Raw genomic sequence first — 56,556 nt, forward strand, 5'->3', positions numbered from 1 at the left:
CATCGTCGCGAGGATCAATGAACTGACAGGTGATCGGGAAGCCGTGATCGCCATCAAGTCCACTGCAACCTAAGTCCGCACCGGGCCGATCCGATGTCCACCGGTCGCAGCCAGATGGGATCGAACCGACTCGAGAAAGCACCCTGTGATGTCTCACGAGATCGTGGACGGTTGTGTCTCGGGACATCGTTGACGGTCGGGTGTCTCATGAGTTCGTGGACGGTCGGTTCTGGGTGGGGCCGTGCCAGCCGTGGCGGGTCGCGGGCTTCTCGTAGGTCGCGATTGTGTGTCCTTGTGCGTCGGTGAGGGTGACGGTGCCGGCATCCCAGCTGATCGCGACGTGTACTGGTAGCACCGATTGTTGCTGAGTCGCGTATTCATCAGATGTCGACTGCTGTTTCGCCTTGTGGCGGAGGCTGATGCATCTGGCGATTGATCAGCCTGTGCTGTATAGTTCAGTGCATGCTGACTATTGCTTCTCGACTCGACGTCATGAACCGGCTCGGCCGGGCCATGGCGGATCCGATGCGTTCCCGGATCCTGATGACCCTGCTCGAGGGACCGAGCTACCCGGCGGTGCTCTCGCGTGAGCTGGAGCTGACTCGCTCGAACGTGTCGAACCACCTCACCTGCCTGCGCGACTGCGGCATCGTGGTCGCTGAGCCGGAGGGTCGCCAGACTAGGTATGAGATCGCTGATCCGCACCTCGCGGCCGCTCTCATCGCGCTGGTGGATGTGACTCTGGCTGTCGACGAGCACGCTCCGTGCGTGGACTCGTCGTGCACCGTTCCGGGTTGCTGCGGAGCGGGAGCAGACGCGTGAGCGCGGCATGCGGCTGCGAGCACGAGCCGACGACCACGGCAGTCGATGAGAGCGAGGAGAAGGAGCGGCCCTGGTGGAGGGACCGCGGGATCATGGTGCCGGTCTTCTCCGGTGTCGCGTTCCTCGCTGGTCTGATCCTTGAGTGGTCCGGCATGGAGATCCCGGCACTGGTGCTGTTCTGGGTCGGCTTGCTGCTGGGCGCGTCGACGTTCACGCCGGGCGCGATCCGGAAGCTGTTCAAGGGCAAGCTGGGCATCGGGCTGCTGATGACGATCAGCGCGGTCGGCGCAGTCGTCCTCGGCTACGTCGAAGAGGCTGCGGCGCTGGTGTTCCTCTACTCGATCGCAGAGGCGCTGGAGGACAAGGCGATGGACCGCGCCCGCGGCGGGCTGCGAGCGCTGCTGAAGCTGGTCCCCGACACCGCGACCGTGCGCCGCGACGGCGCTTTGGTGGAGATTGCGGCGAAGGACCTCGCGGTCGGGCAGGTCATGGTGGTTCGTCCCGGCGAGCGGATCGCGACCGACGGAGTCGTCCGTGCGGGGCGCTCCAGCCTGGACACCTCGGCGATCACGGGCGAGTCGATCCCGGTCGAGGTCGAGCCCGGCGACGCCGTGTCGGCCGGCGCGATCAACAGCGCCGGTGCGCTGGAGGTCGAGACGACGGCGGCGGGCACCGACAACTCGCTCACGACCATCGTGGAGCTGGTGGAGCAGGCGCAGGCGGAGAAGGGCGAGCGAGCGCGCCTCGCGGACCGGATCGCGCGCCCGCTGGTCCCGGGCGTGCTGGTCCTCGCGGCCCTGGTCGCCCTGGTCGGCTCGCTGTTCGGGGACCCGGAGCTGTGGATCACCCGAGCCCTCGTCGTCCTCGTCGCCGCCTCCCCGTGCGCGCTGGCGATCTCGGTGCCGCTGACGGTGGTCTCGGCGATCGGCGCGGCGAGCAAGTTCGGCGTGATCATCAAGTCCGGCGCGGTGTTCGAGCGCTTCGGCACGGTCCGCCACGTCGCCGTCGACAAGACCGGCACCCTCACCGGCAACGAGCCCGCCGTCACCGCGGTCCTCGCCGCGGACGGCGTGACCGACGCCCAGGCGCTGGCCTGGGCGGCCGCGCTGGAGCAGCACAGCACGCACCCGCTGGCCGCGGCGATCACCGCCGCAGCCCCCGGAGCCCAGGCTGCGGAGGGCGTGACCGAGCAGGCCGGGCACGGCATCGAGGGCAAGATCGACGGGACTCGGATCACCGTCGGCAGCCCCCGCTGGCTCGACGCCGGGGTGCTCGGCGACCAGGTCGCGGGCCTGGAGGAGCAGGGCATGACCGTTGTGATCGTGCACCGCGACGGGGCCCCTGTCGCCGCGATCGGCGTCCGCGACGAGCTGCGTCCCGAGGTCCCCGAAGTGGTGCGGACTCTCGCGGCGCAGGGCGTCGGGGTGACGATGCTCACCGGCGACAACGCCCGCACGGCACGGGCGCTGGCAGCGCAGGCCGGTATCAGCGACGTGCGCGCGGAACTGCGTCCCGAAGACAAAGCGACCGCGATCGGGGAGCTGTCAAAGGCGGGGTCGGTTGCAATGATCGGCGACGGCATCAACGACGCCCCCGCTCTGGCCGCCGCGGACATCGGCATCGCGATGGGCGCGACCGGCTCGGACGCGGCGATCGAGTCCGCCGACGTCGCGTTCACCGGCCACGACCTCCGCCTCATCCCGCGCGCGTTCGACCACGCCCGCCGCGGACGCCGCATCATCAACCAGAACATCGTCCTGTCGCTGCTGATCATCACCGCGCTGCTGCCGCTCGCGCTGTTCGGCGTCCTCGGACTCGCCGCTGTGGTGCTGGTCCACGAGATCGCCGAGGTCGTCGTGATCCTCAACGCACTCCGCGCCGCCCGCACGCGTACCCCACGGCTGGAGAGCTGATGCTTGCGACCATCGGCTCAGCGATCGGCTTGTTTGCTGCGACCAACATCGATGACATCGTCGTGCTGACCGTGCTGTTCCTGGCCTCCAGCCGAGGGAAGCCGCGACCGTGGCAGATCGTCGCAGGCCAGTACCTCGGGTTCATCACCCTCGTCGTGATCAGCGTGATCGCCGCGCTCGGCCTGACCATCGTCCCCGACGAATGGGTGGGCTTCCTCGGCCTGATCCCGCTCGGCATCGGCATCTGGACCCTCGTGCGGGGCCTGCGACGCAACGGTGACGACGATGACGACGACGAGAAGATCACCGCGGTCGGGCTGTGGGGCGTCGCCGGGATCACGATCGCCAACGGGGCCGACAACATCTCCCTCTACACGCCGATCTTCCGCACCAGTTCGCCCGGCGACGTCGTCGTCATGATCGCGGTGTTCCTCGTCCTCGTCGCCGTCTGGTGCGCTGCTGGACGCCTGATCGGAACCCACAAGGCCGTCACCGAAACGCTTGAACGCGTCGAGCACTGGCTCGTACCCGTCGTGTTCATCGGCCTGGGCCTGTTCATCCTGATCGATTCCGGCGTCATCGTCCGCCTCGTCGAGGTCCTCGCATGACCCCGGACGCGGCTGCCGATGCTGAGCTGACGTCGGGAGAGCGGCAGCAGAGGGGGCGTTGGCGGCTCACGGCGGGGGCACTCGCGCTCGGCGGGCTCGTCCTCCTGATCGATCAGGGGACGAAGGCATGGGCGGAGGCCATGCTCACAGTAAGTGAGCGCCTCCCGCTGATCGGCGACCTGCTGGGCCTGCAACTCGCTTACAACCCCGGCGCGGCGTTCTCCTTCGGTGAGGGTTCCACCTGGGTGTTCGCGCTGGTGGCCGTCGCGGCCACCGTCACCGCGATCGTGTTCGCGTTCCGTGTCCGACACCCCGGGTGGGCGATCGTGATCGGCGCGCTTGGCGGGGCCGCCGCCTCCCACGCCGGCGACAGGCTTTTCCGTGCTCCAGGGTTCGCCCAGGGGCACGTCGTGGACTTCCTCGCCTACGGGAACTGGTTCATCGGGAACGTCGCCGACGTCGTGATCGTCACCGCCGCGATCGCCGGAGCGCTTCTGATGATCCGCGGCAACGAGAACTGAGAGGACCATCATGGAGATCATCCTGCACCCGTTGGGTCTGACCTTGACGATGGCCTCTCCTGTTGCCGGGTGGAGGGTGAGCCGCGTTCTGGTAGCGATCGTGGTCGTCTCGGTGGTGGTCGGGTGGTCGTGGCGCGCGCCGAGGGCGGGATTTGCAGGAGGCGGGGTTCAGGCGTCGGTTCGGGTGCGGCCGGGGTGGCGGCCCACGCCTCGGCCGGGGTCTTGCCGTCGAGTGCTTGATGGGCTCGTTCGTTGTTGTAGTAGAGGTCGAACTCGTCGACCAGTGCCTGCAAGGCCTCGATTGTCTTCGCTGGTGGCCTGGCGTTGAGCCACTTCTGCAGCGTCTGGTGGAACCGTTCGTTCTTGCCCTGGGTTGTCGGCCGGTCCGGTTTGCCAGTGATGGGCTTGACCCCGAGGTCGAGCAGGTAGTCGACCAGCTTGCCGGTGAACCCGCGGCGGGTGGGGTTGAACGCCAACCCGTTGTCGGAGAGCAGCCGCTGCGGGACGCCCCAGCGGCGGATCGCGGTAGACACGACCAACACTGCGGCTCTGGCTGTCTCGCCGTCGGCGACGAGGCTTGCGGTGGCCATCCGGGAGTGGTCGTCGATGACCTGGTGAATCGACACGCTGGTGCCATCGGCCAGCGACCAGGCGAACGCGTCTATCTGCCAGCAGCAGTTCGGGGCCGGGTAGACGAACCGGCGGTTCGCCGCCCGCGGCCGCTTACGCGGTTCCGGCTTGGACACGCCAGCGGCAGCGAACGCACGAGCCAGCGTGGCCCTTGAGGGCGGGTTCAGCCCCTGGCGGCGCATCCGGGCGAGCACGGACAAGGGGCCGGCGTCCAGCCCCTGCTCGGTAAGCCAAGCTCGGACGGCGAGCGCGTGCTCGATCAACTGCTGGTCGGTCCGGTTCGGGCTGTGATGGGGGCGCCGTGAGCCCGGCTCTGTCGCGCCGACCGGACCGACCTCACCGGCCTGGCGACGGATCTTGTAGAACACCGCCCGACTGATCTGGTGCCGCTCGCAGAAGCGCGTGACCGCACCCCGCTCGGCATCATCGGGCCAGTTCGCGATCGCCCACCGCACGTCGGCGGGCACGTGGTTGAAGTCCATGCCCAAACCCCACACCCGCACCCAGTGCCCACGATGTCGTGAGACTCACTGCGCACGATGTCCCGAGACAGAACCGTCCACGATCTCGTGAGACTTCACACTCGAGAAAGCACCCCGCCTGCCCGAAATCGCCGACTCCGTCAGGTTCCTTTGAGCCACTAGAGCGCGGGAAACCCAAATGCCGGCGAGTTCAGCGGTGCGCCAAAACGCACTGTCCGATCTAGATTTGTTGTCCGCGGGGTCTAGTCGCGTTCCAGAATGCGCTGGCAAGTTCATCGATCGACGACTTCAAGTCCAGCACAATCTGATCGAGCTGAGTCATCGACCAATCGCGCGTGTCCTCACGATTCCGGAACCACCGCACCCCCGTCACGTGACCCGGCGGGGTCGTGTTCTTGCGGATCCATGACACGTGCACAACCTGGTCGCGAAGCTTCATCGCCGCGCTCGCTCGAACGAGCATCGCTCGAAGGCTGGCTATCGTCTCCGCCTCCAAGTCGGTTCTTTGTGCAAGGGCCCGCCGAAGCCTCCGGATGTTCGCCGAATGCCACTCCCCCTGAGTCTCGGTCATGTCCACTGAGCCCGTAAGTTCCATGTAAGCGCTCTCTAGCTGGTACTCCAGCTTCGTTGACCAATTGCATATGGCACCAATTCGGCGATGTGTTTCGTCTAGCCAAACGTCGCTCACGGACACCCACCTCCCTTCCTCTGCGGTCTTCCGCGACGATAACTGCGGGGTGTGACACCCGCGGCCCTGTTGAGAGCGAACTCGCTGCCGCCAGCACCTAGAGGTACGAGTAGCGCCGACGGGCTGCGCCGATCGCCTTTCCTTGGAGATCTGGCGAAGACTTGCCGCGGCGCTGTGTCCCGTCTCCACGCAAGCGTCGCTCAAGCGGTACGTCGCAACCCGTCGGGTTCTTCTTGGACACCGCAAGGCACAACTCGCTTCGCAGCCTGCGTCACCAAGATTGGACTTCACGCGGCTGCGCCCGCACCACCGTCCCGACCCCAATCAGAAGGATCTCCGGGATGGCGGGTGGACACCCGTTGAGTCGGAGCCAGCAGACGTTCGCACTCCTACGACCGAGAGCCCGGCTGCGCCGAAAGTAAACCGCTCCCGGGATCGTAAGAAGTGGCCTCCGAATGCGAGGTATTAGTGCTCTCGAGTCTTCGATTCGACTCGTCCGGTCGACGGCCAGCGAACGCGTGACTACCGCGGGCTGGGTGGCACACGCACAGAACCTGGCCGAAGAACCGTCGGATCTCGGTCGCACTTTCAAGTCCGCTGTCAGCGGAGCATGGCATGCTCGCCGACATCAAAGGAGAGGGGATCGCGTGAGCGCGACAGTCCAGAAAGTCACCTACGCGCGCGTCGCGAAGGACGCAACGCCAGGTACCGCATCTATCCGGCCTCACGATTCAAAGCTCGACGCATTTCTCCTCGAGCACGTCGAAGCACTCCAAGGTTTTGCCAACGGCAAGAACTCTTGCCCGGCAGTCTTCGTGGACCCCGCAAGCAAGACCTCCTTCGAGGCCTTGCGAGACGGCAACGATGCAGAGTTCCTGCAGGCTGCGCACGACCTGACACTCCAACTGATCGGCCAGATGACCGGCTCAACCGCGGAGGGTCTCCTGGTCTGCGTTCAGCTCCACGACGGTCAGGCCGCCGCCGCGGCGGTACTGAAGCTTCAGGTTGTCACTCCGAACGCCGCGAACCTCCAGACCCTGGACAGCGGGGAGCAACTGCTTTCCGCCGTCACAAACGTCATGGACGCGCCAGGGAAGTTGCAGAAGGGCGCGCTGCTAGACGATCCCCAGCCTGGCAGCGACGTTGTTGTAGGTGACGTGGCCAGCAAGGAGGCACAGTACTTTCCCCGCGCCCTCGGCATCTCGATAGAGGAGCGTCCCGGCCAGGCAGCCATCGCGATGCTCGACGTCATCAAGGACCTTCAAGGAGACGCGGTCGAAGTCGCATCCCGCAACGCACTTCCTAACTTGAGTGCCGGCACAGTCAGCGACGTGCTCACTCAACTGTCGACCGTCGTGCCGGAACTTCAGCCGACCACGGTACGTGACGAGGTCAGCAAGAAGCTCGCGGCCCGTGCGAGGCCAGTACGGAACGTTGAAACCACCGCGCCTCTGACTGAACACATCACCGCTTCCGGCGTCACGATCAAGGTGCCCATCACTGGGCAGGACCGAGTGAGCATCGAGCAGGACAAGGTCAATGGCGGATACAAGATCATCATCCGAGTCGACGAGCATCCCAAGCGCGAAGTTCGTTGATGAGCAGTTCGCCCACTCCCCCAGTCGTCGCTGACCCGATCCAACAGATCCGCGATGCCATCACTGTGGCAGAGCGCGTCACGAGAACAGCCGACGCGGTGGAGACGACCGCCGACCTCAACCAGATCACCCTGACTGCTCGCGCGTCCCTAGCAGCCATCGACCTGGACGACTTCGAATGCCTGATTGCGGCTGGCCACCTGGTGGATCTCCGCATCGATGCCCACCCGTGGAGTCTCCAGTTGAGGCGCGGAGGTTTTGACGGCGACGTCACCGAGGAAACCGGGCCACCCACAGCCGCCGTTGACCAAGCCAAACTCGATGACCTTCGGGACGCGCTAGATGCGAAGGACTTCCGCCCACTCGTGGACCTGCTGCAGGTACACGACGCGGACCTGACTCTGAAGATCGTCAACGACCCCGACGTGACCGGGACGCACTGGATCACAACGTCCGCCGCCATAGCGTCGATAGTGGGCTCAGATCTCTGGATACCCTTCGCGCACCGAGTCAGCCAAGGCCCAGCGATTCTGCTCGTCGACGATCTCGACGACACGGTCCTGCGGGGCGAGTCACTAGCCGTCTACGGGCCACGGTCCCCTACCCCCCGGGTTTTCGAGGAACGTGAGGTGCTGCGCCTCGAGGCAGAGTTCCGGGCGGCGGGGTCAGTGCATGGCCACACGCTCCCCTCCCCCCTGACCTTCGCAGACCTGACGGATGCTTCGTCCTCGACCAACCCTCACGCCCGCATCGTTGCCACGGCCATGCGGAAACTCACGGCACTCCTGATCTGGTCCCTCTTGGCAAGCTCCAGCGAGCCAGAAACCGGAGCAGTAGACATCCGGATCAGCGGCGCTCGTCAATTGCACGTCTCGGTCGTTCCAACCGGACATGAAGAGCTCGCGCACCTCATCGAGATGTACCGATGGGTTGCCACAAGCCCGGAGATAGACCGCCTGTACTTCGCACAGCAGGCACTGACCCTCGCAATTGTCACCCCCGAGGACATAAGCTCGGCTCCCGAACCTGCGCTACGAACAGCTCGATCGCTCTACGACCTCAGCCGACAGAACGCCGTATCTGAGGTCATGGCCGCTAGACGTTCCGCTCGAGAGACGGCACTCAGCGCGAGCCGAAGCGCCGCCACCCAGGCTCGCGAAGCGGCCTCGAAGTCAGTCGAGCGAACTATCGTTCAGGTAGTCGCAGCAGCGGCAGTCGTCGTCGCTCAACTACAAGATGCCGTGAGCGCGAAACAGGCCGCCTGCCTCCTAGCTCTCCTTGCGACACTGTGTGCCCTCGCCGCCATCGCAACGGACTTCGTCATCCTGAGATCCGCCCGCAACGGCCTCGATCACGAACTGCGGGATTTGAAGCGATACCGGGACACCCTGTCAAAGGATGACGTCAGGAGCGCCAAGCGGACCGGCGCTGTGAGGGCGGCTCGCGCTGACCTGCGACGAGCCCGCCTTACTTCCTGGGTGGTCTACGGTGCAGCCGCCGTCGCCCTATCCGTCGCTGCAGTCGTCGTCGTCAACCTCGGAATGGCGCACCCCCAACCCGTCGAACGAGCGCCTTCGAGCAACTCTCCGACGACGACCCCGGGAGTCTCTGAACTCAACTGACCTCGATGGTGGTGAGGACGGATCCGACCGAGCGCCGACAGACCGGTACGCCGTCTCGTCTGAGCGGAACGTCAACCGCTTCCCGAGCGACACGTCACTGCAACTCGTGCAGTATCGCTACTAGAGCCCGCGGGTCACTCCTGCAAGTGAGCCGCCGCCGAGGGATAGCGCGGGGTGCTCCGTCCAGTGTGTTGGCGGCGCCCGCGGCGACAAGATCGAGGGTTTCAGGACAACCAGTTCTTCCAGAGGTCCGAGCGCCTTAACGGTGATCCAAAGCGGCAGGCAGGATGGGAACATGAGCACCCGGGTGAGTGCCCTCGACGTGATCGACTGGTCCACTATCGAGCCGCACTGGATCGAGGCGTTCGGCGCGGCTGACGTCGACGGTCCACCCGGGCCAGGTGCTCGCGTCTGGCAGGTGGAGGCTGGCGGTGATGTCGCAGCACTCGGCATCGATCGCGAGTTCGCGACCTGGTTCGGCGACGTGCGCGTACCGACCGCCGGCATCGCTGGGATCGCGGTCCCCGCGGAACATCGCGGCAGCGGATATCTGCGACCACTTTTCGAGGCCATGCTCGGTGCGTCCCGCGAGCGAGGTGCCCTGCTCAGCGGGCTGTTCCCGACCTCTACCGGGACCTACCGCAGCCTCGGCTACGCGCCCGTGGCGCACCTCGACGACATCGCCGTGCCCACCCACCTGCTCGCGGTGCGCGGTGATGCCGCGACGGTTCGCAGGGCGACGCACGACGACCTGCTGGCGATCGCCTCGGCGTACGCGTCTTGGGCGCAGCACCACCGTGGGCCCCTGACCCGCGACGGCATCTCGTTCCCCGATCCCGCCAAGGCCTTCACCGACGAGACCACCGGTGTCACGATCGCTGAGTCGGCCTCCGGCGAGGTCACCGGGTACGCGTCATGGGACCGCGGCACGGGGTACGGCGCCGACGCCGTGCTGCGCGTTCGCGAACTCGTCGCCCTTGATCGCCCGAGCCTCGTGGGACTTCTGCGCACGATGGGCTCGTTCTCGTCGGTGGCGCCGGTCACCGTGGTCCGGTCCAGCACGGCCGACGAGTGGACCGGTCTGCTCCGCTCCGACGAATCCCGGGTGCAGCTGCGAAACACCTACATGGTCAAGGTGCTCGACGTCGCAGCACTGACCGCCCTGAGGCCCGCGGCGGGACTGTCGGCCGAGCTGCCGTTCACATGGCAGGGGCAGGGGTACGTGGCCACCGTCGATGGCGGACGGCTCGAGGTGGATCAGGACACCGCCGCGTCCGGCCGGCACGCGTTCGACGACACCGCGATCGTGCAGACCCTGTTCGGCGCGAGCGACTCCCGCACCCTGCGACGTCTCGGTCACCTGACGGGCAATGACGCCGACGACGCAACGTGGGATGCGGTCGCCTCAGGCTCGCGGCCTGCGATCGCCGACTACTACTGAGGGTCTGTCCAGCAAAGCGCGAACGGGCGGGAGCGTCGGCCTCACGTATTTGGCGTCTCAGATGCCCCTGGGGACCAGGGCCGTCCCGATCTGGTCAAGGCCGCTCGAGGCGACTCAGTTCGCCACCGATGTTGGCTCGGCGCCGGCGTCGAACTTCGCGCGAGCCTGGGCGATTTGGATCTGATGTTCCTCGGTCCAGCCGACGAGCGACTGGACCGTGCCGAGCAGGGTGTGGCCGAGCGGCGAGAGGCGGTACTCGACCTTGGGCGGAACCTCGGCGTAGACCGTGCGGTCGACCAAGCCGTCGCGCTCGAGGTGGCGCAGCGTGACGGTCAGCATGCGCTTGCTGATTCCGTCGACGGCGCGCTCCAGCTCGCCGAACCGCATGGTCTTCTCTTCGAGCAGTGAGATGACCAGTAGCGACCACTTGTCGGCGATGCGGTCGAGGATCTGGCGGACCTCGCAGTCCTCACGCGTGTCCCACTGGTAGGCGTCGTTGCCGCCGCGGCAGCAGTCGTCGGCCAGCACCTCGGTTACCTCGGAGGAACCGGGTGACTTCAAAGTGCCTTCTTGTGCCATCTCTCCATGGTGACCCACGCTGGTTCCAGTTACAAGAAGTAACCCGGATCTGATTCGTGACCAAGGAGATCGTCGTGACCGACAAGACCGCCGCGCAGCCCGCGGCACCCGCACCACCGATCGCCCCGAGGGCCGCCTGGGGAGTGCTCGCGGTGGTGACCGGGGCACTCTTCCTCGAGGGGATCGACATCGCGATGCTCAACGTGGCGGTGCCGAGCATCGCCGCAGACATCGGCCTGGAGACTGGGTCGGCCCACTGGGTCGTCAGCGCCTACGTGCTCGCCTATGGCGGCTTCATGATCCTCGGTGGGCGCGTGGCCGACCTCGTCGGACGCCGCCAGGTCTTCCTGGTCGCCCTGACGGTGTTCATCGCGTTCTCCGCACTCGGCGGCCTGGCTCAGGACGCGTGGGTGCTGGTGCTCGTGCGCTTCATCACCGGAGCCACCGCCGGCTTCATGACTCCGGCCGGGTTCGGCCTGCTGACGACGTCGTTCGCTGAAGGCTCAGCGCGCAACCGCGCCCTCGCGATCTACGGCGCGATCGGTGCCTCCGGCTTCCTCCTCGGCGTTGTGGCCGGCGGACTGCTGACGAGCGTGGACTGGCGCTGGGTCTTCTTCGCCCCAGCGCTCATCGGTGCTGCCTTCCTGGCAGCCGGTGCGGCATTCATCCCCCGGGAGTCGTCGGCACGCCCTCACCCGCGCCCCCGGTTCGACCTCGGCGGTGCGATCACCCTGACCGGCGCGATGGTCGCGGTCATCTTCGGAGTCGTCACGGTCGGCGAGGACCGAGAGTCCGTCGGCGGGTATGTCGCCATCGCCATCGCCGCGGCATTGCTCGTGGCGTTCGCCGGCATCGAACGCCGCACGGCCGACCCGCTCATCCCCACCGGCGTCCTCACCCGGGGCATGCTTCCGTGGGCGAGCACGATCGGCCTGCTCTTCATCGGCTCGTTCTTCGCCTGGCAGTTCCTCCTGACCCTCTACCTGCAGGAGCACCTCGGCTGGAGCCCCCTCGAGACCGGTCTGACGTTCGCCGCGATGGGCATCGAGCTCCTCGTCGCCCCGGTTCTGACTCCTAGACTGGTCGACCGATTCGGCAATGTCGCGGTCATGCTGGCTGGCCTGGTGGCTGTGACGGTTGCCTTCGCCTTGACGCTCCGGCTCGACGACACGTCGGTCTACGCCGGACTCCTGCCGTCAATGCTGCTCCTGGGCCTGGCGTTCGCCCTGATCTACGGCCCGCTCGCCGCAGCCGCAGTCGAGGGCGTCGACGAGGCGGACCACGGGGTCGGCGGTGGCGTGGTCTACACGGGCTTCCAGTTCGGCGCCGCCCTCGGCGTCTCCCTCGGCACGATCGTGCTCGTGGCCGGAAGCACCGCCGTGCCAGCGCTCGAGGACTACCAACGGGCACTGCTCGTCCCGGCCATCGGGGCCGTCATCGCCGCCGGATTGGGAGCAGTCAGCGTGGTCCGCCACCGCCAGGTCAGCACCTGACGGGCACGCCCATCTCCTATGCGCTCGGCGGCAGGAAGTCTTCGGCGACCACATCCCAATCTGTACCGGGTGTCCTGCTGGTCATGGCTCGCGCGGAGGCCGCGCGCACCAGCTCCGCGAGGCCGGGATCGATCCCGGCCTCGCGGCTGGACGCCACGATGTGCTCCAGAAACGACAGACACATGTCGAGCCGGGCCTGCCCGGCGTCGTACTGGCGCGCCGCGACCGACGCGGTCAGGTCGGGAAGGGATGCACCCAGCGTCCCGACGATCCCCTGTGCGTAGGGCAGGAACCGCTGCGGGTCGATGCCGTGCGCGGCCGCGAGGGCCGTGGCGTGCAGGTGGGCGTACATGCCGGCAAAGTAGATGTCGAGCATCGCCAGGTCGAGGGCTGGCGGCACCGCGTGGTCAGTGCCGACCACGTCGCTGGTGCCGCGCATCGCGGCATGGAGAGGCGCAGCCTGATCGAGGTCGGCCGGATCCCCGGCATAGAGCACGACGCAGCGCTCAGTTGCGACCAGCGGGGTTGGCACCATGACCGCGCCGGTGACGTACCGGACACCGAGTCCGGCCGCGTGCTCGGCCGACTCGGCGGCCTCGGCCGGCGTCCCCGTCGAGAGGTTGACGACGACCTGGCCCTCCAGGTGCGGGGCGATCTGCTCGAGCACAGCGCGGCTCGCGGCGTGATCACGGACGCACACCACCACGAGGTCCGCGTCATCGACGGCCGCGGCGGGCGATTCCACGACGTCGACCTGTCCGTCGGACAGGTTCTTCGGCGTGCGGTTCCAGGCACGGACCCGCCGGCCGTCTGTGGCGAGGGCTCCGGCGATCGTTGCGCCCATGGCACCCAGGCCGAGGACGGAGATGGACGTCATGTCGTTCGTGTCGGTCATGCTGACCATGCTGGGCGGGTGCGCTGGGCACGGTCCAGTACGCACAAAATAGTGGGGCCGAACCCGAGGTGAGCAGGTGGCGATGACCAAGACCGACCAGCAGTGCGGCGTGAACGTCGTCTTCGACCTCGTCGGCTCCAAGTGGAAGCCCACGATCCTGTGGCGACTCGACCAGGGCGACCACCGGTTCGCCGAGCTCCGCCGAGCCGTCGGCGGCGTCTCCGAGAAGGTCCTGACCGACCAGCTCCGCGAGCTCGAGCGCGACGGACTCGTCATCCGCACTGCGGGCGAGGGCTTCCCCCTGCGCGTCGACTACCGACTGAGCGAGGAGGGCGCCGAGCTCAACGCTCTCCTCGACCCGCTCGCCGCCTGGGGCGACCGACGGACGGCGGAGCCTCGTCAGCCTACGACGTCCTAGGCCCGGTCACGCGGCGTCGCGGGCCGCTCGCTCGGTGTCCGTGGGATGCCGGTCGACGTACTCCTGGCCGCTGAGCGTCCGGATCGCCGACATCAGCTCGTCGGTCGCCGCGCGCCACGTGGCCGGATCGTTCGGGCGATCACTCCACCCCGACAGATCCAAGGGTTCACCCAGACGAATCTCGACCCGCCCGCGCGACCAACCCCGCCGCCCCGGGCGGTCGACGGACCTCGTCCCGGTGATGCCCACCGGCACGACGGCACAGGGCGTCCGGAGGGCGACGCGCATCGCCCCCGTCCGCCCCCGGTACAGCCGCCCGTCGGGTGACCTCGTCCCCTCGGGATAGATCGCCCACACGCCACCGCCCCGCAGGATCCCGGCGGCGGCGGCGAGGGCCCCATCGGCACTGCCGTCACCGCCACGACTGATGGGCACCTGCCCCGTCAGCCGGCACAAGGTGCCGTACAGCCAGGCGGCTGCTCCGCCCCGGGAGAAGTACTCGCTCTTGGCGACGAAGGTCAGGCGCCGCGGCAGGGCCGCGCACAGCACGAGGGAGTCGATCTCGGCGAGATGATTCGGCGCGAGCACGACCGGCCCCTTCGGCAAGCGGCCCACGACCCTCGGTCGCGCGAACCACCGCACGACCGGTCCGAGCAGCAGCATCTTCAACACCCAGTACATCCAATGCCTCCTAGACAGTGTCTAGGAGGCATTCTGCCGATAGTGCTAGACACTGTCTATATGGAGGCTCGCGAACGACTCGTCCAGGCCGGGGTGGAGCTGCTGGAAGCACACGGCTTGGCGGGAATGACGCAGCGGCAGATCGCCGTGCGCGCCGGCGTCTCGCACGGCGCACCGCGGCACCACTTCCCGACCTACGCCCACCTGCTGGCCGCGATCGCGCGCGAGGGAGTCGAGGAGCTGGACGACCGGATCACGACGAGCCTGGCCGCAGACGATCCTCGTGAGGCGCTGACCTCGGCGTGCCACGCCGTGATCGAGTTCGCGGTTGCCCGTCCGGCGATGTTCGAGCTGATCGCTCGGCACGATCTGCTGGAGGGTGCCGGTGGCCGTCTGCGGGAGGTGACCGGTCGGTGGCTGGGCCTGCTGAGCGAGCGGATGGTCGAGGTGCGACCTCAGGCCGACCACCGGCACGGGCTCGCACTCTGGGCCGGGATCCAGGGTCTCGGGGTGATGCTCGGTCGCCGGAGCGGTGAGGCCATCACCGACGAGGGTGTCGATGCGACCGCCGTGGTCGACGTGCTTCTGGACGGTGTTCTCGGAAAGGACTGACACCCGGCACCGGCACCCTTCAGGAGGGACTGTCGATGGGCCGGACATTGGTCCACCCGGTGTATCCGCGCTCCTCGAGCAGCTCCAGGAGACGCGGGGCGGCAGCGAAGGAGTCGACGAAGGCCGAGTCGAGCAGGTCGACGATGTCGTCGGTGAGCCATCCGTCGTCGATCGCCGAGTCGTGCGCCACCTGTCGAGCTTTGTCGCCGGCGGCCTCGATGAAGGCCACGACCCGGTCGGCGAACGCGGGCAGGCGCGGGTCGTCTGGCGCGCAGTCGAAGATCTCCTCGAACGAGAGGTATAGCCCGGCCACGAAGGGATCCTCGATCTGCTGTCGTTTCAGCGCCATCATGGCCGCGACCCGGTCGGGCGCCTGAGCGGCCACGAGGATCCAGCTGTCTCGTTCGATCTCGACCACACGCTCACGGAAACCCAGCTCTCGCAACCGGCTCAGGTAGTCCACAGCCTCTGGAGGCAGCGCGAGGCTGTCGCCCGAGGCCAGCTGTGCGACGCGTTCCCTGTGCCGCTGCCGCTCCCGAATCTCCGACCGCAGGCGGCGGTCGATGTCGTCGACCGCCGCCGCGAATGCCTCCTGGTCCGCTGCCACAAGGTCAGCGACCCGCGACAGCGGGACGCCGGCCTCGGCCAAGGTGCGGATCTTGACGAGTCGCACGACAGCATCCGCACCGTAGCGCCGGTATCCGGAGTGGTCCCGTTCGGGCTCAGGGAGCAGTCCCTTGGCGTGGTAGTGCCGCACGGCACGGACCGTCACCCCGGCGTAGGAAGCGAGCTGGCCGATGGTCAACATCTCAGAGGTGCCTCTTCACATCCTGATTCAACGTGTTCCTCCACGCCGTCAAATAGCGGTCGGCTGGGGTGGCACCGCCGAGGAGCCGATCGCAGTATGCCGCGACGTCGTCGCCGGTGACATCCAGGACCCGTCGGCCGTTGCCCGCGGCGGTCTCAAATTCCTGGAGGACGTCCTCGAGGATTGCGACGATGTCCATTCCATCGTCGGCGGTGAAGCGCCACATGTATGACTTCATGCGGTCATAGACCATGCGGTAGTCGCCGGGCAGTGCGTCGGCTCGCGCCTCCATCTTCTTCCAAGTCTTTCGGTTGCCCATCATCTTGGTCAGGATGCTGCTCATCGTGTTCTCTCTTCTGTGGTGATCGGTCTTGGTGAGTGAGTGAGTGACTGCGGTTCAGGCGATCTTTCGTCGGTAGACGCGCATCGCTAGCCCGTACGCGAGCACGAGCAGGCCGGCACACCAGGCGAACGCCAAAATCAACTCGTCACCCACGTCCCGTTGTGCGAACAGGTCGCGGATGGCGTCAACGATCGATGTGACTGGCTGGTGCTCCGCGAACCACCGCACGGGCCCGGGCATGCCCTCAGTGGGCACGAACGCCGAGCTGATGAACGGAAGAAAGATCAGCGGAAAGGAGAAGCCGCTGACGCCGTCAACCGAAGTGGCGGTGAGGCCGGCGATCACGGCCACCCAGGCCAGCGCCAGCGTGAACAGCGCGAGGATTCCGATCACGGTGAGCCAGTTGAGGACACTGGCGCTCGTCCGGAATCCCATGAGCAGCGCGGCGAGCACGACCAGGGCAACGGAGATCAGGTTTGCGACGAGCGACGTCAGCACGTGACCCCACAGGACTGAGGACCGAGCAATCGGCATGGTCTGGAACCGAGCGAAGATGCCGCCGGATACGTCCAGGAAGAGCCGGTAGGCCGTGTAGGAGATCCCAGAAGCCACGGTGATGAGCAAGATTCCAGGCAGGAGGTAGTTCACGTAGTTGTCACTGCCGGCTTGGATCGCTGCTCCGAAGACGTAGACGAACAGCAACAACATCGCGATGGGGGTGAGTGCGGTGGTGATGATGGTGTCGGGGCTGCGGGCGATGTGTCGCAGCGAACGCTTGAGCATGACGCCGGAGTCGCCGATGACTGGTGTGAGCATGGTCGTGGTCCTTACTTTCCGGCGGCGTCGTGACCGACGATCGCGAGGAAGATGTCTTCGAGGGTGGGCTGCTTCTCGACGTACTCGACCTTCGCTGGGGGCATGAGCGCCTTGAGTTCAGCCAAGGTGCCGTTGGCGATGATCTGGCCGTCGTGCAGCACCGCGATCTGGTCGGCGAGGTTCTCGGCCTCGTCGAGGTACTGCGTGGTGAGGAGCACGGTGGTGCCCTGGGCGGCGAGGTTCGCGACGGTCCTCCAGACCTCGATGCGCGACTGCGGGTCGAGTCCGGTGGTGGGCTCGTCGAGGAAGATCACAGGCGGCTCCCCGATCAGGCTCATGGCGATGTCGAGTCGTCGACGCATGCCCCCGGAATAGGTCCCCGCTCGACGCCCACCTGCCTCGGCCAGATCAAAGCGCTGCATCAGGTCATCGGCGACCCTCTTCGGTTCCCGGACTCGCCGGAGCTGGGCGACGAGCAGGAGGTTCTCGCGGCCGGTCAGGACCTCGTCGACCGCCGCGAACTGGCCGGTCAGGCTGATCGACTTCCGGACCTTCGCTCCTTGCATTGCGACGTCGTACCCGTTCACCGTGGCTGAGCCGCCATCGGCATCGAGAAGCGTGGACAGCACTTTCACGACAGTTGTCTTGCCGGCACCGTTGGAGCCCAGTAGTGCGAAGATGCTGCCCGGCGCCACGTTGAAGCTGACGCCTTTCAGTACGGAGTGGTCGCCGTAGGACTTGGTCAGCCCGGCGACGTCGATGGCTGGTGATGTGGTCATACCGAGAGTTTGGGGGCCTGACCCTGCGTCATGGTCAAGCCTTCAACGCAGCCAATGTGTCAGCCTCCGCTGCAGCGGCAGGCGGCACTTCCGGGGGTTCGGATCAGAGGCCCGTCACACGAGGAGGTGCGCCCGATCAGCGACTACTCCAGCCTGATGCCCCCTGTCCGCGCGGGGGCTCGAATGCGGCTCAGCCGTTTCGCACCGCCTGCCTTGAGAGCACGACTGCTGCTCCTGCGACGACTACCGCCGCCGCGTAGACGACGTCGTAGCCGCTCGCTCCAGCGACCGTTGTCAGCACGACACCTGCGCCCGCGAGGAAGGCTGAGGTAGCCATGCTCTCGGACGCTTGCAGTGCCGAGCTGTTGGCGCCATGCTCGCCGGGTTGGGAGCCGGCGACGACACCTGAAGAGATTCTCGGGTAGGCCATGCCCATGCCGATTCCCATGAGGACGCACCCGGCGACGGCCCCGGCGACCGGAATCGCCCCGCTGATGAAGGCCAGTGCTCCGACCGGGCCGCAGACGACGAGCGACGTGGCGCGGAACAACGTCCGGCCAGCGCTGGTGGAACTGTCAGCGGTCCGGCCCTGCACCCAGGCGCCGACCGCCCAGCCGAGTGCGCCGATCGCGATGACCAGACCGGCGTTACCGGGAGAGAAGTCCCGCTCCTTCTGGAGGTAGAGGGGCAGGTAGACGTCGGTGGTCACGACTGCGGCTCCGAGCAACCCCCGCAGACCGATCAGGGCCGGCACGCCTGGACTAGCACGGAGTGTTCCCGGCGGGAGGAGCTGGGTGCTCAGCAGCACGAGGGCAGTGACGAGAACGACCAAGAGGATCGTGTTGCGGGGGTAGGGCTGCTGGCCACCCAGGTGAAGTCCCATCAGGCAGGTAGCAGCGGCGACCGCGGCCCAGCCCTTCCGTCCGAAAACCGGCCCGGTCGACAATCGCGGACCGGAGTCGCCGGCTCCCGTCGACCGGGGCGTCCAAGTCGCCCAGAGCAAGCCGGCCAAGGCGATGGCTGACCCGACCAGCACGACGGCGAAGACGATTCGCCAGTGCAGCACTTCGGCGACGAGGCCCGCCGCGAGCGGCCCCGCCATTGACGGGACCAGCCAGGCGGCAGTGAGGAGTCCGAACATGTTCGCCTGGAGTGGGCCTGGGATGTGTTTGGCGATGGCGACGTAGATCACGACGGAGTCGATACCGCCGCCAAGGCCCTGGAGAAAGCGGCCGACGACGAAGGTCGTCATGTCGGGGGCGACCGCGCACAGGCCGATGCCGAGAAGGAACAACGCTCCACCCCCCATCAGCGGGATGGTGACGCCGGCGCGGTCGGCCCAGGACCCGCCGGCGATCATGCCGACCAGGGCGGCCGTGAGCGTAGCGGCGTAGGCGACGGAGTACCACTGCAGTCCGTCGAGGTCCGTTGCGACCACGGGCAGGACGGTGGTCACGGCGAAGGACTCGATCGCGATGAAGGTCATCAGCGCCAAGGCAGCTGCGACGACTGGCCACCGTCCGGAGCTCCACAGTCGCTCCCGATCGGTGTTCACGCTCATCTCGTCTGGCCGGTCGTCAGCGCGATCTTGCCGCGTCCGTGCCCGGACTCGACGTCGCGGTGCGCGGCGGCCGCCTCGTCGAGGTCGTACGTGCGCCGGACGTGGATCCGGAGAGTTCCGTCGTCGACACGGTCCATCAGGTCCTGGAGCCTCGCGGCCGACCTGTCGCTGCGGATGACCCGGCACCCGAGCTCCTGGGCGAGGGCCATGTCGACGATCGTCGCGATCCGATCACGATCGGCCACTACCTGGACGGCACTGCGCAGGTTGTCGTGCCCGGCCGCGTCGAAGGCGACGTCCACCGGCGCCGTTGTCACTGCGCGGATCCGCTCGAGCTGTCCCGGGCCGTACTCCACGGGCACGGCGCCCAGGCCGCGCACGTACTCATGGTTTTCTGCGCTGGCGGTGCCGATCACCTGGGCACCGCGTACGACGGCCAGTTGAACGAACACCGTGCCGACCCCACCTGCGGCACCGTGAACCAGGACCGTCTCTCCCGCACTGATTCCGAGTACATCGACGGCGGTGTGGGCGGTCTGACCCGATGCCGACAGGACACCTGCCGCCTCCCAGGGCACACCGGCCGGCTTCCGGACGATCTGTGTCGCGGGGACCGCCACGAGTTCGGCGTAGCAGCCGAGGACACGGAACCCGGCGGCCTCGTCGCCCAGGGACCATCCGGTCACATCCGGGCCGACGTTCTCGATGACACCGGCGAACTCGTTTCCCAGAATCTGGGGGAACATGATCGTGGCGCCCGGTGGGGTCCATCCGCCGCGGATCGCAGCATCGGTGATCTGGACACCCGCCGCAAGGACCCGGACCAGCACTTCACCCGGACCAGGGACGGGCACCTCGACGTCCCGTGCTGTCAATGCGTCGGCGGGGCCGAAGGCGTCGATCGCGGCCGCGCGCATCGTGCTCATGCGGTGACCTCGGTCGCGGCCGCGAGGACCGTGACGAGGTCCTCCACGCTTCGACTCCCGGACAACATCGTGTCGGCGGCGAGCACGGTGGGAACCGATCGGACTCCTAGGCGCTGAGCCTCCCGGAGGTCAGCATCAACCTCGGAGACGAACTCCGCGCCAGCGAGCATGTGCTCGACCGCCGCTTGGTCGAGCCCGATCTCCACACCAGCCGCGACCAGAACGGCAGCCTGACCGAGGTCGGCGTTACGACGGAAGTGCAGGTCGAAGATCGTCTCCCACGCACTCTCGACACCAACGTCATCGGTCACGGCCGCCAGCTTCAAGAGCCGGTGGACGGTCCGCGAGTCGAAGATCCGCGCCGTGTCCATCCTGATCTCCAGCCCCTCCGCACGGCCGGCGGACTCGATCCGGTCGCCACTGACTTCCCAGTCCGACCTGCTCATGCCCCAGTCCCCGAGCGCCGCCTCGCGCACCGTGATCCCGGACACCGGTGGGCCCTTGGGCTCGAGCAGGAACGCCCGACGCACCACCTCCGGCACTGGGCGGTTGCTCCCCAGGAGGACCTTCTGGGCTTCGGCCATTCGCCGGTGGCCGATCCAGCACCACGGACACCTCACATCGGCCCACACCTGAACAGTCCCCGAATTGACGGTCATGTAGTCCTCCAGCAGTCGCGATCAACAGATGACTACACTCCACTTCATCAAGTCCACTTGATGTCAAGCAGCGACCGAGGAAGGACCGAAGGGTGCCGCAGATCGACCCCGACCTCGTCTGGCTCAAGCCCGGACAAGTCGCCGCACGAGCCGGCATCGCCGTCTCGGCACTGCACTACTACGAGAGCCTCGGCCTGATCACCAGCCGACGCACCGCAGGCAACCGCCGCGAGTATCGGCGCGACACCCTGCGCCTCATCGCCTTCATCCGCACCGCCCAACGCGTCGGCGTCTCACTGACAGACATCAAGAAGGCCATCGACGAACTTCCCGCCGAAGGACTCCCCACAACCCGCGACTGGGCACGGATCTCACGCCAATGGCACGACGACCTCACCGCTCGCATCACCGAGCTCACCGCACTGCGCGACACCTTCACCCACTGCATCGGCTGCGGCTGCCTCTCCCTCAAGGCCTGCCCGTACTCCAACCCCGACGACGTCCTCGGCCTCGACGGAGCCGGACCACGACGGTTCCCATGACCCCTTCAGCTGACTGGGGGCGAGGGCAAAGGCATCGGAGATCTGTCTAGGTGGTTGGTACGTTGCGCGCCGACGATGCGAACGATCCGCGACCACTCCTAGCCAGCCACACGACAGCGCAAGTCGCTTAGCCCTCTGATCGAAGTCGGCAGTGGCGGAGCCGAATCTCGATCACCCGTCAGCCGACAGTCGCTTCAGAAGTGCGTCGTACTCGTGAGGATCCAATGGGCCGTTGCCGACCTCAGATTCTTCGAGCAGGTCGAGTCGTGCGGCACGCTCTTCGGGACGCGCACGGTCCGGCGAACGCGAGGGCATACGACGAACTTATTCGACTGGCGTCGTGTCAGGTGGCAGCTTGCCTGCGGTGCGAGCGGTCAGCGTTCGCCACGCTCGGGCTGAGCGATGCGATCGGCACCCTGCCGAGGAACGCGTACATCAACGTGAGCTGGTCGTCTGGCCGCGTCCCGACGGGCGAATCAGGGGTGCTGCCCGTCGTAGATCTCTTGCCTCTCGAGGAGCGTGAGGAGCAAGATCGAGGCGCAGCCGCTGAAGTACAGGCCAGACAATGCACTCACGAGTGGGACTGGCACTTCTTGCAGCAATCTCGTAGCCACGGATAGTTGCGTCAACACCGCGGGAGCGGCAGCTACGACGATGATGATGGCAGTGGGCGATACGTGTAGGCGCTGCTTCGCTCTGCGGAGACTATGAACACGATTCGTTGCCGACCATCTCCTGTTCGCGAAAGCGGTCACGAAGGCCAGTGGCGCCACCAGTGCGGCGACGTGGGCAAGCCACCACCATGCAGATAGATCAGGTCCCCGACCATCGACCGTTTGACTGATCTCTGATCCGACTTTGTAGCCAAGTAGCAGGATCCCGGCAACTGTCCACGTGGCGACCATGAACACGCTGAGCGCCCACCCACGCGCGTCGATCTCATCTGATTCCACACCTCCGCTCGGACCTCTTGCAGTGTTGTCGAAGATGGAGGCTGTGACGACGAACAGTGTCATCAACGCACCAATTGCCAGAACGGACCCCGCCGTGGCGAACCCTTGTGCGGAGGAAGTCGCGTAACTTCGCATCGCTTCGGCGACCTGCGACTCGTCCAACGCAGCGAGGGTGTCCTCCCCTGCTAGACCTGCCACTTCTGCTGGCGAGGTCGGTATTCCGTCGAGCACGATGTACAGGTAGGTCGCGAGCATCAGGGTCACCAACGTTGGGGGTGAAGCCTTCAGACTCAGTGCCTGGCTCCCGGGGGTGCGGACTCGTGTTGCGATCTGGACCGAGATGGTGATGACCAGCGCGGCGAGCACGCCCGAGAAGGCGGCTCCACTGGATGCGGAGTAGAGGGGTATCCAGCCGGGCATGCCATCTCCTGCAGACTAAGTTCTTGGACTCGAGGACTTTGATCCCCCGCTTCGCGAGGTTGCTGGGGCAGTTACGTATCGAGTCGATAGTGGTCGGCCCCCGCGATGAGGGCGTCCAGCGACTTGGTACGTCGTCTCAGGGGCCCTCCGCGAGTGATGACGACTCGCGGTGCGACGGTTCCCGAGGCGTATCCCTTCTCTGCAAGGGGATACAGACCGACAAACTCTTGCCCGGGATAGGACCCGGTTCCTTCGATTGGGAGTATCGCGATGGACTCAGCACTCTTGATGCCGTTGAAGTAGCCGAGTTCCCAGGGCATCCAGACGCTGCGAGACGATCGCGGTGAGGTGGCGTAGATCAGGGACCGCGACTGATTCATGCGTCGCTGCAGGGTTGCTGCGGTCGCCGCCGACACGTTTGCGCGGTCGAGGTGGGGGTCGTCGATCCAGTCGACGTACACCGAATTTCCTGACTTCTCGAGGGTGACCTTGATGCCGAGGATGAGATCGGCGTCGATCCTTGCGTGACTCAGGAACACGTCGTAGGTCGGGTACTCAGCGGAGGCGCGCAGGACCCTCTCCGATGATTCGTAGACGGTCGTCTTGGTGCGCGCAGTTGCGCGGAGCTCTGCCTCGGTGAACCTGCTCATGCGCGTTCTATCGTCCTGCCTGCTTGGCAGCGAGTTCGATCCAAGCGGCGAGGTTCTTTCCACCGTCCTGCTGGTTCCACTTGTAGAGCGGGTAGCCGGACGGCAGCGGGTTCGCGCCGGTGGTGTCGGTGTGGAGCTCGCGGTCGAGGATCTTCGAGATATCGATACCGAGAAGTCCGTTCCCACGCTTGATGCTCTCTTCAATCTCGTACTTCACCCAGCGTCGCTGTGCGGTCTGCGCGCCAATGAGGACGATCGTCACCGATGTGCCGCGGAGTTGGCTGTCGATCCACGAGCGGATCGCAGGGGTACCTTGCCGTTTGATGGACTCCCACTGGGCCTTGTCGTAGAAGGGCGGCTTCTCATAGTTGCCGATGACAGCCGAGTTTCGGACCTTGGCGACCCTCCATGCGTCTCGGTCGTAGTGGAAGCTGAAGAACACTCGTCGTGCCATGTGGGACCTATCGGTTGATGCTGATCGTGACTAGGGCGGTGGCGGCCAGGAGGCTGGCGTAGAAGCCGATTTGAGTTCGGCTCATCACGGTTTCGATCCAGCCGGTGTTCCCGACGGTGATGTGCGCGGTGCTCAGGTTGAAGTCGATCTGGTCCGCAGGGAGTTGGCGGACTTCGTCGTAGAGCCCGCGGTACTTACGTTCCTGACTGAGGTAGAAGGCGTCGAGGGACCAGAAGACGACGATCGGCATGTACGCGATGAACACGTAGCGCTGCTCGCTGTCGGAAGCGGCCAGAGCGAAGAGGGCAGCGACAAGAGTGACGGCCCAGCCTTTGAGTAGGAATGAGTTCGCGGCCATCCTGGTGATCGTCAGTTGGATGAAGTCCAGGTGGCGGATACGGTCGTCGCTTGATGCGTGACCCTGCCCTTGCGCGGTCACTGGATGTCACCGTCCGCACCAACGGCGCTCGATTGGACGGGCGTCTCAATAGGTCGCTCGCTGCTCGGCGGGCACAGATGAGTCCGACCCGCACGCTCGCTGAGGACCTCCATGCCAAGTACTCACAGTTGGCGGCCCTCGATTACCGGTCGAGAAGGAGTTTTCGGCAACTTCTCGTCAGGACTGACGTCGCATTCCCACGTCGACGCCCGTGACCTGCCACTGATCGCGGCGGGCAGTTGGTCCGAAGCAGAAGTTGATGCTCGCCAGAGATTCCGCTTCAGCTGAGCGCGATCGCGAGCCCCTAGCCCGGGCGCAAGGCATTCGGCTGCCTCAGGTCATCGCAATATCGCGGCGGACCTTACTGAGCCGGACACACATTCTCTGTCGGTGAGACCGCTGTAATTCCAGCGGAAAGTCCGCGAAGTGCGGGCATGAATATCAATGCGCGCATCGCGCGAATCGCCGCCCCGCTTCTCCTCGCTTCCGGACTTGTGGTCGCCAGTCCCACTCAAGCCTCGGCAGCCTTGTCCGATTGCCCTTCCGGATACCTGTGCCTCTGGTCCGGCACCAACTACACCGGAACTTTGAAGAAGATCTCGGTCACCAACTCGTACGTATCGACGTCGTTGCCGACCGTCCGCTCGTACTACAACAAGCGTTCCTACCGCTCGCTCCTGTACTCCGGCACGGGTGGGACCGGCTCGAACGCCTGCCTGTCCAGCAACGTCGCATCGCCGAACGTGAGCGGTTGGCCGAGCTACGCGAAGTCCGCCTTCCTCTCGACGACCGTGTCGTTCTGCTGAACCACTGGCAAGTGTGGCTTACCGTTGCCGGGTGGGCGAAGAGGAATTCCGGTCGCTCTATGAACGACTCAGCGCACGGATCTTCTCCTTCGCCGCCCGGCAACTGCCGCCGGAAGTCGCGAAGGATGTCGTCAGTGAGACTTTCGAAGTCGCATGGATAAAGAGTTCGGAAGTTCCCCGCGACCCAGACGCTGCTGCCGCATGGGTATTCGGTGTCGCCAAGAACAAGATCCTCCAAGCGCACCAGCACAAAGTTCGCAAGCATCACGATCACCGGTTCGCTGCGGATTTCCAAGAGCGCACCCGTGCGTCCCGCGACACTGCCGATACGGTGACCGAGTCCGCACTCGGGCGGTGGGTCTATCGACGACTGACGGCCAACGAACGCGAACTACTCGACGTTGCGTTCATTCAAGACACCGAACGCGCCGACGCAGCGGCGATGTTGGGCCTGTCTGTTGGTGCCTTCAACACCCGCGTGTCGCGACTGCGGTCGCGAATCAACGAACTCACCCGCCTTTACGAAGATCCCGCCCCAGCGAGAGGTGCGCGCTGATGAGCAAGCATGGACCTGAGGATCCACTGGTACAACTTCGCCGCGAAGCGCGCGAGTTGGGCATTCCAGAGTCCCCGTCGCCCGAGGAGACCGGGGTTGAGCTCGACTCAGCCGACGACATCATCGCCAGGCTTCGTTCTCGTCACGGGCCGATCCTCGAGCCACCAGCAGCCGAGCCCGATTCACCGGTCGTCGACATCGACACTGGTCTGCTGCGGCGCAGGCGCCGGGTGGGATTGGCGTTCGCCAGCGGACTCGTTGCGGCCGCAGTCGTGGGCCTCCTAGTCGTCCAGCCGTGGTCGGAGCAGGCCGCCGTCGCGGACGAACCTGCTGTCCTCGACTTCGAGTACGCCGCAGCAGCGAACATCGCGTTCTCGCCCGGTCGAGATTCAGCCGCTACATTGCTGGAGTTGTCGGCAGCAGCATCACGACAGACCTCCGGGGTCGGGTCCGGGCCCATTCAGCATGTCGTGACCGACAACTGGTTCGCTGAGCTCACCGCTGACGAGGAGAAGTCTTCGGCCGGCCAGGTCATCCCGACCTTCCGGGAGACCTGGCTACAGCCCGATGGGTCCCTCACCGTCTTGGAACACGACGGGAAGCCACTCTCAGCTGACGGGAGGACGGACGCCGACGTGGAGAGACCATCCGGAGTGTCGAGCGAGATGCTGCCAGCTGGGACCGTGGATCCTTCCGCGTCCTCCGACCTACCCCTGGAGGCGGGCCCACTGAGAGAAGCTCTCTTCGCGAGGTCCGGTTGTGAATCGGGACCGCCCAGTCCCGCAACTGCGGCGTGCATCGTGCAGGCCGTAATCGACCTTCACAGCGCGAACGTGGTGCCAAGCGAGGTTTCTGCGGCGATCTGGCAGGTGATGGCAGCCGAACCCGACCTACGTTTGCTTGGCGATGTGACAGATCGTCTGGGACGCGAAGGGGTCGGGATTGCGATCGTGCCGCCCGACTCCCCGCAGTTCCGAAATGTGCTCATCATCAGTCCCGTGACCGGTGCGCTGCTGGGGACGGAGACGGTGCTCATCGCCGAGCAACCGGATCTCGACCTTGAGGCGCCCGCGATCTTCTCGTTCACCGCTTATGTGACCACCGAGTTGGTCGGTCCCTCATCTCTGCCGTCCGCCAGTTCGGAATGAAACGATTCGCCCAAGTCACGGTCGTCAGCGTGTGCGTTGCGATGCTGGGTTGCTGCGCCCCGAATGAGTCCGATCCCGTGCCTCAGGAGGTCACCGTCCTGGTGGTGCATGCCACCTCAAGCGACACACTTTCGTTCGCCGACGCTACGGCCGTCGCCGAGAATGGCGAAACGGCAATCAACGATGCTGGTGGATGGGCCGGAGAACGCGTCCAAGTCATCAGCTGTGCTGCCACGTCGACAAAGGATGTCGAGACGTGCGCCAATGGCGCGCAACCAGCCGTTGTAGTCGCCAGCAGCGAAGACGCCGCCGCTTGGTCCGAAGTAGCGTTCGAAGACATTGCCATCATCGGTCCGCAGAGTCCCGATGTTCCTGACACGTCGACGTCGCGTCGAGTTCCCGTGGCGCACCACAACGAAGCACTGGCGGAGAGTCTCGCCGCCAGCCTCCTCGATCACCCGGCATGTGGCGGCGGGCTCTACACAAGCGGCGGCTCTGCGGCAGGATCCAGCACCACAGTTGAGGCCATTCAACGAGCGACAGCCACGGCCGGCGGGGCATACCTCGGCAACTTGGCTGTCAGCGGCATTGATGACAAGTGCGTCATCCATGTCAGTGCCGGCGCCGACCCGACACTCGACCCGGAGGACCTCCTGGCGCATCCCCCGATCGTTCTCGGGCTTCTCGATGCCGCGTACACCTCTGACCGCCGGGTCGCGTTGGCCGCAGCCCCATTCGAGGTGCATGTCGCCTCGTCGTATCTGCCGCTCACGGGGTTGACCCAGGATGTCGATGTCAACGGTTTCCTCGAGGCCGGACGAGCCGTGGCGCCCGACTTCGTCGGCGATGCCGCCGCCGTCACGACGTACCTGGGCTTGTTGCTAGTGCGCGAGCTCGTGCAGAACGGCGACGGACCTGTCGGCGACGTGCGGGACGCCCTCCTGAACTCCTCTGATCTCGCAAGGGGCGGTCTCGGCGCGACCTGGGACTGGGAACAGGTCCGGCTCACGTCACCAGTGCACGTGTTTCAAAAACAGATCTCGTAGGTGGACAGGTAGCAGAGTCCGGCGCGTATCCCGGCTGCGATCCCGGTGGCTGGCGCGAACCGTCAGGCAGGTGGTCCGCAGGATTTTCGCGGGCTCCCTCGACGCGCTCAGCCTTCGCTCGCGGGTTTGAACCCTGTTCGTGATCCCATGGATCGGTGGGCGTGTGGGGTGCTGCCCGCGCTGATTCTCGAATGAGGGAGTGATGTCTTGGGGTCGCGGGACGGCTTGACCTTGACCGCGGTTGCTCAGCAGCTCGCGCACTCGCGCGATCCAGAGCGAACCGCCGAGCGCCACCTGCCCGAGGGGTGGCGAGCCATCGTCACGGCAGTCGCAGGCACCGGTGTCGTCGTGGCTGTTACGGCGGCGCCTGTGGCCGCTGCACTGTCGGTACGCAATGAGGCGCTGTCCATCCCCTCGATCCTGTCGGGCTTCGTCGTGGCCCTGTTTCTGTTCGTCATGATGTGGGCGTGTTCAGATCAGTCGTTCGCTCTGATCTCTCGCACGGTGGAGTTTGCCCGCATGGTTCAGGTCTTGATCTTCGCTGCTGCCGCGGGTGTGCTCGGGGTGGCTGGGCCGTCCTTCGTATTCTTCGGCGGTGGCGAGGTGGCGTGGATCGTTGCCGGCGGCGGTGCTGTGGCGCTTGCTGCGTTGCTCGCCTTGTCGGCCATGAGGGGGTTGCCGCCGATTCTGGAGGTTCCGACGGTCCCATGGAGATTCGCGACAGTGGTCGCGAGAACTGCCTGGGTCTGGGCACTGACATCGGTCGCGGTTTCGACGACTTCAATCTTGTGGGCGGCTGACTACCAGACAGTTGCCGGCGGGGCCGGCGTTGCCTTAATCATCGCCGCGGTGGCTTACATGGATCGTCTTCGAGCCTCGACCAATGCGGCGGCCTCCGAGATCCGCCGCTCCCTGACGTCGCTGTACCTGCTGGCCGACTCGGCCTCCCGCTCGACGTCAACGTCCAAGCACTGGGACGAGCTGCGGGCCGGACATTTCGAGACCCTCGATGTGCTGGCGAACCCTCCGTGGCGGACCCTCGTATCGCCTTCAGTCCGCCGTGCAGACGCGGTGACCACTTCGATGTTGAGGTACATGGCTTCGAAGATGTACACCCTGCCCCGGCCAGTCCCATCGCATCGCGTCGATCGATACATCGAAGATTTGCTGGGACACCGTTCTCGCCGTGAGCTTGTGTCATTGCTTCGCGACTACGTAGGTGACCTACACGATCAGGTCGGCCGTAGTCGACGGATGAGTCGGCGCGGAAGTGCTGTCACTGGACGACCACCGGTCGGGTGGTCCGAAGCCCCCAGCCGGGGATGAACTGTCGTCCGACTCGGGCGGTATCGAGGTGCAGGCTGATGGTGACGCGGCCGGGGACGGTCGGGGTGGAGGGTGATGGGTCGTCGAGCTCGTGAGGCTCGCGAGAGTCGGGGACCATGGACCCCTGGTAGGGCCCGATGTCTACCTGCGTTCCCTGCGCGCGGAGTTGCCGCAGGTCATGGGGAGTCAGCCATAGGCGGACGGGTTCATCGGTGATGGCGCGATGCTGATGCCGACCGTCGTCTGGCGCGAAGTTGATAGTTGCTTGCACTTCGACGCGCGCGTCTTGGCCGTGGCGACGCCGCATGACGGCGCCCCTGTCGAAGGTCGATGTTTGTCTGGCCATGTTGGTCTCTTCCGTAAGAACTGACTAGAGCGGGAGTGTCAGGACAGTTTCGGCGCCGTCCTGTTCGGATTCGAATGGTCTGAGTCGGCGGCGGATCCGTTCGAGGATCAGCGGCACGTAGGCGGCTTCCCGTTCGATGCCGATTGCGTGGAATCCTTCGATGAGCGCTGCTTCGAGCGTGGTCCCTGATCCAGCGAACGGGTCCAGCACAGTGCCGCCTGGTGGGGTCACAAGGCGGACGAGGTGCCGCATTAGGGTCAGCGGCTTCACGGTTGGGTGTTCGACCCCTCTTGATCGGGTCCGTTCCTTCGCATTCGGCTTGGACACGAAGAAGACGCTCTCGGGAGGTGTGTTCCCCCTGGCGACCAAGCCCTTCACTGATGCCCCTTCAACGTGCACGTTGGTGGGCCATCTGCCGGCCGACTCCTGGTGGGTGCCCGCTGCGAGGAGGACCCGGCAGCCACCGAGGTTGAGCGCTCCCGTGGAGTGTCTTTCGAGGTTCTCCGTGACGGTGCCCTCGAGGGGTTTGCGTGCGAGCACGAAGGGTTCGAACCCTGGCTTCAGGGTTGTCCCCCACCCCTCCCAACGAAGAGCCTCTTCGTGCCTACCGGCCGTCGCGAGAGCCGACTGGACGTCGAGTCCCTTCGGCACCCCGCTGGCGTACAACCAAGCCATGTTGTCGCGAATCTCGAAGTCCACGTCCTCGGCTGCTGAAACGAGCCGGTGCCACGTGCGGGTGCCTCCGAAGGCTATGAGGTGGCCTCCTGGCTTGAGAACGCGATGACATTCCGTCAGCCATGCCTCACACCAGGTCTGAAACTGGTGGGGGTCGCTGTCTGCATAGCCGCGGGAGTGCGTTGCGCTCTCGTGCCAGTTTTGCGATTGCATACCGAGCATCGCGGACTGCATGAGCTGTTCGGGGTCGGCGCCGGCCTCGGCCCGATTGATGGCGTAGGGAGGGTCCGTGACCACGGCATGCACAGACTCGTCCGGCATGGCACGGAGCGCAATCAGAGCGTCGCCATGCGTCACCTTCAGGCGCCCATCGTCGAAGGCCGTTGCGGGAGAGGCGGACTCGGGGATCGAGGAAGAGGTCGTCATGTACTTGATATCGGCGAACTTCGGCCAGTTGATGACGGGACAAACCTTGACCTCAATTGAACCAAGACTTAGCATATTTGCTATGTCACACGCCGTGAACTTCTCCTCATGACACACGCTGCCAGGATCGAGCGGCGACACCGCAACACGCTCGCGAAGTACGTGGCTCCATCCACCGTGGCTCTCGCTTGTGGAATCGATCGTGATGGATTGGGCGCCTGGGTCGCTGGAGATGATCGCCCATCAGACCTCGGCCGCGCACAGCTGCTCTGGGACGTGTTCTCCAAGCACATCCGGTCACGAGGGTTTGTGGGCGCGGGTAAGTGGATCAGCGACCCGAAGCCCTGGCCTCACAGCGAGCGTCCCGCCAACCTGATCGCTGCGGGCGACCGGGAGGCGTTCGCCGAGACTATCGGGCTGGCCGTCCACGGGGTCGCGTACGACTTCGACCATCTGGACTCATTCGGCGGCGCACAGGTCGGTCTGGCCGGCGACTGGCACGGCAACACACGATGGGCGTTGAAGAAGCTGGAGAGGTTCCACCGAGACGGGATCCGCACCATCTTGCACCTCGGGGACTTCGGCCTGTGGCCAAATCAGGGAGGAGCAAAGTTCCTTCGCCGCATCGATGAGGCTTGCCTGGAGTACGACCAGACCATCTACGTCACGGACGGCAATCACGAGGATCACGCGAGACTCGCCTCCGTCGAGCCATACGCCGGGAAGCGCTGGGTCTCCGACCGCGTCGCCTTCTTCGAGCGCGGACACCGGTGGCGGTGGCAGAACCAAACCTTTGTGAGCCTGGGTGGCGCAGCGTCCGTGGACTTCGAGGACCGCGCAGAGGGGCGCTCATGGTGGCGCGACGAAGTTGCCTCCACGGCCGACGTCGAACGGGCCGTCCGAAACGGGCGAGCCGACGTGCTGCTCACCCATGACGCACCCGCTCCGAGTACACCGACGATCGAGCAGATCATCCGCACCAACCCACTGGGGTTCTCGGAACGTGCACTCGAGTACGCCGCCGAGAGCCGTGTCCGCGTGACCGAGACCTTTCACGCTCTCCAACCTGTGCTTAACGTCCATGGGCACATGCACTACGGCGAGCGTCGCAAGCGACACATCGAGGGGTTCCCGCACCTCACTGAGACGATCGCGCTGTCCTGTGACAACGACGAAGGCAACATCGCAATCCTCGACGTTCTCGACCTTCGTGTTCGCCCCATCGACTGAACTGACCGACCGCCAGGAGGTTCAAAGTGTCAAAGCATGCCGGGAACGATCACGACGGCCACTCACCTATGGACATCATCCTCGAGCGCCGCGACGGCATCATCACGACCGAAGAGATGATGAAGCTTCTCCGGGACTATCACTACACGTCGTTCATGCCCGCAGCCGACGACTGGGACCCTCTCGCGATGATCGCCATGCCGCGAGGGACCATCGAGGACCTGGGCGAGGCATTCGACGAGAATCTTCTCGCCGAGGACGAGTACGACACACTTGCGACGGACCCGAGCCTGAAGGTCACCCGGACCCAGATGCCCAGCATTCGGGAACTGGACTAGGACGCCGCACCTCTGCGCCCCGTGGCGCGGAATCGATCATCGGACCAACACTCTCCCGGAGCCGTCGCGCCGCGCGCACTAGTGGCGCGGCACTAGTCGTCTTCCGGAGTGGCGAGGTCGAACGCCGGTACGAGATGGACGTGCACGCTGTGAAGTACGTCCTTGGTCGCCGCCATGAGTTCATCCACCCACACTGGGACGTTCTCGGTATGCCGGAACTGGGTCGTGGCGCGACCGATCTGCCGTTCCAAAGTCAGGGCCGACTCGTACAGCCGCTGGAGGCCTCGCACATCGTCAGGGCCAATCACATACAGGTGTGGTTCAGACTTCCTGCTTCGGAATTGGCGGCGCTGTTGAGTGTGCGTCTCGCAGAAGCGAGCGCTGTTGCTCGCTAGTGGGGTATCGCATGAAAGGCAGTAGTTAACGTTGCCGTCGTGCGACATGCGCCGCTGGGGTGAGGTGCCGCGGCGGCCGACCGGAATCTCATTGATCGGCCGGGGTGGGACCCGCGGAGCTTGCGGGTTTCGTGCAGTCGGGCGCAGTCCCGGCATCATGACTCCTCAGAGCTCGCAGAGGCGGCCGGCATTCGATGATCGCCGACCTGACCGCTCCTCGCATTCCCGGCGCGGTACTTACCGGCGACTTTCGCCTCGCCACAAAGCGACCCGCGGCACGAGGCCGCCACGGTCTCCCAATTCCCCGCGAACCGCACCTTCGAAGTCTCCGCGCTTCTGTCAGCTGAGGGTCAACTGACGCCATCCTGTGCCGTCGAGGGCCTGCGAGATGGGAGCGTCGTCCGGGGGCGCGTAATCCAATGTGCGGAAGGTGACGCGCGAGACGCGCCAGGCATCGTCGTCGCGTACCAGGTCGATTCGGTGCGTCACCCACGTCCGGAAGTCATCGTCTTGGTCAAGGCCCAGCGAGAAGGCGATCTCGACCGAGATCGAGTCTGGGCGTTCGGGATCGCCGATGGTTTGGGTCCTGATCCAGGACTCCTCATTGGTGCGCCAGACCCGGCGGATCTCAGAGCCCTTGTTTCTGGCGAGGCTTGTCTCGAAGTAGGAGACCGTGGCGGGATCGGCGTCTTCCGCTACGAGCGTTTCGACCATCTTGTCGACATCCATCTCTTCGCGGGTGTCGACGATCAGGTGCAGAAACTCGACCGCGAACGCTTCCGCGTCAGAGCGGCTGCTACCCGCATCGGAAAGTTCTTCGGCAAGGTCGAGGCTCGGAAGATCGGTCGGGCCTTCCGGGGAGTCTCTAAAATCGCCTGGTTCCGCGATTGGCTCTCCTTCGGCCAACTCGGTCAGTTGGCTCCCATCGTCCGGGACAATGGAATCTGAACCACTTGAGCCGCCCCCGCCACCGTTGGATTGCAGCGCGACGACCGCGAACGCTACGACCACGGCTACGACCGCGGTCCCCCCGATTCCTGCCCACCGTCGATTCAAGGCTGTGTCCTCGCAGTCAATGCGTTGCCGAAAGCGATCGCGTATCCGAGTTGCCCGGACGCGTTCGGATGGAAACTGTTCGGGATCGGGTTCACGTCAAGATCGTGGATCCAGTCATCGTAACCGTTGTCCGAGCAGGCTCCGTGGCCCATGAACACTGAGCGAACGCCCTGGCCCACAGACCATACTCCGGCTGCGTTGGCTGCTGACGTGATGACGTTGTTTAGTCTGATCACCAGCCGATCGGCCATCGCTCGCTCCGCCGGCTTGATCTCTTGACAGGTCAACGGATCGAACAGACCTCCGCGTCCGCCGACGGTGATGACCTGGGGATACCCACCCACCATGATGTCCGCGTACGGCTGCTCCTGTCGCATGAACGAGTAGAGCGTCGTCAGTGTGGGGAGCAGCGCGTCGATCCTGTTGGCAGCAGTCGCCTCAAGGTTGGTGCAGTCGAGAAGCACGCACTGCTTGATCAGACTCGCGAAGCCGACGTCGTTTCCACCGATCGTCATCGTGATGAGACGCGGCCTGGACGGCGATCCGTTGAAGGACATCATCGCCTCATACATCTGATCCACGATGGCGTCCGTCTCCGCGCCCCCGCAGGCCTTCGATGACGTCAGATACTGGAGAGAGCTCTGCATGTCATACGGCCACGGGCTTGTTCCAATCATGCAGTAAGGATTGGTGTTGGCTGGGATGGTCCCCGTGCCCGCAGTGTAGGAGTCCCCCAAGGGGGTGTAGACCCGATTTCCTGGTAGCCCGCGGGTGCGAGTCGTCGGACTGTAGGTCCACCCACCGTTCAAGTACGCCCGATTCGGAAGCACCCTGAATTGGTGGTAGTAGCCGCTGTAGATGAGGTCGATTTCCCACAGAGTGGCCGTCACCGGGTAGGGCAGGTCGACCCATGCCTCGCCTCCAGCCGTCATGGTCCGCCGCGACAGCATGTAGCCGGTGGCGTTGTTCGAAGCTGCCCACCCGAGAGTGACGCTCGTCTGGCCGACGTGCCACGCCGACAGCGTGGGCACAGTCGCAGGTTGCGGTCCACCGACGGTCCTACTGACCGTCGGGCTCGCGGTTCCTCTGCTAAACCCCTTCGATGGGAAGATCTTGAACTCGTAGGTTCCTCCCGCCGCGAGGATGTCGACGGTCCAACCGTTTCCTGATGCCGGGGCCTGAAGTTCATAGAACGCCTGACCGGAGTTGACCAAACGCATCTGGATGAACATTCCCGTCGAGCCGGTCGAAACGCGAGACCAGCCCAGCGTTGCCGCTTCCGACCCCGCGGTGACCGTGGGCGTCGGCGCAGCAACGTTCCAGGGCTGGTAGGTGGCAATGTTCGGACCGATTGTGCCAATGCCGAGCTGCGCGAGACCCTCCGAGATCCGCTGCGCGATGAGGGCTTCACCGGTGGGGTTGGGGTGGGTGCCGTCCCACGTGTGTGCCTGGGCATCCCACCCATTGCGGGTGGACGCGATGACAACTCGCTCCGCAGCGGTGTTCGTCTGCGCCGCGTACGTCTGCAGCAGTGCGGCGTACTGGTTCGTCTCGTTCGTGATCTGGTGCGTCTGGGTCCATGGGTTCCAGCGGTTGACGACTTCCGCGACAACGATGTCGATTCCTGGCTTGGCCGCCCGGGCTTGATTCACGTACGTCGTCAGGTTCGCAATCGTCTCGGAGGGGCTGGTCAGATATGCGAGGTCGTTGCTGCCTAGAGCAACGACCAGGACGTTCGCATTCGTTGACGTGACCTGGCCGCCGATCTGACCGAGTTCTTGGGTATACGAGTCGCCCCATCTCGCGGAGTGAGCCTTCGCGCTAAACGGGGCTGCGTAGTGCTGCGAGCCGTGCACGTTGTTGACGATGTCGAACAGGTCGGTCCGTGTCCCCACGAACTCCACGTTGCCCGGTGCCGTCCCCGCGAGCTTGTTCCAGAGTCGGTAGCGCCACGTGTAGTCGCCCGACGAACCCTGGGTGATGGAGTCGCCGGTTATCAAGATGCGGTGGGCGGGGACTGCCGCCGCTGGTGGCGCAGACAGAGTGACTGAGACGAGAAGCGAACTCAGTAGGGCGACGATGAGCATGGCGGCGCTATGCCGGCGGGTCACCATGAGTCAGCTCGCGCTATCGAACGACTGCCAACCGAGACCCTCGAGGGTCGCGGCACGCTCGGCGTCCGAGAGGTCGTCGACTGAGCTCTTACCCGCCGGTTGAGGGACCTCGCGGGGAGCGATACTCACGAGATCCCAACCGGCCTCGGTCCATTGCACCACTCCACCAACGACAGCCCAACGCGTCGCACCCGCGATCGTCAACGGTGCAGCAATCTCGACCATCACCTGGTCCGGGGCCGCGTCGTCTCCGGAGTGCGCGATCACTCGGTAGGCCCCGACCTCGACGGCGAAATGATTGTCTCCGCTCCGATCGATGTCGAGCAGCGTTTGGGCAACTGCCGGGTTGAGAAGGTCGCTGGCCACAGCGTCGAGAGCTGCGGCTGCATCGCTTGCAGCGGCGGGCGATCCAATCAGCCAAGCGCTGTAGGAGGAGAACGCTGCGACTGCTCCGTTCTTCGTCCGGTCCTTGCCCTTGGCGACAGGCGTAGCGAGGTCACCTACTTCGGGCGCCGGCTTGACCAGACCCTCTTGCAACGAATCCGCACCAGGCGCAGTTGCCGGCTCGCCCGGGTCGATGACAGTCGTGTCGTTCGGCCCAGCCGCAGGAGTGGGTACCGGCGCGGCGACCGGACTGGGCGGATCGTCACCGGACTGCGCATCGGCAGCCATCGAGGCTCCGAAGAGCAGCCCAAACGCGATACCTGCGGCGGCGATCCCTGTCCCCTTGGACTTCCCGGTGAACGGTCCCCGGCTCGAACGTCTGCTCATTGTCTTTCCTCACCCTGGCGTTTCGATGGTCGTTAGAACGCGACGATCGAGGCCTGAGAGGGCTTTCGACGCTGCCGGGGTTGTGACGAGGCAAGCGAGTCGCTGCCTACTCCTCGCACAGCTGGCGAGATTGTTACGAAACTCAACCGCCCGAGGATGCGGCGCCGACGATGCTGGCGAGGACGACGCCCGATTGCTTGTTTGGAGGCTCAGCGCCCAAAGCTGATCGTTCAGCATGAGGTTCGGCCAGGACGGACGCGCTCCGAGCACTCCTGGTGAGCAAACGGGGCCGATGCGGCCTAGCGACCTTTAGGTTGGGCTATTCCTGCGTCTCAACCGATCGGGTTCGCCAGTTTACGTGGCTGAAACATGCTGGGCAGCGTGCCGCCGGGGCACATCGGGCGTATGCGGTTCGATGGGAATGGGATCCCCAATCCTCGCTGGAGACGCTACGGGTCCCGGCAATAGTCAGGGCTTGGTGCGAGCCGAGCCACCCGAAGGCAGGTGACGGTCATGGCAAAGGGACGCGACACGCGACGTCGGTTTACGAGTACCCAGGAGTTCGAGCTCCAGCTCGTGAGGCATCAGCACGTCCGCCGAGTCATCAATTTCGTAGGGGCCTTCCTGATCGCTACTGGCATCCGCCCAATGGTCGAGGCGATCGCGGGGCAGAGCACCTCGTTGACCATTTACGTCCCGATCGCTGCGACCCTGTCGGCACTCGCGCTGGCGCTGCCAATCGCTCTCAATCGCCGCCGGGCCGGCCGTTGACCCAGCACGGGCCTGCTTCCCAGAGCGCCGATGTCCGGTGAGTGGGCCTGGCTTGGGTGGCGACCGTGGATCGACCGCCCGTCGCGAACGACGCAATCGAGCCAAGCGGAGTCCTCGGCGTCGGACGACCGATGCTCAACCGATTCGACAAGGACTGGTCAGGCCGCTGCTCCGGGATTCACCGAGGCGTCGTCTCGGACGTATAGAACGAGCCGATCCCGCCGCCGATGAAGTAACTGCCCGCTGGGTGATAGGCCTTCGCCCTGCGCACGGCGGTCTCCCATACCTTCGGCTCTACACCTTCTGGTGCCCCTGCCTCGAACTCTTTCGGACCCCTGCGGTGTCCTCGCATGATCGCGGAATGGAGAGGCTCCGGGAACTCGCCCGACTCGTAGAGCCCGTGGTCTCTCGAGACCAGGCCCCTGTCCGTCACGGCCCACCCGTCCCATACCCATTCGTACATCTCGCCGCGAACCCAGAACCCCGGCAAAGCGGCCCGCCCCGCCATCGCCTCCTGGATCGCGATGCTCAGATGTTGAAACATCGGAGCGCCAATGCTCCCTGCTTCAGCACCGAAACCACGCCGCCGCATTTCGACAACAAGCGCCGCGACCGCCTCCGCTGCGGGGGTGTCTGCATGCCAATCGACCTCCACGACCGGGGTCCCGGTGTGCTCGGGGCGCTTCTCTTCGACCACGTAGGTCAACCGCATTCTTGGCTGGCCGTGCAGGATGCCTGCCTCCTCGTCGTCCGCCATTTGCGGCCCCCACGAGAATCCCACTCGCGGACCATCAATCTGCTCTGACGCTGGCACGACTACGACCCCGCCCGCGAGTGCTCCGAGCGAGTTCGCATGCTCGAGCGCCTTTGCAACGTTTTCGAACGACACATCCGAAGCCAGTCGGCTGCTTTCCGCGAACCGATGAGCGTCTGTGGCGGCGACCTGGCTTTCGAGTTGAGCTTGCAGGGCGTCGAGCCGGACGCCGAGATTCGAGTTTGCCCGCTCCAGATCCTTGGTACGGGTTTCGACCACTTCTTGAGCACTGGTCCTAGCGACACTCTTGACGCGCTTCTCTAGGACGCGCTCGAGAAGAAACGCTACGGCTACCAACATGACTGCTGTGCCAACGTTGAGCAGGGCGGTAGCCAGCAGGGACTGTTGTGTCCCGAATTGGTCACCGAACTTGGCGCTGAGCACGAACGGACTGGCGGAGACGCCGAATCCGACGACAGCAACGATCGCCATAGCGCCCCATCGAACCTTCACCTGCGGCTCTTCCGACACTGGCACTCCCTGTCGATCGGTCATGCATCTAGATCTCCCACGCCAAGCGCGGACGTTGGCTTTGGACTGGGCGTCGCCCGCGATTCAAACAGGTCGAGGCATGGCTTCGGCCTTTAGCGCTCCGCAACACCGCATGCGAGCCTGCGGTCAGGATCGCCCACGCCTGCGACGATATAGCGATGATCGCTGCTGCTGGGTCGTCTGGGATCGAAACCCTTACCGCTTGGAGCACGCTCGGGGCAGCGATAGCGACCACCGTCTCGGTTGTCTTCATTGCGTGGCAGATCCGGCTGACACGTAAGAGCGTCGAGGCCACCGAACAGGCTCTGGCGCTGGCCCATCAGGAATTTCGACACAGTGAAACTCTGCGGGTCGATGCTCAGCGAGCCGCGATCGACGCCGAGATGCCCCGAATTACCGTAGAGGTCTACTCCCAGAGCTCGGAGGTCTGGCGCGTCGACAGTCTCGAACCGGATGCCGTGACGAAGGCCGACAGTACTACCGCATTGCCTTTCAACGAGGAGTTCATCGTTCCCAGGGACGACGAGGTATTACTCGGAGTTCGCGTGCGTCTTGTTGTGAGCAACGATGGTCCTCGCCGGGCGCCGCTACGACTGGACAGATTCGGGGGCGGAGGTCGAGAGATCGTTCTCGGAGTGGGTGAGACCCACAGCGAACTTGTTGGCCGAGTGCAACCGCTCAGAGAATGGGTCTCGATTGCGGAGGCCCGGGCGAACGGCGAGCCCGGCGAGGAGCGGGCGATCGCGACGGTGGTCTTGGTACACCCCGGAGACATGAGCGCAGTCGAGGTCCATGAGGTCGTGCAAGGCGGCACGGTCGTCGAACCTGTTTATGCGAACGCAGCGGGATGGCGGCTCGCATCGTTCGACCGAACGCTTGAGAACCCGTTTGGCTGCGTCAACGCTGTTGTGCAGCCGTTCACCCGAAGGTACTGGGCCTCTCGTCGAGACGGACGGTTGCTGGACCCGCCAAACGGTTCGAGTTAGCGCCGAGGATCGACCGCCAGGTTTGGCCTATCGACTCGCAGTAACCGCTTTCATCCAAGGCGCCCCTCCGGCCTGGTGCTTTTCGTAGCAGCGGATCTTCCACTTCGAAGCCCCAGTAGTTGTTCTACGACTCCGCCGATTGGCGGCGACGTGAGCACGGTGCTCGAGAACGGCTCTGGTCGCGCGCCTGATCGGTTGACAGTGAGATCGCCGCTACGGCGCTGTCGTGATTCCGAAACCGTGTCGACGCGGACCAACCGCGACCTAGCGCAGTTCGTAGGGGTGGGACAACCGATCCAACGCCAGCCGCTCAGTGAGCTTCTCTGTGTCGACCCCAAGTTGGCTCGCGATCCATGCTCGGAACACTTGCACCGATTGACGCCATCCGTTGAGAGATTCGAGAAACTCTGGCTTCTCGCGATTGGCGTGCTTAGTTCCGTTGTACACGTCCGACATCCGTTGTGCCCACGCCATAGGCTCAAAGCCAAGGTCGGAAGAGATGTCCCGCGCGATTCGCTCGAGCCGCTCACGGAAGTTCGCACCCCTTGCCGCTCTCGGTGATTCGCCGTCTTGGAGCAAGAGTTCATAGCCGATCGCTTCCAAACCGATCCCCATTTCGGTGACCCGGCTTGGAACTGGAGCCCCCGGATTCTGCAGGGAACTAAGGATCGGGTCGATCCCTCGGCTGAAGTCGTTGCGGAGCTTCATCCACCGCCGGACGCCGGCGACGTGTACGTGGCTCGCGTTGAAAAGAAACAGGTGATCGAGATCGAGATCGGCCCCTTCTTCAGCAGGACTCGGGTTGGTTGCGTAGGTGACGACCGGATGCCAGGCCTCGCCGATCCGTGCGCCCGACAGTGAACGTGCAGGATCGCTGTCGGTCATTGCCCGATGCGATAGGAATCGTGGAGTTTTCCACGCTGCGACCGCGAGTAGGTCGCGTATCGCGAGGTGCGGTGCCATGTGTTGAGACCACGATCGGGCGTCCGCTACGCGCGTTTCGACCCGTGTTGGTTCCTTCAGGACGGTGTCGCGGCCACTCTCGTCAGGTTCAAATGAGGTGACGAGCGTCAGGTTGAGTCCGTGAGCGATCGGGAGGCGTGCTCGATGCTGGGCGGTGTAGGTGCTGGAGGTCCAACCATGCTCGGTCAACTCGTCGGAGCGTTCGAGGGTGGAAGTCGCGAACCATCGCGCTAGCCCGTCGATCTCTGACTGGAGCGCGTTGATCTTCTGGTAGGCAGATGCGCCATCGCCACCCAGGACGGCGTAGCGCGCTGTGATTCGACCTCGGCTGTGACCGCCGAACTGGCTGCGGTATCCCGCTGACCGGCAACCTACGAGCACGACGGATCCGTCGTTGTCGTGGAAGTCGATGCATTCCGGCACCATGTAGGCGAATTTACTGCGGTCGGGATCATCTCCCCACCGCATGTCGCGCCCCATAAACCACCGGCTGTACTCGGCGTTGATGTCATCGTGCCAAGGAATGGTGAGCACGAGGTTTGTACCCGTGTTCTCGAGGAGAGCTGCCTGGTAGGGGGTCCTTTCGTCGTTGTCGAAGATGAACCCGACACGGTGTGCGTCTGGCTCAAGAAGGTTCCTGCTCATACGCCCTCCCTTGCGAAGCGCAGCAGTTGCTTGCTTGCGAACCGAGGCCGGACGTCGATCTGAAACACATGGGCCGGCCGAGCATGATCCCGGCGTGGGTCCCGTCGTCTGCCACGAACCAAACGTAGGCGAGCGACGCCCGTTCCGAAATGTTTCCCGACTTCCCAGTGCGCCCGCCCGTGGCACGACAGGTGCCACTCGTCTAAGCAAGGGCTGTCGGCGAACAGGCGCAGGCCTGGTGCCAGTGCCTTGGCATGTGCGATCAAAGCGGTGGCTCTCGTGGTGTGCGAGGTGGTCTTCGTCGGTCTACCGCATGAGGCATCGAGGCTTTCCGGTAGGCGCACATTTCTGCGCTCACGCGATGTTCTGACACGTGAACTAGTCGCGAAGTCCCGTGCCGCGACCGTGCTAGTTCGCACTCGATCCGTGCAACAGCGGCGGATCGAGCTCGACTAGTTGCGCCTAGTTCGGATGGTGTCACCCCTGGCATGCACCTTCGACCCATGCCACCCCACAACGTTCGCCCCCGGGTTCAGGTTCGCCGCGGCGGGCGACGTACCTCGACTCGGTCCTACGCGGCTGATGCCTGGGGCTTGACGTGGTGCGGAGCCAGTCAGACGCTTAGCACATCTGCTAAGTGCTCGAAGGGAGCGACACACCACAACTGAAGGAAGGGAGGTGGACCGGGGGCAACCGGTCCACCTCCCGGAGGCAGAGCCTCCACGAGTCAACGGCGTATGGGGACGCCGACCAAACATCAAACAACTAGGAGTACCTGATGCTCTCGACCCGCAACACCATGATCTCGTCCGGGCATGACAGTTCCAACTCGGACGGACGTCCGACCGCTACATCGCGAGTGGCGGTGGCGTGATGTCCCGCAAAGCACGCAAGCAGAACGAGGTTCGGATCGAATCCGGGCTCGGCCCCGGAGTGGCACCCAGCGCCCCGTACCCGGCGTCGTCGACACAGTTCCGTGAACTTGTCGCGACAGACCCGGAGCGGGTCATGCGACTGTCGAAGTTCCAGCCGCGCCTACCCGCCGCACTCGTGACGCAGGTCCGCGACGCCGTGATCATGCTGGTCATGCGGGTCCCGTTCGGCAGTGTCCGCACCGACAACGCAATGATCGGTGTCGGCTACCAGTACGCCGTGGCGTGCGTGAAGCAGCGCGGCGGATTCGACCCGTTCCGAGACCTGCGCGATGACCTGCTCACGGAGTGGGCGTACCGCCGAGGCGACAAGGGCGCGACTGCCGCATCGAAGTTAAGCACCCTGCGGCGGCTGCGGGACGCCCCCGGGAAGAAGCCAGCGAGGGGCAACCGGTCGATCGCGTCGGCGCCATACACACCGGCAGAGTGGGATCGGCTGTGGGAAGCGGTGCAGGAGAGCGACGTCCGTGGTGCGGCCATGACCTTGGCGCTGATCGGTCGCCTCGGACTCCGTCCCGGTGAGGTGACCCGGGCCGACTCGCATTCGATCCTCGAGGTCGCCGGCGGTCTCGCACTCCACGCGTACGAGCAGACCGGTGTCATGCGGGTCGTTCCGGTGGACCCGGTGACCGCCGAACTGCTGGTGCCGTTCCTGGAGGGCGACCCGCGGTTCTTGGTCCGTCCGACGGTGGGCCGGTACACGAACCTCGTCTATCACGTACTGCACGAGCTTCGGCATTCGTCGCCTCAGTTCGCACACGTCGACTCTCACCGCCTGCGGCACACCGCGGTGGTGCGCTGGCTCCAGCAACCGATCCCCTATCCGGTCGTGTGCGCGGCAATGGGGATCGGTGCGAGTTCACGCCTGCCATCCGATCTGATGCCGTACGTCCCCATCCCCCACGAGGGACAGGTCCTGCGTTCGTTCCGCGAGTGGACGGGAGCCTTCAAATGATCCGCGTTCCCGGTGCGCTTTCCCAGCGCACGCAGCGATTCAAGTTCGCCCGCCTTTGGGTAGAGCTCTCCGGAATCCTGGAGATCCTCGACACTTCACCGCGCCCGGAAGGAGGCCGTGGCCGTCCGGCAGTCCACCCACCGTACGACGCCCGCGGCATGCTGATCTGCCTGATGGAACTCGGCCTGTCGCGTGCGCCGCTGACGTACGCGGCTATGCAGGAGGCCCTGTTCTTCACCTACTCCGATGCCGAGATGGAGATGCTCGGAATGGGCACCCTGCGCCAGCACCCGAACTACGAACTGTTCGCGAGCGGCCTCACGTTCCAGCACGACGCCGACGACAAGACGAAGGTGACGGTCAAATACGCGAGTCCTCGCGCGCGCCGCGTGTGGGCGTCCGAGAACGAGCGACTCCGACGCGCGTTCGAGCGAGCCCTCGAACCGATCAACGACAACGTCATGTGCCGCGCCGAGGACGACGACATCAACGGGAACTCACGCCGGTACAAGAACTCCGTCATCGAGGCAGAGCGTCGCCGGCAAGGCGTCCTTCCTCAGACCGCGATCCGGGACAAGGCCATGAACCGCCTCATCCTCGGATCCGTCTACGCCCTCAACGCACAGGCCTACCCGGACCTGGACCCAACGGACGTCCACTCGGGGATCCTCGCCGACCACGTTCACGACTACGCGATCGACGAGACCGACTACGTCACCGCCCAGTCGGCAACCACCAGCGTGAAGCCCGACAAGTTCCACGCTCGCGCCGAACTTGCTGCGCCAAGCCCGAAGAGCCGCCTCTACATCTGGTCCGAGAAGATCGGCCTCACGATCTTGTGCACCGTCTCACGACCGAACCGACCGAGGGTCCCGACGCTAACCGTCGCCGGGGCGCTCGGGAAGCCGAAGCCCGCCAACCCCGCCTCCGTCAAGACGATCTTGGAGTTCCTGAAGTCCAGCGGCTTCCGGACCAAGCCACGTGGACGCGCACATCAGTTCCTCGTTGGAGACATGGCCTACCCGGACTCCCGCGGATATGCCGAACTGATGTCCAAGATGCGGTTCTCCCAGGTCATGAAGTACCCGACCCGACGCAGGCGGATCCACCCACTGCGCACCTCGGAGGCGGCGATCCTCGCAGAGAAGCAGATGAAGTCGCTCAAGGCGTTCCCCGTGGCGGCACACCTCGCGAACGGATGCGTCGTCTGCCCTGGCGTCTCGAAGGCCGCTCTCGAAGGCCTGTCCCCCGGCGTCCCCACCCCCGCCGAGGGAACCGAGCGCACCCTCAAGGCCACCGACCTCGGCATGCCTCAGTACCGGCCCGCCGAACTTCAACAGCACGCCGAGGACAGTGCCTGGATCGAACCGTTCGAGATGAACAGCCACGGCCGTGCGCAGGTCGGTCCACTCCTCGGGTCCGGCCGTCCTCGCAACGACGCCCCGGACGCCCCCGTCGTCCACCGGCAGACGTTCAAGTGCCCTGCCGTGGACGAGAAGGTCCGCTGCCCCCACGTGCCGGAGTCGATGGACCGACACGAACTTCCCCGCGTGCCATCACCGCCACCAGCCGACGACCTCCCGCCGACGTGCCAGCAGACCTACACGACGCTCGTGTTCTCCAGGAGAGAGTTCAAGCAACTCCAACCGCTTCGCGCCGGCACGTGGGAACACTCCGACATGTACGAGTCCGCGCGCGCACGCAACGAGTGGTTCAACTCCGTCCTCAAGAGTCCGAGCGGCGCTGGCCTCCACCCCCGACGAATCGAAGCCACAAAGAACGCGTTCCTCACCATCGCGATCGCCATCACCGTCGGCACGGCAAACCACCACGTCATGACCGCCTGGACCAACGAGGTCCTCGCCAACGACGGCGTCACTCCTCGCGAACCCCACGAGAAGAAGCAAGCCTCACGCAGACGTCAACTCGCCACCGCGAAGCAGAAGAAGGCTGCCGCATGAATCAGTGTGCGGAGCGCTCTCGAACAACTGGGCGGCAACCGCCTCACCCAAATATGAACGAGTAACAACGAGCAAGAACAACGCCGACGGCGCGACCCGTCCCGCTGGATCCGGGCACCCGGACAGCCGAGCGCGACGTCCCGCAACGCCACCGGACTCGACGATCCAATCGCCAAAGGTCCACCGCGAGTGCAACAAGCCGACCAACCGCTAGTCCCGCAAGCGCAAGCATCGAAGCGAGGCGCCCACCGATCACCGGATCGGCGGGCGCCTCGCTTCGTCGTTCCCGCAGAAAACCCGTTAGCAAAAACCGAACGTTCTGGAGATCCCTCCCGCAGGGTGACATCGAACGTCCGACCACCCGACGGCGAACTGACGAATCACAGAGCTTCTGAGGGCCATCCAGCCCCCCTCGCAATCCCTTCAGAACCGATGGGAAATCCCCGAGAACCCATTGGCAAAACCATTGAAACCCTTGAGCGAGACCCTGTCGATGCCCGGAAAGGCCTGCAATTGCAGTATATGTGAACCACTCTCCACCTACCGCGAAGCGGTCTTCTGAGCCGATGCTCTCGAATCGAGTGGGCCCCACCCCCACGAGCGAAGCGAGTCCCCGAGGGATCCCGTCATCGGCTCCCGCACGGAGTCCGACGTCGCCACTACGGTCGACCTGTGAAGTCCGACGACGTGCCGAGCGCCACCTCATTCCCGAGCGGCTCTCCCGAGTCCCGGGCGATGATCGCCGAGGTGTCACGGGCCTGGTCGCTCGTCCCGCGCCACTACAGCGTCATGGTGCGACGCGGCGGCAGGTTGGTCGCCTCGGTCCAGGCGTGGCCGGACGGCGACGCCTGGTGGATCGGTCGGCTCATGGTGGCCGTCGACCATCGGCGGCGCGGCGTGGCCACGGCACTCCTGCGCCATGCGCAGGCGGTGGCGACGTCCGGCACCACACACATCCGGTTGAACACGGGAGCCGCCAGCCGGATCAACCTGAGGTTCTACGAGTCCGAGGGCTTCACGGCCGGCCCGACGAATGGCGACGGGATGGCGACGCTGTCAAAGCACCTCCTGCCCGACGAGCGGGCTCATCGATCCGACGGCCCACCGCGCACCTGAGGGAGATCGCGATGCCCGAACGCGACGCAGTGACCCTTCGCCAGGCCCAGGAGTGAACGTGGGGCGGGCTGGCCGCCCTCAAAGCTCGCTACGGAAGTGCTCGGCGAGTCGAGAGATCTGCTGCTCGTCGCGCCGGTAGTGCGTCCACTTCCCGACCGACGTGGCGACGACGAGTCCGCCGGCTGCGAGCGCGGCCATGTACTGGGACGCCGTCGACTGCGAGACCCCTGCCCGCGCCTGGATGTGCTTGAGGCACACCCCGACCTCCGTGGCGGGCTCGAGCTGCGGGGGGAAGGACTCGGGATCCTTCAGCCAGCCCAGGATGCGCACGCGCGCCGGGTTGGCCAACGCCTTGAGCGCGGCCGCCAGCTCGTCCTCCTGCAGGATCCCGTCCACGACCCCAGCCTACGACATATCGCACAAACGCGATGAGACTGCTAAATTGATCGTCACATCACGATCTAACGATTTGGAGTAGCCATGTCCCGGGAACGCAAGGTCGCACTGGTCGTCGGCGCGCGCGGAGTGATCGGTGGAAACCTGGTCGATCACCTCGAGTCGACCGGCGAGTGGGACGTCATCGGCCTCTCTCGGCGGGGAGGTGCGGACTCAGGTCGTGTGCGGCACGTGGCCGTTGACCTGCTCGACCGCGACGACGCGGGAGCGAAGCTGTCCGGCCTCACCGACGTCACGCACATCTTCTATGCCGCCTACCAAGACCGTCCCACCTGGGCCGAGCTCGTACCACCCAACGTCGCGATGCTCGTCAACACCGTGGACGCCATCGAGCCGATCGCCCCCCGCCTCGAGCACATCAACCTCATGCAGGGCTACAAGGTCTACGGCGCGCATCTCGGTCCGTTCAAGACTCCCGCGCGAGAGGACGACCCGCCGCACATGCCGCCGGAGTTCAACGTGGACCAGCAGCAGTTCCTGGAGCGCCGGCAGCCAGGCAGCACCTGGACCTGGTCCGCCCTGCGCCCCTCGGTCGTGTGCGGCTTCGCCCTGGGCAACCCGATGAACCTGGCGGTGCTCCTCGCCACCTACGCCTCGATCGCGAAGCACCTCGACGTGCCCCTCCGGTTCCCCGGGAAGCCCGGGGCCTGGACCAGCCTCGTCGAGATGACGGATGCCACGCTGCTCGCCGAGGCCACTCTGTGGGCCGCCACGACGCCGGAGTGCGCCAACCAGGCCTTCAACATCACCAACGGCGACCTCTTCCGCTGGCAGGACATGTGGCCGGTCATCGCCGACTACTTCGACCTGCAGACCGCTCCGCCGCTGCCCCTGTCACTCGACGACGTGATGGCCGACAAGGAGCCGGTCTGGGACGAGATCGTGCAGCAGAATCAGCTCGAGCCGACGCCCTACTCCGACGTCTCGTCCTGGCAGTTCGGCGACTTCGTCCTGGCGTGGGACTACGACGTCATCGCCGACGGATCGAAGGCCCGACGGTTCGGCTTCCACTCCTTCGTCGACACGCGCGAGATGTTCGTCCGGATCTTCGACGACCTCCGCACCCGCCGCATCATCCCCTGAGCCGGTCGACGGTGCGGCAGACCGGAGCACGACAGGATGCCTCGACGCCCTCACCGGGGCCTCGGGCCGAGACGACACCCGGAATAGCCCGCTCCGCGCAGGCGCTGCTCTCAGCATGAGTCTCGCTCCGGACGTCGCGCAGCACCGGACCTCGCTCGATCGGGCGCTCGCCGCCCTGGACTGGACACTCGTGGGGTCGGGACGCCGTGTCCTGGACGCCGGGGCGTCCCACGAGCGCAGGGACGGAGCGGCCGGCTTCCTCTACGTGTCCGTCGGATCGGTCACCGTGCGTGTCGACGAGCAGGACCCGATCGACCTGACAGCCGGCGACCTGGTCCTCTTCGCCCGTGGTCAGCGCCGACGGCTGCGGGCCACGACGGCCGGTTCGACGATCGAGGTGGCCATGGTGCCCGCCGTGGCCGGTCGCACGGCCCTCGACAGCCTGCCCGATGCGATGGTCGTCCGCCGGTTCTCCGAGCACGAGCCCCGGGTCATCGGCCTGATCGACGAGATGCAGGCCGGGTGCGCCCCGATCGGATCGACGCGGGACGGCGACGCGGTCATCTGCAGTCGTATCGGCACGATGGTCGCCTCGGTCGCGATCCGCCGCTGGTTCGAGCTCGGCTGCGCGGCGCCCGACTGGCTGCGCGACGTGCAGGACCCCCACGTCGGTCGCGCGCTCGAGGAGCTGCACGGCAACCTCGGCCGGAGCTGGAGCGTCGACGAGCTGGCCCGTTCAGCCGCGATGTCGCGGTCGGCGTTCGCCCTGCGCTTTCGCGAGCTGCTCGGCCAGTCCCCCGCCACCTACCTCGCAGCCGCCCGAATGGACGCGGCCAAGGCGTTGCTCGCGCGCCACGAGTCCACCGTGACCGAGGTGGCCCACCGCCTGGGGTACGAGTCCGACGCGGGGTTCAGCCGCGCGTTCCGGCGGCACGTCGGAGCCTCGCCGTCACAGTGGCGCGCGGCGCAGCGAGCGGCCGCGGCTCACGCCGCCTGAGGGTCGTCCGCCCCGAGACGAGCCGTGCTGAAGATCGCCGCACCCACCAGGCCGATCAGCGCACCGACCACGAGCGCCGGACGGATCCCGAGACCGTCGACGACGAGCCCGCCGAATCCGGCTCCCAGCGTGATCGCGAGCTGGAACCCGGCCACGACCAAGCCGCCCCCGGCCTCCATCAGGTCGTTGGCCACTCGTGCCATCCACGTCGTCACCACGGTGAGCCACGCTCCGAACGAGAATCCCCACGCGGCCACCGCCACGGCCACCACGGCGACGGAGCCCGGGAACACCCCCAGCGCACCGATGCCGGCCGCCATGAGGAGCGGGACGGCGAGCCGCAGCACCCGCAGGTGACGATCCACCAGCACGCCGATGGCGAGGTTGCCGACGAAGCCGCCGACGCCGAACACCACCAGCAGCACCGCTACACCGCTCGCGTCGAGCGACGGCGTCTGCTCGAGGGCAGCGCGGATGTAGGTGAACGCGGCGAAGTGCCCCAGGACCACCAGCACGTGCCCCACCAGGCCCCAGGCCACACCCGGGACGGCGAGCGCGTCGCCGAGGCTCCGGGAGCCGGTCGCGGCGGCGGGCGCCACCGGCGGCAGGACGACGCGGATCGCGACGGCCACGGCGAGCGTCAGCACGGCCGTGCCCCAGAACACCGTGCGCCAGTCGAAGACCGTGCCCAAGTACAGGCCGAGCGGCACCCCGGCCACGGTCGCGACCGTCGTGCCGGTATTGACCATCATGACCGCGCGGCCGAAGTGCTGCGGCGCGCTCAGACGTGCCGCGACCGCCAGTGACATCGCCCAGAAGCCACCGATCGCCGCACCCAGCAGCAGCCGCGCCACGAGCAGGGTCAAGAGGTTGGGCGCGAGCGCGACGGCGACGTTCGAGCCGGCCGCGGCCACGGTCAGCCACATCAGCAGGGCCCGCCGGTCCAGCTGCGGGAAGATCACCGCGATCGTCGGCGCCGTGAGCAGTCCGACGAACGCGGTCACCGTGACCGCCTGGCCGGCCTGGCCCTCGGTGATCCCGAGCGACGCGGCCATGGCCGGCAGCAGGCTCGGCGGGAGGAACTCGGCGGTCACGAGCACGAAGCTCGTCGCCATCATCGCCGCCACGGCCCACCAGGACGTGTGCGTGCGGAGCGTCGGGGACACCTCGGTCTGGATCGTCATGTCTCGAGCCTGCCCATCCGGACGCCGTGCCACCTGACCCTGCGTCCAGCCGACCCGACCGTTCGTCCAGCGGAAGACGCCATCAGAGGTCGCGCGCCCAGGTGACCTCGTCGACCGTCCGCCGGTCCCGGCTGGTTCCTGCGCCGGTGGAACCCGCCGCCTCGGCGTGCGGCACGCCGATCGCCGCCAAGGTCAGGACCTCCCAGTGTCGCGGAACCGAGAACTCGACGGTCACGGCTTCCCGGTCGAAGGCCCGGAACTGGTGCACGAACAGCCCGAGGCCGTGGGCCTGGAAGGTCAGGTGGGCGACGGCCTGTCCGACGTCGTAGTGGCTGAACTCCGAGTACTCGAGGTCGGAGTCCTCGACGAGCCGGTGCGACAGGTTCGCGACGATCGCGCTCGCGTCGGGCGCCCATCGGGCCGAGCTGCGCGCGAGGTGAGGGACCAGTCGGCGGTGGACCGCGTCGCCCCGGCGCCCGACGACGAACGCCCACGGCTGGGAGTTCCCGGCCGACGGCGATCTCCGCGCTGCGTCGAGGAGGGTCTCCACGTCGGTCTGGGACATCACGTGGTCCGGGTCGAACCGGATGGGGCTGTACCGCTCGAGCGCGAACGGGTGCGTGGGCAGAGCGTCCGGTTCGGTCACACGGCCCACAACCTCGCACGTCCGCCGAGAATTCCGGGCTCCAGCGCGCCCAGCCCTTCCGGCCTCGTCGCCGCCGTGCTGCTGGTCGTGATTGCCAGGGGGCGAGGCTGTTCCGAGTCCGTGAACGCGTCAGGACAGGCGCACCGCGATACCGGGGTAGTTCACGATGAGACCCGAGCCGTCGTACTCGAGCTCGCAGGCGAAGTCGAACGTCGTCGAGGTGTAGGCGAATCGGCCCTCCGCGCGAAGGCGCGTGTAGGTCTGCTCGAGTCGCTCGACCCGCAGGTCGTCGGCCCTGACGAAAGCCGCCGGAACACTGACGGTCTCGTCGATCGCCAGCGTGAGCCGGCGGACCGGCAGCAGGTTCGTCACGCTCGAGGACTCGAAGTCGACGTCGACGCATCCGTCGAGGTCGGGTCGCGGTGCACCGTCGACGAACCAGGCACCGTCGCGGCGCTCGAGATCGGCAGCGAGGTCACCGCCGGCCGTGCGGGCCACGGCGCGCACCCGCCGGGTCGTCCAGCTGCCGTCAGTCTCGACGTCGTAGCCCACCGACCATGCAGCGCCGTCCTCGATCGCCGTGGTGTGCCCTCGCAGGAGGTGCCCGCCAGGCGTGCCCTTGTGGAACAGCACCTCGTGACCGTCACGGGCGCCGGTGTGACGCCACGAGGACTGCGGAGGCAGGTCCGCGAAGCTCATGCCCCGATCCTAGGTCCGCGTCCGCCACCCCGGGAGGGCCGTGCCGCCGGTGCGCGTCGGTCCCACGGCGTCGTCACTGACGGCGTGCTCCACGACGTTGTCGTCGCTCTCGACCCGATGCAACGCGATGAACATGACCAGCCGTGCGAGTCCGAGCACCAGGGCGATCGCAGCGAAGAGCGTGGTCATGATGATTCCTCCGCGCTGAGTCGACGGTCTGCGGTGAGTCGCAGCCAGGTCACGAGGGCGGCCCCCCAGATGAGGAACAGCGGGTCCCACAGGAACGCGTGGCCGACCATGGCGGCCATGTCGTAGCCGCCGTCAGGCGTGATCAGCCCGGACAGCACCGCGACGCTGACGACGACGTTGAGACCTCCGTAGAGGACGAGCACCGGCCCGCCGATCCAGCACAGCCCGCGCCAGAACCTCGGCCACGGGATCCGCCCTCGGTCGACGAGGACCGGAATGACCGCGGCCGCTGTCTTCGCCAGGGCGATGACGCCCAGCAGCAGCCCCGCCTCGAGTGGCGACTCCTCGACCAGCTCCACGGCCCACTCGCCCACCGTGTCGAGCAACCATGACCCGCCCAGCGCCCAGTACAGGCTCGACGCTGCGTGGAGCAGACCAGCTGCACACGCGATGCCCACTGCCGCGCGCGCGACCGACTCCCGATGCATCTCTCGCCCCCTCGTTGCCGTTCGCAACCATACATTTGTCCAAGAAGGTGAACGCCTGGTGACCTGTCCGACCACCGGACACGGTCTCGCCGAACAGCCGAACAGCCGGACAGCCTGACGAGCCAGGCGCGACCCCGCTCGACTGATCAGACCGGCGACGCGAGCTCGATCGGTTCGAGGTAGCTGACGCAGTCCTCGACCGCGCTCTCGAGATCGCTGGTCCGACCGTCGAGGGCAGCGTCGACGGTGGCGATCCAGCGGCGCTCCGGGTCCTCGTACCAGCGCTGGGTGACCGCGAAGCCGTACATGCGCGCCATCTCGGCGGCTGCGGCGTCGACGCGGCTCGGCGACCCGGCGTCCAGGGCCTGCACGAGCTCCTGCTGCCACGCGCACTGCCAGCCAAGCAGGACGAAGGTCTCCCCGAACCCGGCCCCCAGCTGCACCGGGCCCGTCCCACCGGCGAGGAACATCTCCTGCAGCAGCAGGTCGACGTCGGGGAAGACGAAGCCAGCGGGGAACTGGCCCTCGAACGTGGCCATCGCGGCCCGCGCCTCCACCGCCGCGGTCGACGTTCCCCGGACCTCGGTCACGGCCGGCTGCAGCTCAGCCGACTCGGAGGACTCCACGGACCCCGCCGGCGTGCCCTCGCCCGCGACCGCGCCCACGATCTTGACGCCCACCACGAGGACGAGAAGCACCAGCAGCCTCGTGACGAGCATCCCGCCCAACCGGCTCGAGTCGTCCGCGTCGCTCACGGCACCGGCCTCGCGGCGAGGACGTGGAGCAGCATCGGAACCTCCGGCACGGTGGGCGTGGTCCGAACATGGTCGTGCCGGACGGCGCGCCAGCGCAAGGGCCCGACCCGGTCAGCGCTGGCGCAGCATCTCCGCCACGGTCGCGAGCTTGACGCGCGGCCTCCCCGCATCGGCGCCGCGCGACCGCTCGGCGGCGTCGATACGGCGCATCCGGCGGCGTCCCACGACGTCGACGCGTCGTGACTTGAGCAGCCGTTCGAGCTCGCGCCGCTTGCCCGAGGGAGTGGCGACGTCGCCGCGGGCCACGTCGGCCAGCAGCGTCGCCACGGTCTCCTGGGCGTCGCTGCGGTTGGCGCCGATGCCGCCGGTCGCACCACGCTTGATCCACCCGACGACGTAGGCGCCGGGGACCGGTGCGCCGGTCGCCGGGTCGACGACCCGACCCGCCTCGTGCGGCACAGTGGCGGTGGTGGCGTCGAAGGGCAGGTCCGCGACCGGGGTGCCGCGGTGGCCGGTGGACCGGACCAGCAGACCGGCGGGAGCCACGACCGACTCGCGCGGTTCGGCCGGGTCGCCCGTGGAACGCCCGAGCCGCACGGCCTCGAGACGCTGCTCACCCTCGAGCGCCTCGACCGTGCGGAAGAACGCCAGGACGAGCCGGCGGCCGGGCGGCGGAGGCGCGGACCAGTCCATCTGCTCCTGCGGCAGGTCGGCCAGGAGGGCCGCCTTCGACGTCGGTCCGGCGTCGGCGATCTCCTCGGCCACACGTGGGTCGTGCTCGACGACGACGTCGATGCCGGCCGGCATCATGAGCAGCTCCGGCCGCGTGAACGCGGCGTTCGCCGGGCCGCGCCGACCCACCACCACGACCTCGCGCACCGCGCTGGTGCGCAGCTCGGCCAGGGCGTGGTCGGCGATGTCGGTGCGCCCCAGGTCGTCCACGTCCGACAGCAGGATGCGGGCGACGTCGAGGGCCACGTTGCCGTTGCCGACCACGACGACACGCTCGGCGTCGAGCTCCACCGCGTCGGCCGCGACGTCCGGGTGCGCGTTGTACCAACCGACGACCTCGGGCGCCGCGTGCACGCCGGACAGCTCGTCCTCGCCCGCCAGCCCCATCGGCCGGTCGTCGCGCGCACCGACCGCGTACACGACCGCGTCGTGGTGCTCGAGCAGCTCGGCGTGGGTGACGTCGCGGCCGACCTCCACGTTCAGGTACATGTGGGTGCGCGGGTGGTCGTAGGTCCACGTGAACATGTCGAGCAGCCGCTTGGTGTCGGCGTGGTCGGGCGCCACCCCGGCACGGAGGAGCCCACCGGCGACGGGCAGGCGATCGAAGATCGAGATCTCGCTCGACGACGTCGTGAGCAGCTCCCGTGCGGCGTACGAGGCGGCAGGGCCGGAGCCGACCACCGCGACGCGCGGAGGCGTGTCCCGCTTCGGCGTGACCGGCAGGAACGTCGGCGCCGACCAGCCGTCCTCGGCCGGACGGTCCCGGTAGTAGTCGGCGTTCAGGTCGATGAAGACCTGTTCCTCACCGGAGAGCCGGTCGAGCGGCTTGATCGCCGACACCGGGCACGCGTCGGCGCACGCCCCGCAGTCGATGCAGGTGTCGGGGTCGACGTAGACCATCTCGGTGCGGCCGAAGTCGGGCTCCCCCGGGGCCGGGTGGATGCAGTTGACCGGGCACACCGACATGCAGGAGGCGTCGTTGCAGCACGACTGGGTGACGACGTAGGTCACGGGCGGTTCCGATCCGGCTCAGAGCATGTGGACGGCGCGGTACCGGCGCATCGCCGCCGGCGTCAGGAGGCCCACGTCGGACAGGAAGTCCATCAGGTGCACGCAGCTCAGCCGCATGAGGTTGTGGTGGTGCTCGTTGCCCTTGGCGGCCGCGAGGGCACGCTTGCGGTCGAGGCCGACGTTCTCGTAGACCGCCGGGTTCACCATGCTCTTGACGATCACGAACGCCGCGGTCGCGATGACCCAGGCACTCTGCCGGCGGCGCAGGGCGCTGGCGCCCTCGAGGTGCTGGCGGATCTCGTGCCGCGCGAACTTCATGTGCCGCGCCTCCTCCACGACGTGGATCTTGCTCGTCGTGCGGACGATGGGAAGGACGTCCTCCCCGCGCATCCAGTCGCGCTGCATGACGTCGAGGATCTCCTCGGCGACGAGGATCGCGCCGTACGCGACCTCGGCCTTCGCGACGCTCTTCAATCCGCGTGCGGCCTCCACGACGGGGCGCGCCGGCACGTAGTGCGGGACCCCCATGGTCTGGCAGGCCCGGGCGAACATCAGCGAGTGGCGGCACTCGTCAGCGATCTCGGTCAGCGCGAACTGGAACTCTGAGCCCGTGACGTCGGCGGTGTACTGCTCGCGCAGCAGCATCTGCTGCAGGATCATCTCGAACCAGATGCCGGTGCTCATGATGGAGCCGACCTCGTGCCGTGTGAGCGCGACCCGCTGGTCCTGCGTCATCTCGTCCCAGAGGTCGGTGCCGTAGAGCGTGCACCACTCCGGGTTCAGGCCGTAGTGTCCGGGGTCGAGCGGGGTGTCCCAGTCGACCTCGGTCTGCGGGTCGTACGAGAGCTTCTGCGAGGAAGTCAGCAGGCGTGCGAGCTCGTCGTCGGCGTCGAGTGCGGTGCGGAACGCGTCCGGTGCGATCGTCATGAACATCTCCCGATCGTGATTGACAGGTGGTATGGGACATCTGCGATGTCGCATTGCGTACCCACGGTATGCCACGCGTCGCGCAGACGAAACCCGGCGCGACGAGATGCCCGTCACGCTGGCCGGACGTCAGGCCGGCGCGTCCCATGCGTCGGCGAGCGTGCGGAGCGCGACCTTCCAGGCCGTGACCACGCGGTCGGTGCCGACGCGGGGCTCGAGCACGCCGGCCAGGTGCGAGCCGGTGAGCAGGTCGATCGTGAACTGCACGAGCATCGCCGCCTGCGGGTGGTCCTCGCCGACCAGGATCGTGATGCTGCGGTGCACCGCTACGAAGATGCGCTGCTGCAGCGGCACGAGCGCGTCGCGCAGGTCGGGGTCGGTGCGCGCGGCGACCCACAGCTCGAGGGCCGCGGTGTAGGCGGGGCTCCGGAGCTCGCGCCAGACCAGGTCGACGACCTCGTCCCACGACCCCGCCAGCGGGCCGTCGGCCGGGGGGTTGTCACCGAGCACCTCCAGGCGGCGCTCGATGATGTCCTCCACGACACCGGCCATCAGCGCGCTGCGCGTCGGGAAGTGGTGCAGCAACGTGCCCCGCGCGACACCCGCGCGCGCCTGGACGGCGCCGACCGTGGTGGCCGCGTAGCCGCCGTCGAGCAGGCAGTCGAACGCCGCCTCGACGAGCCTCGCGCGGGTCGTGACCGACCGCTGCTGCTGCGCGCGCTGCGTCGCCACCATGGCGGCACCCTAGTCGACCGCGGCCGCGCCCCGCGGGTTGCGGAGTCGGACGGTGGTCCCTCATCATGACTAAACAGTCCGACCAGACCGAAAGGCGTCTCCGATGCCTGCCTCCTCCCGCGACCGCCTCGTCCGACGCGCCCAGAGCGCCCGGGTCGTCGCGCGCGCCCTGACCCGCACCGCCGTCGACACCCTCGGATCCGCGGTCGGCGGGGCGCGTCAGTCCGTCGACGACGGAGCGGTCGCCGTCGACCTCCCCGCACCGGCCGGCGTCGACACGTACGCCCGCACCGTGAGCAACCAGCGGTTCGTCGCCGCACCACCCGCCGTGGTCGCCGAGCTGGTGCGCGACCTCGACCGCACCGCCGACTGGCTCACGCTCCACGTCGCGTGGCGCGGCGAGCGCCCGGAGCGCATCGAGCCCGGCGCCGAG

General features: G+C 66.3%; 57 protein-coding genes (1 of these 57 only partly in view). 26 read left to right on the forward strand and 31 right to left on the reverse strand.

All coding sequences use genetic code 11. The annotated features are described in order from the left end of the window. The first annotated feature begins 462 nt into the window (after positions 1–462). Genes cmtR through V6S66_RS16275 form a run of 4 tightly spaced genes read left to right on the forward strand, consistent with a single transcriptional unit; the run spans position 463 to position 3,864 of the window. Positions 463–822, forward strand: a complete 360-nt coding sequence (cmtR, locus tag V6S66_RS16260) for a Cd(II)/Pb(II)-sensing metalloregulatory transcriptional regulator CmtR (protein WP_290579771.1) — start codon at positions 463–465, stop codon at positions 820–822. Next, complete coding sequence (locus V6S66_RS16265) at positions 819–2,735, forward strand: heavy metal translocating P-type ATPase (protein ID WP_290579769.1); 1,917 nt, start codon at positions 819–821, stop codon at positions 2,733–2,735. Before cmtR ends, V6S66_RS16265 begins: the two co-directional genes overlap by 4 nt. Further along, entirely contained in the window at positions 2,735–3,343 is a 609-nt protein-coding gene (locus tag V6S66_RS16270) for a cadmium resistance transporter (RefSeq protein ID WP_026936349.1), read from the forward strand. The genes V6S66_RS16265 and V6S66_RS16270 overlap by 1 nt, the downstream gene beginning before the upstream one ends. After that, positions 3,340–3,864 carry a signal peptidase II gene (locus V6S66_RS16275; protein ID WP_290579764.1) on the forward strand — a complete coding sequence of 175 codons (525 nt, stop codon included), beginning with the start codon at positions 3,340–3,342 and terminating at the stop codon, positions 3,862–3,864. Before V6S66_RS16270 ends, V6S66_RS16275 begins: the two co-directional genes overlap by 4 nt. 17 nt (positions 3,865–3,881) lie before the next feature. Here the strand turns inward: V6S66_RS16275 and V6S66_RS16280 are convergent, their stop codons facing one another. Beyond that, entirely contained in the window at positions 3,882–4,976 is a 1,095-nt protein-coding gene (locus V6S66_RS16280) for an integrase core domain-containing protein (RefSeq protein ID WP_334207843.1), read from the reverse strand. Between the two features lie 1,335 nt (positions 4,977–6,311). Between V6S66_RS16280 and V6S66_RS16285 the strand changes: the two genes are divergently transcribed. The 3 genes from V6S66_RS16285 (at position 6,312) to V6S66_RS16295 (ending at position 10,325) form a co-directional block, all read left to right on the forward strand. Continuing rightward, positions 6,312–7,262, forward strand: a complete 951-nt coding sequence (locus V6S66_RS16285; RefSeq protein ID WP_334207844.1) for a hypothetical protein — start codon at positions 6,312–6,314, stop codon at positions 7,260–7,262. Continuing rightward, positions 7,262–8,884, forward strand: coding sequence for a hypothetical protein (locus tag V6S66_RS16290; RefSeq protein WP_334207845.1), 1,623 nt, complete (start codon positions 7,262–7,264; stop codon positions 8,882–8,884). The genes V6S66_RS16285 and V6S66_RS16290 overlap by 1 nt, the downstream gene beginning before the upstream one ends. Before the next feature lie 295 nt (positions 8,885–9,179). After that, positions 9,180–10,325 (forward strand): GNAT family N-acetyltransferase, encoded by a 1,146-nt coding sequence (locus V6S66_RS16295; RefSeq protein ID WP_334207846.1) that lies wholly within the window; start codon positions 9,180–9,182, stop codon positions 10,323–10,325. Positions 10,326–10,439: 114 nt separating this feature from the next. On the opposite strand, the gene V6S66_RS16300 is transcribed toward V6S66_RS16295, so the two are convergent. Further along, positions 10,440–10,904, reverse strand: coding sequence for a winged helix-turn-helix transcriptional regulator (locus V6S66_RS16300; RefSeq protein WP_334207847.1), 465 nt, complete (start codon positions 10,902–10,904; stop codon positions 10,440–10,442). Between the two features lie 56 nt (positions 10,905–10,960). Here V6S66_RS16300 and V6S66_RS16305 point away from each other — a divergent pair, with 56 nt between their 5' ends. After that, a complete protein-coding gene (locus V6S66_RS16305; protein WP_334207848.1) occupies positions 10,961–12,397 on the forward strand; it encodes an MFS transporter in 1,437 nt (478 codons plus the stop codon). A 16-nt stretch (positions 12,398–12,413) separates the two neighbouring features. Here the strand turns inward: V6S66_RS16305 and V6S66_RS16310 are convergent, their stop codons facing one another. Continuing rightward, positions 12,414–13,292, reverse strand: a complete 879-nt coding sequence (locus tag V6S66_RS16310) for an NAD(P)-dependent oxidoreductase (protein WP_334207849.1) — start codon at positions 13,290–13,292, stop codon at positions 12,414–12,416. An 82-nt stretch (positions 13,293–13,374) separates the two neighbouring features. Between V6S66_RS16310 and V6S66_RS16315 the strand changes: the two genes are divergently transcribed. Then, positions 13,375–13,710 (forward strand): winged helix-turn-helix transcriptional regulator, encoded by a 336-nt coding sequence (locus V6S66_RS16315; RefSeq protein WP_334207850.1) that lies wholly within the window; start codon positions 13,375–13,377, stop codon positions 13,708–13,710. Positions 13,711–13,716: 6 nt separating this feature from the next. On the opposite strand, the gene V6S66_RS16320 is transcribed toward V6S66_RS16315, so the two are convergent. Beyond that, positions 13,717–14,391 carry a lysophospholipid acyltransferase family protein gene (locus V6S66_RS16320; protein WP_334207851.1) on the reverse strand — a complete coding sequence of 225 codons (675 nt, stop codon included), beginning with the start codon at positions 14,389–14,391 and terminating at the stop codon, positions 13,717–13,719. Positions 14,392–14,451: 60 nt separating this feature from the next. On the opposite strand from V6S66_RS16320, the gene V6S66_RS16325 reads away from it, so the two are divergent. After that, on the forward strand, positions 14,452–15,003 hold the full coding sequence (locus V6S66_RS16325) for a TetR/AcrR family transcriptional regulator (protein WP_334207852.1): 552 nt from the start codon (positions 14,452–14,454) through the stop codon (positions 15,001–15,003). A 19-nt stretch (positions 15,004–15,022) separates the two neighbouring features. Here V6S66_RS16325 and V6S66_RS16330 read toward each other — a convergent pair whose 3' ends face one another. From V6S66_RS16330 to V6S66_RS16360, 7 genes are all read right to left on the reverse strand, one after another. Next, positions 15,023–15,811, reverse strand: a complete 789-nt coding sequence (locus tag V6S66_RS16330) for a MerR family transcriptional regulator (protein ID WP_334207853.1) — start codon at positions 15,809–15,811, stop codon at positions 15,023–15,025. A gap of 1 nt (position 15,812) precedes the next feature. Beyond that, entirely contained in the window at positions 15,813–16,154 is a 342-nt protein-coding gene (locus tag V6S66_RS16335) for a DUF1048 domain-containing protein (protein WP_334207854.1), read from the reverse strand. A 54-nt stretch (positions 16,155–16,208) separates the two neighbouring features. After that, complete coding sequence (locus V6S66_RS16340) at positions 16,209–16,970, reverse strand: ABC transporter permease (protein ID WP_334207855.1); 762 nt, start codon at positions 16,968–16,970, stop codon at positions 16,209–16,211. Positions 16,971–16,981: 11 nt separating this feature from the next. Then, complete coding sequence (locus tag V6S66_RS16345; RefSeq protein ID WP_334207856.1) at positions 16,982–17,749, reverse strand: ABC transporter ATP-binding protein; 768 nt, start codon at positions 17,747–17,749, stop codon at positions 16,982–16,984. A 190-nt stretch (positions 17,750–17,939) separates the two neighbouring features. After that, a complete protein-coding gene (locus V6S66_RS16350) occupies positions 17,940–19,235 on the reverse strand; it encodes an MFS transporter (RefSeq protein WP_334207857.1) in 1,296 nt (431 codons plus the stop codon). Between the two features lie 71 nt (positions 19,236–19,306). Beyond that, positions 19,307–20,236 (reverse strand): NADP-dependent oxidoreductase, encoded by a 930-nt coding sequence (locus tag V6S66_RS16355; RefSeq protein WP_334207858.1) that lies wholly within the window; start codon positions 20,234–20,236, stop codon positions 19,307–19,309. Further along, positions 20,233–20,895: a DsbA family oxidoreductase gene (locus V6S66_RS16360; RefSeq protein ID WP_334207859.1), complete on the reverse strand. Its 663-nt coding sequence runs from the start codon at positions 20,893–20,895 to the stop codon at positions 20,233–20,235. The genes V6S66_RS16355 and V6S66_RS16360 overlap by 4 nt, the downstream gene beginning before the upstream one ends. Before the next feature lie 92 nt (positions 20,896–20,987). Between V6S66_RS16360 and soxR the strand changes: the two genes are divergently transcribed. Then, positions 20,988–21,437 carry a redox-sensitive transcriptional activator SoxR gene (soxR, locus tag V6S66_RS16365; protein ID WP_334207860.1) on the forward strand — a complete coding sequence of 150 codons (450 nt, stop codon included), beginning with the start codon at positions 20,988–20,990 and terminating at the stop codon, positions 21,435–21,437. Positions 21,438–21,913: 476 nt separating this feature from the next. Here soxR and V6S66_RS16370 read toward each other — a convergent pair whose 3' ends face one another. From V6S66_RS16370 to V6S66_RS16385, 4 genes are all read right to left on the reverse strand, one after another. After that, on the reverse strand, positions 21,914–22,810 hold the full coding sequence (locus V6S66_RS16370; RefSeq protein WP_334207861.1) for a hypothetical protein: 897 nt from the start codon (positions 22,808–22,810) through the stop codon (positions 21,914–21,916). A gap of 71 nt (positions 22,811–22,881) precedes the next feature. Continuing rightward, positions 22,882–23,460: a hypothetical protein gene (locus tag V6S66_RS16375; RefSeq protein ID WP_334207862.1), complete on the reverse strand. Its 579-nt coding sequence runs from the start codon at positions 23,458–23,460 to the stop codon at positions 22,882–22,884. 7 nt (positions 23,461–23,467) lie between these two features. Then, the gene (locus tag V6S66_RS16380) at positions 23,468–23,902 is read right to left on the reverse strand and encodes a TIR domain-containing protein (RefSeq protein WP_334207863.1); all 435 of its coding nucleotides are present in this window, start codon (positions 23,900–23,902) and stop codon (positions 23,468–23,470) included. Positions 23,903–23,921: 19 nt separating this feature from the next. Then, on the reverse strand, positions 23,922–24,353 hold the full coding sequence (locus tag V6S66_RS16385; protein ID WP_334207864.1) for a hypothetical protein: 432 nt from the start codon (positions 24,351–24,353) through the stop codon (positions 23,922–23,924). 527 nt (positions 24,354–24,880) lie between these two features. Between V6S66_RS16385 and V6S66_RS16390 the strand changes: the two genes are divergently transcribed. The 5 genes from V6S66_RS16390 (at position 24,881) to V6S66_RS16410 (ending at position 29,235) form a co-directional block, all read left to right on the forward strand. Next, positions 24,881–25,159 carry a peptidase inhibitor family I36 protein gene (locus tag V6S66_RS16390; RefSeq protein ID WP_334207865.1) on the forward strand — a complete coding sequence of 93 codons (279 nt, stop codon included), beginning with the start codon at positions 24,881–24,883 and terminating at the stop codon, positions 25,157–25,159. Positions 25,160–25,190: 31 nt separating this feature from the next. Next, positions 25,191–25,715 (forward strand): RNA polymerase sigma factor, encoded by a 525-nt coding sequence (locus V6S66_RS16395; RefSeq protein WP_334207866.1) that lies wholly within the window; start codon positions 25,191–25,193, stop codon positions 25,713–25,715. Then, positions 25,715–26,863, forward strand: coding sequence for a CU044_5270 family protein (locus V6S66_RS16400; protein WP_334207867.1), 1,149 nt, complete (start codon positions 25,715–25,717; stop codon positions 26,861–26,863). Before V6S66_RS16395 ends, V6S66_RS16400 begins: the two co-directional genes overlap by 1 nt. Further along, on the forward strand, positions 26,860–27,909 hold the full coding sequence (locus V6S66_RS16405) for a hypothetical protein (protein WP_334207868.1): 1,050 nt from the start codon (positions 26,860–26,862) through the stop codon (positions 27,907–27,909). Before V6S66_RS16400 ends, V6S66_RS16405 begins: the two co-directional genes overlap by 4 nt. Before the next feature lie 225 nt (positions 27,910–28,134). Further along, complete coding sequence (locus tag V6S66_RS16410) at positions 28,135–29,235, forward strand: hypothetical protein (RefSeq protein WP_334207869.1); 1,101 nt, start codon at positions 28,135–28,137, stop codon at positions 29,233–29,235. Positions 29,236–29,605: 370 nt separating this feature from the next. On the opposite strand, the gene V6S66_RS16415 is transcribed toward V6S66_RS16410, so the two are convergent. Next, positions 29,606–30,823 carry a DNA-methyltransferase gene (locus V6S66_RS16415; protein WP_334207870.1) on the reverse strand — a complete coding sequence of 406 codons (1,218 nt, stop codon included), beginning with the start codon at positions 30,821–30,823 and terminating at the stop codon, positions 29,606–29,608. Between the two features lie 135 nt (positions 30,824–30,958). Here V6S66_RS16415 and V6S66_RS16420 point away from each other — a divergent pair, with 135 nt between their 5' ends. Next, a complete protein-coding gene (locus tag V6S66_RS16420) occupies positions 30,959–31,912 on the forward strand; it encodes a metallophosphoesterase family protein (RefSeq protein WP_334207871.1) in 954 nt (317 codons plus the stop codon). Between the two features lie 68 nt (positions 31,913–31,980). After that, entirely contained in the window at positions 31,981–32,250 is a 270-nt protein-coding gene (locus V6S66_RS16425) for a hypothetical protein (protein WP_334207872.1), read from the forward strand. A 734-nt stretch (positions 32,251–32,984) separates the two neighbouring features. On the opposite strand, the gene V6S66_RS16430 is transcribed toward V6S66_RS16425, so the two are convergent. Genes V6S66_RS16430 through V6S66_RS16440 form a run of 3 tightly spaced genes read right to left on the reverse strand, consistent with a single transcriptional unit; the run spans position 32,985 to position 36,487 of the window. Next, positions 32,985–33,656 (reverse strand): hypothetical protein, encoded by a 672-nt coding sequence (locus V6S66_RS16430; protein WP_334207873.1) that lies wholly within the window; start codon positions 33,654–33,656, stop codon positions 32,985–32,987. A gap of 41 nt (positions 33,657–33,697) precedes the next feature. Further along, a complete protein-coding gene (locus V6S66_RS16435; RefSeq protein WP_334207874.1) occupies positions 33,698–35,815 on the reverse strand; it encodes a GDSL-type esterase/lipase family protein in 2,118 nt (705 codons plus the stop codon). A gap of 3 nt (positions 35,816–35,818) precedes the next feature. Further along, entirely contained in the window at positions 35,819–36,487 is a 669-nt protein-coding gene (locus V6S66_RS16440) for a hypothetical protein (RefSeq protein WP_334207875.1), read from the reverse strand. Positions 36,488–37,099: 612 nt separating this feature from the next. Here V6S66_RS16440 and V6S66_RS16445 point away from each other — a divergent pair. Then, on the forward strand, positions 37,100–37,357 hold the full coding sequence (locus V6S66_RS16445) for a hypothetical protein (protein WP_334207876.1): 258 nt from the start codon (positions 37,100–37,102) through the stop codon (positions 37,355–37,357). Between the two features lie 178 nt (positions 37,358–37,535). Here the strand turns inward: V6S66_RS16445 and V6S66_RS16450 are convergent, their stop codons facing one another. Continuing rightward, positions 37,536–38,666, reverse strand: coding sequence for a hypothetical protein (locus tag V6S66_RS16450; RefSeq protein ID WP_334207877.1), 1,131 nt, complete (start codon positions 38,664–38,666; stop codon positions 37,536–37,538). A 155-nt stretch (positions 38,667–38,821) separates the two neighbouring features. Between V6S66_RS16450 and V6S66_RS16455 the strand changes: the two genes are divergently transcribed. Then, a complete protein-coding gene (locus V6S66_RS16455; RefSeq protein ID WP_334207878.1) occupies positions 38,822–39,649 on the forward strand; it encodes a hypothetical protein in 828 nt (275 codons plus the stop codon). A gap of 264 nt (positions 39,650–39,913) precedes the next feature. On the opposite strand, the gene V6S66_RS16460 is transcribed toward V6S66_RS16455, so the two are convergent. Continuing rightward, positions 39,914–41,257 carry a HEPN domain-containing protein gene (locus V6S66_RS16460; protein WP_334207879.1) on the reverse strand — a complete coding sequence of 448 codons (1,344 nt, stop codon included), beginning with the start codon at positions 41,255–41,257 and terminating at the stop codon, positions 39,914–39,916. Positions 41,258–42,328: 1,071 nt separating this feature from the next. On the opposite strand from V6S66_RS16460, the gene V6S66_RS16465 reads away from it, so the two are divergent. From V6S66_RS16465 to V6S66_RS16475, 3 genes are all read left to right on the forward strand, one after another. Next, the gene (locus V6S66_RS16465; RefSeq protein ID WP_334207880.1) at positions 42,329–43,144 is read left to right on the forward strand and encodes a hypothetical protein; all 816 of its coding nucleotides are present in this window, start codon (positions 42,329–42,331) and stop codon (positions 43,142–43,144) included. After that, positions 43,123–45,105: a hypothetical protein gene (locus V6S66_RS16470; RefSeq protein WP_334207881.1), complete on the forward strand. Its 1,983-nt coding sequence runs from the start codon at positions 43,123–43,125 to the stop codon at positions 45,103–45,105. Before V6S66_RS16465 ends, V6S66_RS16470 begins: the two co-directional genes overlap by 22 nt. 672 nt (positions 45,106–45,777) lie before the next feature. Beyond that, a complete protein-coding gene (locus V6S66_RS16475; protein WP_334207882.1) occupies positions 45,778–46,221 on the forward strand; it encodes a GNAT family N-acetyltransferase in 444 nt (147 codons plus the stop codon). Between the two features lie 78 nt (positions 46,222–46,299). Here V6S66_RS16475 and V6S66_RS16480 read toward each other — a convergent pair whose 3' ends face one another. After that, positions 46,300–46,617, reverse strand: a complete 318-nt coding sequence (locus V6S66_RS16480; RefSeq protein ID WP_334207883.1) for an ArsR/SmtB family transcription factor — start codon at positions 46,615–46,617, stop codon at positions 46,300–46,302. Positions 46,618–46,701: 84 nt separating this feature from the next. Here V6S66_RS16480 and V6S66_RS16485 point away from each other — a divergent pair, with 84 nt between their 5' ends. Continuing rightward, positions 46,702–47,760, forward strand: coding sequence for an SDR family oxidoreductase (locus tag V6S66_RS16485; protein WP_334207884.1), 1,059 nt, complete (start codon positions 46,702–46,704; stop codon positions 47,758–47,760). Positions 47,761–47,875: 115 nt separating this feature from the next. After that, complete coding sequence (locus V6S66_RS16490; RefSeq protein WP_334207885.1) at positions 47,876–48,757, forward strand: AraC family transcriptional regulator; 882 nt, start codon at positions 47,876–47,878, stop codon at positions 48,755–48,757. On the opposite strand, the gene V6S66_RS16495 is transcribed toward V6S66_RS16490, so the two are convergent. The 9 genes from V6S66_RS16495 to V6S66_RS16535 form a co-directional block, all read right to left on the reverse strand. Beyond that, the gene (locus V6S66_RS16495) at positions 48,745–49,941 is read right to left on the reverse strand and encodes an MFS transporter (RefSeq protein WP_334207886.1); all 1,197 of its coding nucleotides are present in this window, start codon (positions 49,939–49,941) and stop codon (positions 48,745–48,747) included. The genes V6S66_RS16490 and V6S66_RS16495 overlap by 13 nt on opposite strands. A gap of 82 nt (positions 49,942–50,023) precedes the next feature. Further along, the gene (locus V6S66_RS16500; protein WP_334207887.1) at positions 50,024–50,587 is read right to left on the reverse strand and encodes a nitroreductase family protein; all 564 of its coding nucleotides are present in this window, start codon (positions 50,585–50,587) and stop codon (positions 50,024–50,026) included. 129 nt (positions 50,588–50,716) lie between these two features. Then, entirely contained in the window at positions 50,717–51,286 is a 570-nt protein-coding gene (locus V6S66_RS16505) for a putative glycolipid-binding domain-containing protein (protein ID WP_334207888.1), read from the reverse strand. Positions 51,287–51,295: 9 nt separating this feature from the next. Continuing rightward, positions 51,296–51,475 (reverse strand): hypothetical protein, encoded by a 180-nt coding sequence (locus V6S66_RS16510; protein WP_334207889.1) that lies wholly within the window; start codon positions 51,473–51,475, stop codon positions 51,296–51,298. Continuing rightward, complete coding sequence (locus tag V6S66_RS16515) at positions 51,472–51,963, reverse strand: DUF3995 domain-containing protein (protein ID WP_334207890.1); 492 nt, start codon at positions 51,961–51,963, stop codon at positions 51,472–51,474. The genes V6S66_RS16510 and V6S66_RS16515 overlap by 4 nt, the downstream gene beginning before the upstream one ends. Before the next feature lie 146 nt (positions 51,964–52,109). Then, complete coding sequence (locus V6S66_RS16520) at positions 52,110–52,718, reverse strand: hypothetical protein (protein WP_334207891.1); 609 nt, start codon at positions 52,716–52,718, stop codon at positions 52,110–52,112. A gap of 111 nt (positions 52,719–52,829) precedes the next feature. Then, a complete protein-coding gene (locus tag V6S66_RS16525; RefSeq protein WP_334207892.1) occupies positions 52,830–54,461 on the reverse strand; it encodes a 4Fe-4S binding protein in 1,632 nt (543 codons plus the stop codon). Positions 54,462–54,479: 18 nt separating this feature from the next. Then, positions 54,480–55,388 carry an AurF N-oxygenase family protein gene (locus tag V6S66_RS16530; protein WP_334207893.1) on the reverse strand — a complete coding sequence of 303 codons (909 nt, stop codon included), beginning with the start codon at positions 55,386–55,388 and terminating at the stop codon, positions 54,480–54,482. A 129-nt stretch (positions 55,389–55,517) separates the two neighbouring features. Then, a complete protein-coding gene (locus tag V6S66_RS16535; protein ID WP_334207894.1) occupies positions 55,518–56,123 on the reverse strand; it encodes a TetR/AcrR family transcriptional regulator in 606 nt (201 codons plus the stop codon). Positions 56,124–56,226: 103 nt separating this feature from the next. Here V6S66_RS16535 and V6S66_RS16540 point away from each other — a divergent pair, with 103 nt between their 5' ends. Further along, on the forward strand, positions 56,227–56,556 hold the start of the coding sequence (locus tag V6S66_RS16540; RefSeq protein ID WP_334207895.1) for a type II toxin-antitoxin system Rv0910 family toxin. The gene runs 2,625 nt beyond the window's last position; only the first 330 of its 2,955 coding nucleotides appear in the window; the start codon lies at positions 56,227–56,229; its stop codon lies beyond the right edge, outside the window.

The sequence above is a fragment of the Aeromicrobium sp. Sec7.5 genome, from assembly GCF_036867135.1.
In the GTDB taxonomy this organism is placed as follows: Bacteria; Actinomycetota; Actinomycetes; order Propionibacteriales; family Nocardioidaceae; genus Aeromicrobium.

Bases quoted from the DNA above. Each gene is read 5' to 3' on its own strand.
- V6S66_RS16295 (WP_334207846.1), top strand. From the start codon at position 9,180: ATGAGCACCCGGGTGAGTGCCCTCGACGTGATCGACTGGTCCACTATC.
- V6S66_RS16335 (WP_334207854.1), bottom strand. From the start codon at position 16,154: ATGAGCAGCATCCTGACCAAGATGATGGGCAACCGAAAGACTTGGAAG.
- V6S66_RS16270 (WP_026936349.1), top strand. From the start codon at position 2,735: ATGCTTGCGACCATCGGCTCAGCGATCGGCTTGTTTGCTGCGACCAAC.
- V6S66_RS16290 (WP_334207845.1), top strand. From the start codon at position 7,262: ATGAGCAGTTCGCCCACTCCCCCAGTCGTCGCTGACCCGATCCAACAG.
- V6S66_RS16320 (WP_334207851.1), bottom strand. From the start codon at position 14,391: ATGTACTGGGTGTTGAAGATGCTGCTGCTCGGACCGGTCGTGCGGTGG.
- V6S66_RS16330 (WP_334207853.1), bottom strand. From the start codon at position 15,811: ATGTTGACCATCGGCCAGCTCGCTTCCTACGCCGGGGTGACGGTCCGT.
- V6S66_RS16275 (WP_290579764.1), top strand. From the start codon at position 3,340: ATGACCCCGGACGCGGCTGCCGATGCTGAGCTGACGTCGGGAGAGCGG.
- V6S66_RS16460 (WP_334207879.1), bottom strand. From the start codon at position 41,257: ATGAGCAGGAACCTTCTTGAGCCAGACGCACACCGTGTCGGGTTCATC.
- V6S66_RS16370 (WP_334207861.1), bottom strand. From the start codon at position 22,810: ATGCCCGGCTGGATACCCCTCTACTCCGCATCCAGTGGAGCCGCCTTC.
- V6S66_RS16400 (WP_334207867.1), top strand. From the start codon at position 25,715: ATGAGCAAGCATGGACCTGAGGATCCACTGGTACAACTTCGCCGCGAA.
- V6S66_RS16375 (WP_334207862.1), bottom strand. From the start codon at position 23,460: ATGAGCAGGTTCACCGAGGCAGAGCTCCGCGCAACTGCGCGCACCAAG.
- V6S66_RS16300 (WP_334207847.1), bottom strand. From the start codon at position 10,904: ATGGCACAAGAAGGCACTTTGAAGTCACCCGGTTCCTCCGAGGTAACC.
- V6S66_RS16405 (WP_334207868.1), top strand. From the start codon at position 26,860: ATGAAACGATTCGCCCAAGTCACGGTCGTCAGCGTGTGCGTTGCGATG.
- V6S66_RS16360 (WP_334207859.1), bottom strand. From the start codon at position 20,895: ATGACCGTCAATTCGGGGACTGTTCAGGTGTGGGCCGATGTGAGGTGT.
- V6S66_RS16445 (WP_334207876.1), top strand. From the start codon at position 37,100: ATGGCAAAGGGACGCGACACGCGACGTCGGTTTACGAGTACCCAGGAG.
- V6S66_RS16345 (WP_334207856.1), bottom strand. From the start codon at position 17,749: ATGACCACATCACCAGCCATCGACGTCGCCGGGCTGACCAAGTCCTAC.
- V6S66_RS16455 (WP_334207878.1), top strand. From the start codon at position 38,822: ATGATCGCTGCTGCTGGGTCGTCTGGGATCGAAACCCTTACCGCTTGG.
- V6S66_RS16485 (WP_334207884.1), top strand. From the start codon at position 46,702: ATGTCCCGGGAACGCAAGGTCGCACTGGTCGTCGGCGCGCGCGGAGTG.
- V6S66_RS16495 (WP_334207886.1), bottom strand. From the start codon at position 49,941: ATGACGATCCAGACCGAGGTGTCCCCGACGCTCCGCACGCACACGTCC.
- cmtR (WP_290579771.1), top strand. From the start codon at position 463: ATGCTGACTATTGCTTCTCGACTCGACGTCATGAACCGGCTCGGCCGG.
- V6S66_RS16350 (WP_334207857.1), bottom strand. From the start codon at position 19,235: ATGACCTTCATCGCGATCGAGTCCTTCGCCGTGACCACCGTCCTGCCC.
- V6S66_RS16325 (WP_334207852.1), top strand. From the start codon at position 14,452: ATGGAGGCTCGCGAACGACTCGTCCAGGCCGGGGTGGAGCTGCTGGAA.
- V6S66_RS16530 (WP_334207893.1), bottom strand. From the start codon at position 55,388: ATGACGATCGCACCGGACGCGTTCCGCACCGCACTCGACGCCGACGAC.
- V6S66_RS16490 (WP_334207885.1), top strand. From the start codon at position 47,876: ATGAGTCTCGCTCCGGACGTCGCGCAGCACCGGACCTCGCTCGATCGG.
- V6S66_RS16505 (WP_334207888.1), bottom strand. From the start codon at position 51,286: ATGAGCTTCGCGGACCTGCCTCCGCAGTCCTCGTGGCGTCACACCGGC.
- V6S66_RS16535 (WP_334207894.1), bottom strand. From the start codon at position 56,123: ATGGTGGCGACGCAGCGCGCGCAGCAGCAGCGGTCGGTCACGACCCGC.
- V6S66_RS16425 (WP_334207872.1), top strand. From the start codon at position 31,981: ATGGACATCATCCTCGAGCGCCGCGACGGCATCATCACGACCGAAGAG.
- V6S66_RS16515 (WP_334207890.1), bottom strand. From the start codon at position 51,963: ATGCATCGGGAGTCGGTCGCGCGCGCGGCAGTGGGCATCGCGTGTGCA.
- V6S66_RS16450 (WP_334207877.1), bottom strand. From the start codon at position 38,666: ATGACCGATCGACAGGGAGTGCCAGTGTCGGAAGAGCCGCAGGTGAAG.
- V6S66_RS16280 (WP_334207843.1), bottom strand. From the start codon at position 4,976: ATGGACTTCAACCACGTGCCCGCCGACGTGCGGTGGGCGATCGCGAAC.
- V6S66_RS16340 (WP_334207855.1), bottom strand. From the start codon at position 16,970: ATGCTCACACCAGTCATCGGCGACTCCGGCGTCATGCTCAAGCGTTCG.
- V6S66_RS16510 (WP_334207889.1), bottom strand. From the start codon at position 51,475: ATGACCACGCTCTTCGCTGCGATCGCCCTGGTGCTCGGACTCGCACGG.
- V6S66_RS16310 (WP_334207849.1), bottom strand. From the start codon at position 13,292: ATGACCGACACGAACGACATGACGTCCATCTCCGTCCTCGGCCTGGGT.
- V6S66_RS16355 (WP_334207858.1), bottom strand. From the start codon at position 20,236: ATGAGCACGATGCGCGCGGCCGCGATCGACGCCTTCGGCCCCGCCGAC.
- V6S66_RS16440 (WP_334207875.1), bottom strand. From the start codon at position 36,487: ATGGCTGCCGATGCGCAGTCCGGTGACGATCCGCCCAGTCCGGTCGCC.
- V6S66_RS16315 (WP_334207850.1), top strand. From the start codon at position 13,375: ATGACCAAGACCGACCAGCAGTGCGGCGTGAACGTCGTCTTCGACCTC.
- V6S66_RS16435 (WP_334207874.1), bottom strand. From the start codon at position 35,815: ATGGTGACCCGCCGGCATAGCGCCGCCATGCTCATCGTCGCCCTACTG.